At 56.3% G+C, this 51,224-nt stretch carries 44 protein-coding genes and 1 riboswitch; of the genes, 12 read left to right on the top strand and 32 right to left on the bottom strand.

Annotated elements, in window-relative coordinates:
* The 4 genes from I6E42_RS10735 to I6E42_RS10720 all read right to left on the bottom strand — a co-directional run.
* On the bottom strand, positions 1-471 hold a 471-nt coding region (locus I6E42_RS10735), incomplete at its 3' end, for a L7Ae/L30e/S12e/Gadd45 family ribosomal protein (RefSeq protein ID WP_235371939.1).
* Positions 464-739, bottom strand: a complete 276-nt coding sequence (gene rnpM / locus I6E42_RS10730; RefSeq protein ID WP_328284106.1) for an RNase P modulator RnpM — start codon at positions 737-739, stop codon at positions 464-466. The genes I6E42_RS10735 and rnpM, both read right to left, overlap by 8 nt.
* A 75-nt stretch (positions 740-814) precedes the next feature.
* Positions 815-1,975 (bottom strand): transcription termination factor NusA, encoded by a 1,161-nt coding sequence (nusA, locus tag I6E42_RS10725; RefSeq protein ID WP_235371937.1) that lies wholly within the window; start codon positions 1,973-1,975, stop codon positions 815-817.
* 17 nt (positions 1,976-1,992) lie between these two features.
* Positions 1,993-2,448, bottom strand: coding sequence for a ribosome maturation factor RimP (locus I6E42_RS10720; RefSeq protein ID WP_235371936.1), 456 nt, complete (start codon positions 2,446-2,448; stop codon positions 1,993-1,995).
* Between the two features lie 302 nt (positions 2,449-2,750).
* Between I6E42_RS10720 and I6E42_RS10715 the strand changes: the two genes are divergently transcribed.
* On the top strand, positions 2,751-3,278 hold the full coding sequence (locus I6E42_RS10715; protein ID WP_235371935.1) for a hypothetical protein: 528 nt from the start codon (positions 2,751-2,753) through the stop codon (positions 3,276-3,278).
* Between the two features lie 46 nt (positions 3,279-3,324).
* Here I6E42_RS10715 and I6E42_RS10710 read toward each other — a convergent pair whose 3' ends face one another.
* From I6E42_RS10710 to I6E42_RS10675, 8 genes are read right to left on the bottom strand one after another with little or no spacing between them, the layout of a single operon-like run.
* Positions 3,325-5,340: a YgiQ family radical SAM protein gene (locus I6E42_RS10710; protein ID WP_235371934.1), complete on the bottom strand. Its 2,016-nt coding sequence runs from the start codon at positions 5,338-5,340 to the stop codon at positions 3,325-3,327.
* A gap of 45 nt (positions 5,341-5,385) precedes the next feature.
* Positions 5,386-6,537 (bottom strand): bifunctional histidine phosphatase family protein/GNAT family N-acetyltransferase, encoded by a 1,152-nt coding sequence (locus I6E42_RS10705; protein WP_235371933.1) that lies wholly within the window; start codon positions 6,535-6,537, stop codon positions 5,386-5,388.
* A 33-nt stretch (positions 6,538-6,570) separates the two neighbouring features.
* Positions 6,571-6,888 (bottom strand): DUF1622 domain-containing protein, encoded by a 318-nt coding sequence (locus tag I6E42_RS10700; protein ID WP_235371932.1) that lies wholly within the window; start codon positions 6,886-6,888, stop codon positions 6,571-6,573.
* A 60-nt stretch (positions 6,889-6,948) separates the two neighbouring features.
* A complete protein-coding gene (locus I6E42_RS10695) occupies positions 6,949-7,869 on the bottom strand; it encodes a dihydroorotate dehydrogenase (protein ID WP_235371931.1) in 921 nt (306 codons plus the stop codon).
* On the bottom strand, positions 7,862-8,638 hold the full coding sequence (locus I6E42_RS10690) for a dihydroorotate dehydrogenase electron transfer subunit (protein ID WP_235371930.1): 777 nt from the start codon (positions 8,636-8,638) through the stop codon (positions 7,862-7,864). Before I6E42_RS10690 ends, I6E42_RS10695 begins: the two co-directional genes overlap by 8 nt.
* Before the next feature lie 51 nt (positions 8,639-8,689).
* The gene (locus tag I6E42_RS10685) at positions 8,690-9,181 is read right to left on the bottom strand and encodes a hypothetical protein (protein WP_235371929.1); all 492 of its coding nucleotides are present in this window, start codon (positions 9,179-9,181) and stop codon (positions 8,690-8,692) included.
* A 32-nt stretch (positions 9,182-9,213) separates the two neighbouring features.
* Positions 9,214-10,137, bottom strand: a complete 924-nt coding sequence (gene pyrF / locus I6E42_RS10680) for an orotidine-5'-phosphate decarboxylase (RefSeq protein WP_235371928.1) — start codon at positions 10,135-10,137, stop codon at positions 9,214-9,216.
* Positions 10,138-10,182: 45 nt separating this feature from the next.
* Positions 10,183-11,460: a dihydroorotase gene (locus I6E42_RS10675; RefSeq protein ID WP_235371927.1), complete on the bottom strand. Its 1,278-nt coding sequence runs from the start codon at positions 11,458-11,460 to the stop codon at positions 10,183-10,185.
* A 250-nt stretch (positions 11,461-11,710) separates the two neighbouring features.
* On the opposite strand from I6E42_RS10675, the gene I6E42_RS10670 reads away from it, so the two are divergent.
* Positions 11,711-11,896, top strand: a complete 186-nt coding sequence (locus tag I6E42_RS10670) for a hypothetical protein (protein WP_235371926.1) — start codon at positions 11,711-11,713, stop codon at positions 11,894-11,896.
* 59 nt (positions 11,897-11,955) lie between these two features.
* Here I6E42_RS10670 and thiC read toward each other — a convergent pair whose 3' ends face one another.
* The 7 genes from thiC to thiM form a co-directional block, all read right to left on the bottom strand.
* Complete coding sequence (thiC, locus tag I6E42_RS10665; RefSeq protein WP_235371925.1) at positions 11,956-13,263, bottom strand: phosphomethylpyrimidine synthase ThiC; 1,308 nt, start codon at positions 13,261-13,263, stop codon at positions 11,956-11,958.
* Between the two features lie 22 nt (positions 13,264-13,285).
* Positions 13,286-13,954, bottom strand: a complete 669-nt coding sequence (locus I6E42_RS10660; RefSeq protein WP_235371924.1) for a TenA family protein — start codon at positions 13,952-13,954, stop codon at positions 13,286-13,288.
* Complete coding sequence (locus I6E42_RS10655) at positions 13,951-14,559, bottom strand: energy-coupled thiamine transporter ThiT (protein ID WP_235371923.1); 609 nt, start codon at positions 14,557-14,559, stop codon at positions 13,951-13,953. The genes I6E42_RS10660 and I6E42_RS10655 overlap by 4 nt, the downstream gene beginning before the upstream one ends.
* Positions 14,556-15,353: a bifunctional hydroxymethylpyrimidine kinase/phosphomethylpyrimidine kinase gene (thiD, locus tag I6E42_RS10650; protein WP_235371922.1), complete on the bottom strand. Its 798-nt coding sequence runs from the start codon at positions 15,351-15,353 to the stop codon at positions 14,556-14,558. The genes I6E42_RS10655 and thiD overlap by 4 nt, the downstream gene beginning before the upstream one ends.
* Positions 15,354-15,463: 110 nt before the next feature.
* On the bottom strand, positions 15,464-16,120 hold the full coding sequence (locus I6E42_RS10645; protein WP_235371921.1) for an HAD family hydrolase: 657 nt from the start codon (positions 16,118-16,120) through the stop codon (positions 15,464-15,466).
* Entirely contained in the window at positions 16,117-16,758 is a 642-nt protein-coding gene (thiE, locus tag I6E42_RS10640) for a thiamine phosphate synthase (RefSeq protein WP_235371920.1), read from the bottom strand. The genes I6E42_RS10645 and thiE overlap by 4 nt, the downstream gene beginning before the upstream one ends.
* Positions 16,745-17,566, bottom strand: a complete 822-nt coding sequence (gene thiM, locus I6E42_RS10635) for a hydroxyethylthiazole kinase (protein WP_235371919.1) — start codon at positions 17,564-17,566, stop codon at positions 16,745-16,747. The genes thiE and thiM overlap by 14 nt, the downstream gene beginning before the upstream one ends.
* Positions 17,567-17,641: 75 nt before the next feature.
* A riboswitch (TPP riboswitch) is annotated at positions 17,642-17,747 on the bottom strand.
* Between the two features lie 128 nt (positions 17,748-17,875).
* On the opposite strand from thiM, the gene cdd reads away from it, so the two are divergent.
* Both cdd and I6E42_RS10625 read left to right on the top strand, forming a co-directional pair.
* Positions 17,876-18,274 (top strand): cytidine deaminase, encoded by a 399-nt coding sequence (gene cdd / locus I6E42_RS10630; protein WP_235371918.1) that lies wholly within the window; start codon positions 17,876-17,878, stop codon positions 18,272-18,274.
* A gap of 32 nt (positions 18,275-18,306) precedes the next feature.
* On the top strand, positions 18,307-19,245 hold the full coding sequence (locus tag I6E42_RS10625; protein ID WP_235371917.1) for a VanZ family protein: 939 nt from the start codon (positions 18,307-18,309) through the stop codon (positions 19,243-19,245).
* Positions 19,246-19,552: 307 nt separating this feature from the next.
* On the opposite strand, the gene pheT is transcribed toward I6E42_RS10625, so the two are convergent.
* From pheT to I6E42_RS10585, 8 genes are all read right to left on the bottom strand, one after another.
* The gene (gene pheT, locus I6E42_RS10620; protein WP_235371916.1) at positions 19,553-22,240 is read right to left on the bottom strand and encodes a phenylalanine--tRNA ligase subunit beta; all 2,688 of its coding nucleotides are present in this window, start codon (positions 22,238-22,240) and stop codon (positions 19,553-19,555) included.
* Between the two features lie 91 nt (positions 22,241-22,331).
* On the bottom strand, positions 22,332-23,357 hold the full coding sequence (locus tag I6E42_RS10615) for a phenylalanine--tRNA ligase subunit alpha (RefSeq protein ID WP_235371915.1): 1,026 nt from the start codon (positions 23,355-23,357) through the stop codon (positions 22,332-22,334).
* Positions 23,358-23,393: 36 nt separating this feature from the next.
* Positions 23,394-24,509 (bottom strand): polysaccharide deacetylase family protein, encoded by a 1,116-nt coding sequence (locus tag I6E42_RS10610; protein WP_235371914.1) that lies wholly within the window; start codon positions 24,507-24,509, stop codon positions 23,394-23,396.
* 398 nt (positions 24,510-24,907) lie between these two features.
* The gene (locus I6E42_RS10605) at positions 24,908-26,137 is read right to left on the bottom strand and encodes a M20 metallopeptidase family protein (RefSeq protein WP_235371913.1); all 1,230 of its coding nucleotides are present in this window, start codon (positions 26,135-26,137) and stop codon (positions 24,908-24,910) included.
* A 235-nt stretch (positions 26,138-26,372) separates the two neighbouring features.
* A complete protein-coding gene (locus I6E42_RS10600; RefSeq protein ID WP_235371912.1) occupies positions 26,373-27,641 on the bottom strand; it encodes a TRAP transporter large permease in 1,269 nt (422 codons plus the stop codon).
* Positions 27,638-28,144: a TRAP transporter small permease gene (locus I6E42_RS10595; RefSeq protein ID WP_235371911.1), complete on the bottom strand. Its 507-nt coding sequence runs from the start codon at positions 28,142-28,144 to the stop codon at positions 27,638-27,640. The genes I6E42_RS10600 and I6E42_RS10595 overlap by 4 nt, the downstream gene beginning before the upstream one ends.
* Before the next feature lie 83 nt (positions 28,145-28,227).
* Entirely contained in the window at positions 28,228-29,283 is a 1,056-nt protein-coding gene (locus I6E42_RS10590; RefSeq protein ID WP_235371910.1) for a TRAP transporter substrate-binding protein, read from the bottom strand.
* Between the two features lie 82 nt (positions 29,284-29,365).
* Positions 29,366-31,330: an oxidoreductase gene (locus I6E42_RS10585; RefSeq protein ID WP_235371909.1), complete on the bottom strand. Its 1,965-nt coding sequence runs from the start codon at positions 31,328-31,330 to the stop codon at positions 29,366-29,368.
* 188 nt (positions 31,331-31,518) lie between these two features.
* Here I6E42_RS10585 and I6E42_RS10580 point away from each other — a divergent pair, with 188 nt between their 5' ends.
* Positions 31,519-32,430 carry a LysR family transcriptional regulator gene (locus I6E42_RS10580; RefSeq protein ID WP_235371908.1) on the top strand — a complete coding sequence of 304 codons (912 nt, stop codon included), beginning with the start codon at positions 31,519-31,521 and terminating at the stop codon, positions 32,428-32,430.
* A gap of 512 nt (positions 32,431-32,942) precedes the next feature.
* Here the strand turns inward: I6E42_RS10580 and I6E42_RS10575 are convergent.
* Together I6E42_RS10575 and I6E42_RS10570 are read right to left on the bottom strand one after the other, a co-directional pair.
* Complete coding sequence (locus I6E42_RS10575; protein ID WP_235371907.1) at positions 32,943-34,664, bottom strand: ATP-dependent nuclease; 1,722 nt, start codon at positions 34,662-34,664, stop codon at positions 32,943-32,945.
* 386 nt (positions 34,665-35,050) lie between these two features.
* Entirely contained in the window at positions 35,051-36,988 is a 1,938-nt protein-coding gene (locus I6E42_RS10570) for a DUF5067 domain-containing protein (protein ID WP_235371906.1), read from the bottom strand.
* Between the two features lie 45 nt (positions 36,989-37,033).
* On the opposite strand from I6E42_RS10570, the gene I6E42_RS10565 reads away from it, so the two are divergent.
* A complete protein-coding gene (locus I6E42_RS10565; protein WP_235371905.1) occupies positions 37,034-37,360 on the top strand; it encodes a helix-turn-helix domain-containing protein in 327 nt (108 codons plus the stop codon).
* Positions 37,361-37,395: 35 nt separating this feature from the next.
* Here I6E42_RS10565 and I6E42_RS10560 read toward each other — a convergent pair whose 3' ends face one another.
* Complete coding sequence (locus I6E42_RS10560) at positions 37,396-37,551, bottom strand: hypothetical protein (protein ID WP_235371904.1); 156 nt, start codon at positions 37,549-37,551, stop codon at positions 37,396-37,398.
* 140 nt (positions 37,552-37,691) lie between these two features.
* Between I6E42_RS10560 and I6E42_RS10555 the strand changes: the two genes are divergently transcribed.
* The gene (locus tag I6E42_RS10555; RefSeq protein ID WP_235371903.1) at positions 37,692-37,850 is read left to right on the top strand and encodes a hypothetical protein; all 159 of its coding nucleotides are present in this window, start codon (positions 37,692-37,694) and stop codon (positions 37,848-37,850) included.
* Between the two features lie 142 nt (positions 37,851-37,992).
* On the opposite strand, the gene I6E42_RS10550 is transcribed toward I6E42_RS10555, so the two are convergent.
* A complete protein-coding gene (locus I6E42_RS10550; protein WP_235371902.1) occupies positions 37,993-40,701 on the bottom strand; it encodes a hypothetical protein in 2,709 nt (902 codons plus the stop codon).
* An 11-nt stretch (positions 40,702-40,712) separates the two neighbouring features.
* Positions 40,713-43,271 (bottom strand): hypothetical protein, encoded by a 2,559-nt coding sequence (locus I6E42_RS10545; protein ID WP_235371901.1) that lies wholly within the window; start codon positions 43,269-43,271, stop codon positions 40,713-40,715.
* Between the two features lie 1,196 nt (positions 43,272-44,467).
* On the opposite strand from I6E42_RS10545, the gene I6E42_RS10540 reads away from it, so the two are divergent.
* The 5 genes from I6E42_RS10540 to I6E42_RS10520 form a co-directional block, all read left to right on the top strand.
* Entirely contained in the window at positions 44,468-46,105 is a 1,638-nt protein-coding gene (locus I6E42_RS10540; protein ID WP_235371900.1) for a histidine kinase N-terminal 7TM domain-containing protein, read from the top strand.
* A complete protein-coding gene (locus I6E42_RS10535) occupies positions 46,102-47,391 on the top strand; it encodes a sensor histidine kinase (protein ID WP_235371899.1) in 1,290 nt (429 codons plus the stop codon). The genes I6E42_RS10540 and I6E42_RS10535 overlap by 4 nt, the downstream gene beginning before the upstream one ends.
* Positions 47,388-48,041: a response regulator transcription factor gene (locus I6E42_RS10530; RefSeq protein WP_235371898.1), complete on the top strand. Its 654-nt coding sequence runs from the start codon at positions 47,388-47,390 to the stop codon at positions 48,039-48,041. The genes I6E42_RS10535 and I6E42_RS10530 overlap by 4 nt, the downstream gene beginning before the upstream one ends.
* Positions 48,042-48,230: 189 nt before the next feature.
* On the top strand, positions 48,231-48,614 hold the full coding sequence (locus I6E42_RS10525) for a hypothetical protein (protein ID WP_235371897.1): 384 nt from the start codon (positions 48,231-48,233) through the stop codon (positions 48,612-48,614).
* A gap of 167 nt (positions 48,615-48,781) precedes the next feature.
* Positions 48,782-51,224 (top strand): InlB B-repeat-containing protein (locus tag I6E42_RS10520; protein ID WP_412761306.1); only part of this gene is annotated, 2,443 nt, incomplete at its 3' end.

The following is a 51,224-nucleotide window of genomic DNA, read 5'->3' as shown; positions in this document are numbered from 1 at the left end:
CCGCTCCTCGGGGGCCTTGGGCGGCGGGGGCGGAGGCGCCCAGGGCTTCCGCTTGCCCTCCCGCAGGTTTTTTTCGTGCTGGCGTTTTTCCCGCTGGCGCTGGAGCATCCGGTCGGCCTTTTCCCGCAGCTGCTGGGCGGCGGGACCGTAGCGGTCCGGATCACGGGCAGCCAGCTTTTCCAGAATGGAAGCGGCGAAGCCGGCGTCGGTCAGGGCCAGCATGGCGCAGGAACTGCGGCCCAGGAGGAACCCCAGCTCCGCTTTGGTGAAAGGCAGCTCCAAAAAGAGCACGTTGCCGGCCTCTCCGAAGTGGGCGGCCCGGCGCCGGGTGTTGGGGGCGGCGTCGGAGGCCAGGAGGACCAGCCGGGCATGGTGGGCCCGGCAGACGGCGCCCACCGGCTCCTCGCCGATCTCCAGCCGTCCGGCCTTTTTGGCCAGCCCCAGGAGATGGAGCACGGGATCGTTAGCCATCCTGGTCCCCTCCCTTCATCTGGTTCTCCAGGGCCTCCCAGACCTCGGGGGGGAGGGCGGTCTCAAAGGCCCGCTCCAGCCCCTTGGACTTCCGGGCCTTGGCCAGACAGGCCGGGTCGGGGCACACATAGGCTCCACGGCCGGGCAGTTTGCCCTTGAAATCCAGGCTCACCGCCCCCTCGGGGGAGCGTACCACCCGGATCAGCTCTTTTTTTGGTTTCATTTCCCGGCAGCCAACACATTGGCGCAGAGGGATTTTTTTGGGCACCTGGGTCACCCCCGAGTTGAAATTAGAAAGAAAATGTGTGAAATGAGCCGTAGGGACACGGCGGACCGTGGAGCATTACTCCTCCGCGGGAGTGGCCTCGTCCTCCACGAACAGGTCCTCGCCAGCGTCCTCAATGGGCTCCAGAGGGGCGGAGGCGGGCTTGATGTCGATCTTGTATCCGGTGAGCTTGGCGGCCAGACGGGCGTTCTGGCCCTCCTTGCCGATGGCCAGGGACAGCTGGTCATCGGGGACCACCACCCGGCAGCTCTTGCCGTCGGGCAGCTCCTCCACGCTGATGACGTCAGCGGGGGACAGGGCGGCGGCGATGTACTCGGCGGGGTCCTCGGAGTACTTGATGATGTCCATCTTCTCGCCCTTCAGCTCTTCCACGATGGTGTTGACCCGCTGGCCCCGGGGGCCGACGCAGGCGCCGATGGGGTCCACGTTGGGGTCGGCGGACCAGACGGCCAGCTTGGTGCGGGAACCGGCCTCCCGGGCCACGGACTTGATCTCCACGGTGCCTTCGTAGATCTCGGGCACTTCCAGCTCGAACAGCCGCTTGACCAGACCGGGATGGGTGCGGGAGATGAGGACCTGGGGGCCCTTGGTGGCCCGGCGGACCTCCACCACATAGACCTTCAGCCGCTGACCCTCCACATAGCTCTCGCCCTTCACCTGCTCGTTGGTGCCCAGATAGGCGTCGGTGAACTCGGAGCCGGAGTGGATGCGCAGGGCCACGGAACCGTTCCGGGGGTCGATACGGGTGACCACGCCGGTGAGCAACTCGTGCTCCTTGGAGGAGAACTCGTCGTAGACCATACCCTGCTCCGCCTCGCGGATGCCCTGGATAATGACCTGACGGGCGGTCTGGGCGGCGATACGGCCGAAGTTGCGGGGCTTCAGCTCGATGCGGACCACGTCGCCCAGCTGCGCCTGGGGCAGAACGGTGCGGGCCTCGTCCAGACTGATCTCGGTGGCGGGATTATCCACCACTTCCACGATGTCCTTCTTCAGGAACATCCGGACGGTGGCGGTCTCCTTGTTGGCCTCGATGACCAGGTTGTCGCCCACGCCCTCGTGGTCCCGGCGGTAGGCGGACAGCAGGGCCTGGGTGATCTTCTCCATCATGTAGCCGGGTTTGATGCCCTTTTCCTGCTCGATCTGGGCGATGGCGGCGAAAAACTCCTCGCCGTCCAGCTCGTTACTGTTGACTTTCTTTGTCGTTCTCTTAGCCACGGTCTTTTCCTCCTAAATCAGAAGCGGGGGTACAGCCGTACCAGCGCGATCTCTTTTTTTTCAAAACGGACGGGGGTTTCGTTGATCTCCAGGGTCACGTCTCCATCCTCCCAGGACTGGAGCAGGCCCACAAATTCCTTTCGGCCCTCCCGGGGGCGGTAGAGCTTGACCTCCACCTCCTGGCCCTGGAACCGGGCGAAATGTTCCGGTTTTTTCAGTACCCGGTCCGCCCCGGCGGAGGACACCTCAAAGGTGTAGCTGCCCTCAATGGGGTCGGCCTCGTCCAGCTTGTCGGACAGGGGACGGGAGACGGCCTCGCAGTCGTCAATGGACACGCCGCCCTCCTTGTCGATATAGACCCGGAGGAACCACGTCCCGGCCTCCTTCACATACTCCACGTCCCACAGGGAGCAGCCTGCTCCCTCCACGATGGGGGCGGCCAAAGCGGCCACGGTGTCTGTTACTTTTGCCATGGAATTCCTCCTGAAAAGCTGCCCGGAGGGCCGGGTCAGCCGGATTTGGTCAATCAAAAAGAGCGGAGCCTCGACCCCACTCTTACCAATACTACCTTAATTACAATGAAACTATACCATATTGCCGCCCGGATTGCAAGGGGCGGGGAGAAGTTTTTTCCAAAAAGGGAGGCAAAGAAATCGTAAAAATGGAAGGAGGTCCCAGACCGGGCAGCGATTTCCGGGTGTTCCTGCGGAAAAACGGCACATACTAGCCGGCGGATGGGACTTCCGTTGGAAAAAAGAGCGGGAGGATGCAGCGAATGAACAAAAAATGGATGGTTCCTGCCCTGGCCGTGGCGCTGACCATGTCGCTGACGGCCTGCGGCGGCAACAGGGACGGAAACAACGGCACCGTCAATGGGAACGGTACCACAGGCAGCGGCAGCGTGGGCAACGGCAGCCTGAGCGACCCCTATGCCGGCAGCGGCAGTCTGGAAAACGGCAGCATGGGCGGCGGCAACCCCGCTACCGCGCCGAGCGGTTCGGCGGCGGGCAGCGGCGCGGCCAGCGGGAGCCAGACCCGGAACAGCCGGACCTCCTATAACGGCTACACCGCCACCCGGCGTACCGCCTATGACTATCTCAACGACGGCCGGTACGCCGCCGACGGCAATGGCCAGGTCAACGGCCGGTGGAATACTGCCGGACAGGACCTGACCCAGGGAGCCCGGGACCTGGTCCGGGGCGCCGGGAACGCCATCGGCGACGTGGGCCGGGGCGTGGGCAATGCCGTGGGTGATGTTGGCCGCGGCGTGCAGAACGCGGCCCGGAGCGCCACGAACTATTAAAGCGCCCGGTGACGAAGCGGGGCAGGCTTTCGCCTGCCCCCGCTTTTTATCCTCGTTTTTTGACGCCCTTTTTGGCGGGAGCCTTGGCCTTGGCCCAACCCGCCTTCCGGACAGGCTTTCCGCCCTGGGCGGCAGAGTCCTTCTTCTCCACCCGGCGGCGGCCATCGAAGCGGCCGCTGTCCTGCTTGGAGCGGGAGGGAACTTTGCCCTTTTCCTGAGGACGGGTGTGGCTGCCCTGTTCTCCGAGAGCCTGTCCCTTGTCCGGGCGGACCAGGCACCGCTTGCCGTAGCCGATCAGGTCCTCACGGCCCGTCTTGTGGAGGGCCTCCAGCACCAGCTTCCGGTTCTGGGGTTTGCGCCACTGCATCAGGGCCCGCTGGAGGGCCTTATCGTGGGGCGTCTTGGGGACAAAGACCGACTTCATGGTCCGGGGGTCGATGCCGGTGTACCACATGCAGGTGGCCAGGGTGCCGGGGGTGGGGTAGAAGTCCTGGACCTGCTCGGGCATGTGGCCCTCCTTGTTCAGCCACTCGGCCAGGCGCACCGCGTCCTCCAGGGTGCAGCCAGGGTGGGAGGAGATGAGGTAGGGCACCAGATACTGGTCCTTGCCGTACCGGCGGTTGAGCTTGAAATACTTCTCCCGGAACTTTTCATAGACCTCGATGTGGGGCTTGCCCATATAGTCCAGGGTGTGGTTGACGCAGTGCTCCGGAGCCACCTTCAGCTGGCCGGAGATGTGGTGCTGGACCAGGTCGGTGAAAAACTCCCCGCTGGGGTCCTTCATCAGGTAGTCAAACCGGATGCCGGACCGGATGAACACCTTTTTCACCCCGGGGATAGCCCGGAGCTTGCGCAGCAGCATCATATAGTCGGTGTGGTCGGCGTCCAGGTTGGGGCAGGGCTCGGGGGCCAGACAGGCACGGTTTTTGCACATGCCGTATTTCAGCTGCTTCTGGCAGGAGGGGCGGCGGAAGGTGGCGGAGGGACCGCCCACGTCGTGGATATAGCCCTTGAAGCCGGGGTGCTTGGTGAGGGCGGTGACCTCCCGGATGACGCTCTCATGGCTGCGGCAGGAGATGGCCCGGCCCTGGTGGAAGGCCAGGGAGCAGAAGTTGCAGGCGCCGAAGCAGCCCCGGTTGTGGGTGACGGAGAAGCGGACCTCCTCAATGGCGGGGACGCCCCCCATCTCGTCGTACATGGGGTGGGGCTCCCGGACATAGGGCAGCTCGGCCACCCAGTCCATCTCCTCGGTGGTCAGAGGCGGGGCGGGGGGATTGACGATCAAAAACTGGTTTCCGTGTTTCTGGACGATGGCCTTGCCCACCACGGGGTCGTGCTCCTGGTACTCCACCATGTTGGCCCGGGCATAGGCCTCCTTGGAGGCGGCTACCTCCTCGAAGGAGGGCACCTCCACCTTGGGATAGGCGCACAGGCCGGGATATTTTGCCGCCACACAGGTGCCCCGTACGTCGGTGATCTCGCCCACCGGGGTGCCGGAGGCCAGCCGGGCGGCGATCTCCAGGGAGGCTTTCTCCCCCATGCCGTAGGTCAGAATATCGGCCTGGGCGTCAAAAAGGATGGAGCGGCGCACCTTGTCCTCCCAGTAGTCATAGTGGGCGAAGCGGCGCAGGCTGGCCTCCAGTCCGCCGATGATGATGGGGATGTCCCCAAAGACCTCCCGCACCCGGTTGGAGTAGACCACGGTGGCGTGGTCGGGCCGCAGACCCGCCCGCCGTCCGGGGGAGTAGGCGTCGTCGTGGCGTCGCTTCTTGGCCGCCGTGTAGTGGGCCACCATGGAGTCGATGTTGCCCGCCGAGATCAGGACCCCCAGACGGGGCCGGCCCAGGACGGTGAAAGCCGCCGGGTCCTTCCAGTCGGGCTGGGACAGGATGGCCACCCGGTAGCCCTTGGCCTCCAGGACCCGGCCGATGATGGTGGGACCGAAGGAGGGATGGTCCACATAGGCGTCGCCGGTGATGAGAAGAAAATCATAAAAGTCCCAGCCCCGGCGGGCCATGTCCTCCCGGGACACCGGGAGGAACAAATCGCGGTCAAAGCTCATGATGTGCCTCGTTTCATAGTAGTGTCAGGAAAAAGGGTACGGCGCTCAGCGCTCGTACCCGATGTACTTTTCCATGATGTCCAGGGGGACCCGGCTGCCCTGCTCCTCGCCCACCTTGACGAAGCCGTACTTTTTGTAGAAGTGCTGGGCCCGGTCGTTGTAGGGAGCGCACCGCAGCCGCAGCTTGTCCCGGCCCAGAGGCCGGAAAAAGGATACCGCCTGGCCGATGAGCTGGACGCCCAGCTCCTGGTCCCGGCGCTCCGGCATGATGTAGCAGAAGGCGATGTACCCGGCGCCCTCCTCCCGGTAGCGCTCCGTGTTCACCTGGAGGACGCCTGCCGCCGCGTCTCCGGCCATGGCCACCGTGACGCCCCAGGGGGAGCGGGACAGGTCCTGTTCCGCGGCCGCCAGGAAGCCGCCGCCGTCAAAGGAGATGTCAGGGCCGTGGGTGGACACCCAGGCCTCCCGGCGGGCCTCCAGGTAGAGGGCTTTCTCCTCCTCCCAGCGGATGGGGCGGTACCAGAGGTTGACGTCTTCCGCCTTCCGGTCCTTCCGCCACCAGGACTGCCGACTCAGGGTGGAGATGGAGGGATCCAGGTGGGAGGCGTCCGCCTCATAGTCGATTTGAAAGTCTGCGCCGTCCCAGGTCAGCTTGGAGACGGCGGTGTTGTCGCTGTGGCCCAGGGTGCACCAGTCCTGGGGAGCCACGCCCCTGAGCTGGGCCAGTGCCTGACGGATGGCGGTGCCGTGGCAGAAGATGGCCACAGTCTGGTCCGGATGGGCCTGGGCGATGCGGCGGATGACCTGGGCGACCCGGCTGCCCACGTCGGCCAGGTCCTCTCCGTTGGGAGCGCGCCAGGTGGGGTCGCTCCGGTTGAACCGGGTGATGCCCTCCAGGTCGAAGTGGCGGATCTCCCCCCAGGTCCTGTCCTCCCAGTCCCCCATGTGGATCTCCCGGAGCTGAGGGTCGGTGCGCAGCTCCAGTTTTTTGGGGAGATAGACCGCCCGTGCGGTGGTCTTGGTGCGGTACAGGTCGCTGGAGTATACCGCGTCCACGGGAATATCCCGGAAGCGCTCCTCCAGGGCGGCGATCTGCCGGAAGCCGTTGTCGGTGATCAGGGCGTCGTACCAGCCGTGGATGCGGCGGTACAGGTTGCCCTCGGCCTCGGCGTGGCGGATGAGGTAAATGGTAGTCATAGCTTCAGTCCTTTGCTGTGGAGTAACGCGCGGTCATTCCTGCCCCTTCATCTCAAAGTGGATCAGGAGGGAGAGCAGGGCGCGCAAAAGGATCACGGCCCCCAGGACCAGCAGCTCGTTCAGGTCCCGGACCATGACGGTCTTCAAGATCTCGGCGGCCATTTTGAACTCCAGGCTGGTGGCAAGGCCGTTGGCCAGATCAAATTTGATGTTGCAGGGGTGGTGGGTGACCAGCCCCCTGCAGTAGCGCCAGAAGGCGATCAGGGCGGATACCGTCACCACGAAAATGCCCATCAGCTCGCAGGCCGAGATGATGGTGGGCAGGATCAGCTCAATGAGACGTTCCAGCATGATGCCTCCTTATAAGCGCTGCAGAGCAGGGATACAGCGGGCTGTGTCCCTGCTCCTGCTTTACCAGGGCTTCACTCCGCCGGTCAGTTCCCGGAGGTTGGACAGGCCCTGCTTTTCCGCGATGGCGGCCAGACCCTCCCGGACCTTGATGGGGGTGAAGGGGTCGGCGAACAGGGCGGTGCCCACCGCCACGGCGGAGGCGCCCGCCAGCATCAGCTGGGCCGCGTCCTCCCCCTTGGCCACGCCGCCCATGCCCAGAATGGGGATGTTCACGGCCTGGGCCACCTCCCACACCATCCGTACCGCCACGGGCAGGACGGCGGGACCGGACAGGCCGCCGGTGTTCATTTTCAGCACAGGCCGGCGGGTGTTCACGTCGATGCGCATGCCCCGGATGGTGTTGATCAGGGACACCGCGTCGGCCCCGGCGCCCTCCACTGCCTTGGCGATCTGGGTGATGTCGGTGACGTTGGGGGACAGCTTCACCATCACGGGCACGCTGCCCGCATGGGCCTTGGCCACCTCCGTCACCTCGGCGGCCAGCTCAGGCCGGGTGCCGTAGGCCAGGCCCCCCGCCTTCACGTTGGGGCAGGAGATGTTGACCTCGATCATGTCAACCCCGGCCCCGGCCAGCTTTTCGCACATGATGCCGTACTCCTCGGGGGTGTTGCCCGAGATGTTGGCGATGACCCGGGTGTCAAACTGCCGCAGGAAGGGCAGCTCCTCCGCAATGAAGGCGTCCACACCGGGGTTTTGCAGGCCCACGGAGTTTAGGATGCCCATGGGAGTCTCAGCAATACGTGGGGCGGGATTGCCTTCCCGGCGGTGGAGGGTCAGGCCCTTGGCGCAGATGCCCCCCAGCTCGGACAGGTCGAAGAATTGGTTATACTCCCGGCCGAAGCCGAAGGTGCCGGAGGCCACCACCACGGGGTTCTTCATGGTCATCCCCGCCAGAGTGACGGACAGGTCGATGTTAGACATTCCAGTCCACCTCCTTGGAATCAAAGACAGGGCCGTCCTTGCACACGTGCTTCCGGCTGCCGTCCTTCATGTCGCAGGCGCACACCAGGCAGGCGCCGATGCCGCAGCCCATCCGTTCCTCCATGGACACCTGACAGGGTACGCCCAGCTCCTCGGCCACCTTGGCCACGTTCCGGAGCATGGGCTTGGGGCCGCAGGCCAGCACGGCGTCATAGTTCTTGTCCTGCTCCAGCTCCTGGCGCACCAGAGCGTCCACAAAGCCGTGGTAGCCCACGGAGCCGTCATCGGTGGCGATGAGCACCTTGGCGCACTCCTGGGTGAGCTGGTCCAGAAGGATGATCTTGTCGGCGGACCGTCCCCCCAGAATGGCGGTGGACCGGCCCTGGGTGTACTGGGCGCAGCCCCGCATGGGAGGGATGCCGATGCCGCCGCCCACCAGCAGGTAGCGGCCCTCGGGCTTGATCTGGAAGCCGTTGCCCAGCAGGCCCATCACGTCCACGCTGTGGCCCACCGGGCGGTTGGCCAGCCACGCGGTGCCCTCGCCCCGGACCTCAAAGACGATGGCCAGCAGGTCGCTGGGGTCATCCTCCTGGCAGGAGCACACAGAGATGGGGCGGCGCAGCAGCAGGCCGTCGCCGCACTTGATGTGGACAAACTGGCCGGGTCCCTTGCAGGAGGTGCGCACCATGTCGCCTACCTCCAGGACCATATAGACGGCGTCTCCCATCTGCTGCTTGGAGACGATCTTACACTTGCGTTCTACTTTCATGACAGCACTACTTTCATTGGCCCCCGCAAAAGGGACCTTGATGGGGAGAACTTAAAGAGACTCTTTCACACAGGCGGGGTCAAAAAACTTGATCTGTCCGCAGCGCTCACAGCGGAACAGGGCCAGCTCCAGGGAGCCGGAGAGCAGGTTGTCCAGGTCGCCCAAAAGGAAGGTGTGCTCGCCTAACTGGAAGGTGGACACCCCCATGGAAGTCATCTCCTGCCCGCAGCAGGTGAGAACGGCCCGCTGCCGCTCCCGGCGCTCCTGAGTCTGCCGCTCCTGCTCCAGCCGGGCTTCCTCCTCCGCGCGCTTTTGTTCCTGGGCCGCCTCATAGCCGCGGCGGACCACATCCCGGTTTTCCAGGCAGTGAGAGGACAGAATACGCTGGTCCAGGGCGTCCCGCTCCGGTCCCTCCGCCTTTTCGTAGCGGTCCCGGCATTTGGAGCAGACGACCTGGGTGGTGCGGTAAAAGCGGATGGAGTCGCGGTCAAACAGGCCGGTCTCCTGTCCGCACAGGACGCAGCGGGGCTTTTCCTTTGCCATGACGGCCTCCTTTCAGTGGTCGGGCTGAAATTTTACACGATGGTCACGAACTGCTTGATATCGTCCCGCATGGCGATGGCGGCGTTCCGTGCGGCCTCAGCAAAATCATGGCCGTCTCCGCCGGTCTTCTTCCAGGCGCACATGATACCCCGGGAGGAGTTGACGATGGCGCCGTGGCCGTACTTGTCAAAGGCGTACTGCACGTCGTCGGCGGTGCCGCCCTGGGCGCCGTAGCCGGGGACCAGGAAGAAGGTGTGCTCCAGGCGCTTGCGCAGGGCCCGGATGTCGGAGGGATAGGTGGCCCCGGTGACGGCGCCGGCCATGGTGTAGCCGTACTTGCCCTCAGTGCCCTTGGCAATACGCTCGTTCAGGTCGCCCATCACCTGGTAGACCAGCCGGTCCCCGGCGATGATGTCCTGGAGCTCCCCGGAGCCGGGGTTAGAGGTCTTGACCAGGACGAAGGCGCACTTGTCCTCCTCCTTGGCGGCCTCCAGGAAGGGCTTGATGGAGTCGGAGCCCATGTAGCCGTTGAGGGTCACACAGTCCACGTCGAAGGACTTGAAGGTCTGGCCCTCGATCTTGGCACCAGACAGCCAGCCCTCGGCGTAGGCGGTGGCGGTGGAGCCGATGTCACCGCGTTTGATGTCGGCGATGACGAACATCCCCTTGGACTTGGCGTACCGGATGGTGCGCTCCAGCATCTCCATGCCCTGCCAGCCCAGGTTCTCGTAGTAGGCGGACTGGGGCTTGACGGCGGGGACGATGTCGCACAGCGCGTCGATAAGGCCCACGTTGAACTGGTAGATGGCCTCGGCGGCCCCCTTCAGGCCCACGCCGTACTCCTCAAAGGCGGCCTGGCGGAGATACGCGGGGACATACTCGATGCGGGCGTCCAGTCCCGCCACGGTGGGGTTTTTCATGGCGCGGATCTTGTCCTGTAAAACGTCAAAAGACATATGATTCAAATCCTTTCTTCTCCGGTGAGCTATGTTGAGGGGAAATTACTGGTCCTGATAGATGACCTTCCCCTGCACGATGGTGTATTTGACCCGGCCCTTGACCCGGCGTCCGGCGAAGGGGGTGTTCCGGGCCTTGGAGGCGAACTGCTCGGGATCGATGGTCCACTCCTCGTCGGGGTCGAAGATGGTCAGGTCGGCGTCCACGCCCAGGGACATGCGGCCCTTGGGCAGGTGGAGGATATCGGCGGGATTGGTGGTCATCCGCCGGATGATGACGGGCAGTTCCATCTTCTTGGTGTGGTACAGCTCGGTGAGGGTGATGGCCAGGGAGGTCTCCAGGCCGATCATGCCGCTGGGGGCACGGGTGAGGGGACGGGCCTTCTCCTCGGCGGAGTGGGGGGCGTGGTCGGTGGCGATGACGTCGATGGTGCCGTCCTTCAGTCCGGCGATGATGCCCTTCACGTCCTGGGCGGTGCGCAGGGGCGGATTGACCCGGGCCATGGAGCCCTTGGTGAGCACCTCGTCCTCGGTGAGGGTGAAGTACTGGGGGCAGGTCTCGCAGGTGATGGGGACGCCCTTCTTTTTCATCTTGCGGATGATGTCCACGCTGCGGGCGGTGGAGACGTGGCAGATATGGACGTGGGCGCCGGTTTCCTCGGCCAGCATGGCGTCCCGCATGACCACGATCTCCTCGGCGATGGCGGGACGGCCCTCCAGCCACAGCTGGCGGGAGACGCTGCCCTCGTTCACCGCCCGGCCCGCCACCATAGAGGTGTCCTCACAGTGGCAAAGGACGGGGAGGTCCAGCCGCCGGGCGCGGATGAGCACGTCCCGCATCAGGTTGGCGTTGTCCACATTGTTGCCGTCATCGGACAGGGCGATGGCCCCGGCCTTTTTCAGCGCCTCCGCGTCGGTGGGCTCCTCCCCACGCAGGCCTTTGGACAGGGCGGCGATGGGGTAGATCTGGACCCCGGAGCCCAGCTTGGCCTTTTCCAGAATGTAGGATACCTGTTCCGGACAGTCCACAGTGGGATCGGTGTTGGCCATGCAGGCCATGGAGGTGACGCCGCCCCGGGCGGCGGCGGCGGAGCCGGTGAGGATGTCCTCCTTGTAGGTCAGGCCGGGGTCACGCAGGTGGACGTGCATGTCCACCAGACCGGGGCAGACCACCAGCCCGGAAGCGTTGATGACTTGGTCGGCTTCCACGTCCAGGCCGCGTTCCAACAGAGATACCTTGCCGTCTTCCACCAGCAGGTTCTGAAGGAGGACCGCGCTGGTGACCGGGTGGACCACCCGTCCGTTTTTGATGAGAAGTTTCATGGGATCAAATTCCTCCGGATATTTCGGGCCAAAGCCGTATTCAATGAAAAATCAGCCAAAACAGTCTGGGAATGGGAGAAAATTCCACATTTCTCTGAAACGGGAAAGGGGAAAACTGCCCGTACCAGTGGCATGATAAATTATAGCGGAACAGACAGGATTTAGCAACGGATTTTTCCGGATTTCCGGAAAGAATAATGGCGGGCGTGAGAGCGGACGGTCCGCCCTTTCGCCGGAAGGAGTGACGAGCGTGAGCGGGAATACCTGTTCGGGCAGCGGGAAGTTCTTCATGGGAATGGCCGCGGGGATGGCGGCCGGGACGGTGCTGGGCATGAGCATGGCGCCCTCCCAGCGGCAGATCCGCCGGGCGGCCCACATGGCCGCCAAGCGGGTCAACGAGGCCGTGGACAGCCTGGCCGACGCCCTGGACCTGTAAGCGGAGGAACGCCGGACGGCAAGGCCGTCCGGCGTTCCGAAGCATTGGGAAAACAGCGTTTAAAGGATGTCCACCAGTTCCCCGTTCAGGGCCTTGTTCATGCTGCGCACCGCGCAGAACTTGCCGCACATGGAGCAGGTGTCGTCGTGCTCCGGAGAGCGGTCGGCCCGGATGGCCTTGGCAGTCTCGGGGTCCAGGGCGCAGGCCCACTGGGCCTCCCAGTCCAGGGCCCGGCGGGCGTCGCCCATCTTGTCGTCGATGTCCCGGGCACCCCGGACGCCCTTGGCGATGTCGGCGGCGTGGGCGGCGATCTTGCTGGCGATGATGCCCTGCTTCACATCCTCCAGATTGGGGAGGGCCAGGTGCTCGGCGGGGGTGACGTAGCACAGGAAGGCGGCGCCGCTCATGGCGGCGATGGCCCCGCCGATGGCGGCGGTGATGTGGTCATAGCCGGGGGCGATGTCGGTGACCAGGGGACCCAGTACATAGAAGGGAGCGCCCATACAGATGGTCTGCTGGACCTTCATGTTGGCGGCGATCTGGTCCATGGGCACGTGGCCGGGGCCCTCCACCATGACCTGAACGTCCTTCTCCCAGGCCCGCTTGGTCAGCTCGCCCAGGCGCACCAGCTCCTCGATCTGGCACACGTCGGTGGCGTCGGCCAGACAGCCGGGGCGGCAGGCGTCGCCTAGGGAGATGGTCACGTCGTACTCCCGGCAGATGTCCAGGATCTGGTCGTAATATTCATAAAAAGGATTCTCCTCTCCGGTCATGCACATCCAGGCGAAGACCAGGGAGCCGCCCCGGGAGACGATGTTCATCTTCCGCTTGTGAGTGCGGATCTGGTCGATGGTCTTGCGGGTGATGCCGCAGTGGAGGGTGACGAAGTCCACGCCGTCCTGGGCGTGGAGGCGGATCACGTCGATGAAGTCCTGGGCGGTGAGGGTGTTCAGGTCCCGCTGGTAGTGGATGACGCTGTCATAGACGGGGACAGTGCCGATCATGGCGGGGCACTCGGCGGTGAGCTTGCGGCGGAAGGGCTGGGTGTTGCCGTGGCTGGACAGGTCCATGATGGCCTCGGCCCCCATGTTGACGGCGGACAGCACCTTCTGCATCTCAATGTCGTAGTCCTTACAGTCCCGGGAGACCCCCAGGTTCACGTTGATCTTGGTGCGGAGCATGGAGCCGATGCCCTCGGCGTCCAGGCAGGTGTGGAGGCGGTTGGCGGGGATGGCCACCTTGCCGGAGGCCACCAGGGGCATCAGCTCCTCCACGGTCATCTTTTCTTTCTTGGCTACGGTTTGAAGCTCGGGGGTAACGATGCCCCGGCGGGCGGCGTCCATCTGGGTAGCGTAATTGCGTTCCATCTATCATGCACTCCTTGTCATCTCAAATATCGGTTCGGGGCCGGGCGCTCATCTCCCAGAAGTGGTACTCATGCTGGGAGCAGGCCCGGAAGATCTCCATACACCGCTGCCGGCGCTCCGGGGACAGGTCCCGGCAGACCTTGTCGGTGAACTGGGACCAGGCCTTGCAGATGGCGTCATAGCGGTTGCCGGCGTAGTCGCTGACCAGGGGCCAGTAGGGCGTGCGCTCCACCTGGGGGGCGCGGCGGATCATCTCACCGAAGATCCAGCCATAGCTGAGCATACAGGGCAGGCAGGCCATCATACACTCGGCAGCGCCCTGCCCCTCCCGGGCGGCGGTGAGCATGGTGTCCACATAGGCCTGATTCTCCGGGCGGAGGGGGAGGGGCTGGATCTCCTCGTCGGTGATGTGGTAGCGCTTGAGGTAGTAGCGGCGGGTGGCGTCCTCGCTCTCGTTGACGAAGGAGAGCAGAGAGTAGTAGTTGCGGATCTCCTCCATGTCGTGGGAGTTGATCATGCCCCAGGCGAAGACCTTGGAGTACTCCCGGAGATAGAGGCTGTCATCCACGATATAGCCCTTGAAGCAGTCCTCGGGCAGGGAGCCGTCGGCGATCCCCTTTAGAAATTCCGTGTCCAGGCAGGACTCCCAGATGGGCATGCTGTCCTGAATACATTCTTCCAGAAAGGTCATTTGCGGTCCCCTCCGATCGCTTTCTTGATGGTCTGGAGAGGCAGGGCCAGCATAATGAGGGCGGTGACGGTGCCCTCGGGGATCTTGGAGGACAGGTGGTAGGTGATGCTGTAAGCCCAAGCGCCCCAGCCGTCCCAGGCGTTGTCAGAGAAGAAAATGACGCCGGACAGCACCTGGCCGATGAAGCGCAGGAGGATGGCCAGCAGGACCCCGGCCAGCACTTTCCATTTCTTGTCGCTGCCGAACAGGCCGGCGTAGCCCAGGCAGGAGAAGGCCACCAGGTGTTCCACGAAGATCTGGGCCCAGTGGACGGGCGCCCAGAGGGGGAGAAGGAACAGGGCCAGGACGCCGGTGACCCAGCCGGTGACGAAGGCCAGGCGGCGGTCATAGGTCAGGGCCAGCAGCATCAGGGGGATCCAGGAGCCGGCGGTGATGGCGGAGCCGGTGGGCAGGGGGATGTAGATGGAGGAGAGCGCCAGGGTGATGGCGCAGGTGACGCCCCCCAGGGCCAGGGCCTTGGCGTCCAGCTTCAGTCCCCGGCACAGCCAGAGGGTGACAAGGAGGTAGCCGACGGTAAAGACGGCGGTGATGATGGGAGAGATCATTGGACAAACTCCCCCTTCAGGTCAAAGAGGTGGTTCATGGGCCCGCTGCCCGCGCCCAGGTCCAGCATGGCCCCCAGAGCGCCGGAGATGTAGGCCTTGGCCCGCTCCACGGCCTCGTCCAGACCATAGCCCTTGGCCAGGTTGGAGGCGATGGCGGAGGACAGGGTGCAGCCGGTGCCGTGGGTGTTGGAGTTGTTGATCCGCTTGCCCCGGAACCACTTGCCCGCGCCGTCCCGCCACAGAAGGTCGTCGGCGTCGTTGATCTGGTGTCCGCCCTTGCACAGCACGGCGCAGCCGTAGGCCTCGCTGATGGCCCGGGCGGCGGCCTCCATGTCGGCGGCGTTCCGGATGGTCAGCCCGGACAGGACCTCGGCCTCGGGGATGTTGGGCGTGAGGACGGTGGCCAGGGGGAGTAGCCGCTCCTTCAGAGCGTCCACGGCCTCCTCAGAGATGAGCCGGGACCCGCTGGTGGCCACCATCACCGGGTCCACCACGATGCTTTTCGCCTGATACTGGGTCAGCTTGTCCGCGATGACCTGGATCAGGGCAGTGGAGGAGACCATGCCCGTCTTCACCGCGTCGGGATAGATGTCGGTGAAGATGCAGTCCAGCTGGTTGGCCAGAAAATCTGGGGTGGCCTCCAGAATTCCGTAGACGCCGGTGGTGTTCTGGGCCGTCAGGGCCGTGATGGCGCTCATGGCGTATACGCCGTTGGCGCTCATGGTCTTGATGTCGGCCTGGATCCCGGCGCCTCCGCTGGAGTCGCTTCCAGCGATCGTCAATGCTGTTTTCATAAACATTCTCCTTTCATTCTTGAAACGCATTGAAGTTTTATAACGCGGCGGAAGGTGGTGCCCCCGATCCACCGCGGCGGGGATATGAAGTTGTGATCGTAAACTTTGGTTTATCTGCCCAATTCATCCATAAAATATGGCATGTCCAGCCGGGGCAGGTACCAGTCGCAGAGCTGTTTCAATGCCTCCTGGTCTGCTTCCGCCGAGGCGTCGTACACCCCGGCCACCAGGAACCCCGCCTGTTTGGCGCACTGGGCGGCGTGAAGGGCGTCCTCAAAGACCAAGGTGCGTTCCGGAGCGCTGCCCAGCCGCCGGGCCGCCTCCCAATAGATGTCCGGGGACGTCTTGGACCCGTACTGGCTGGAACTGACGGCGAAGCGGAACTGGTCCCACAGCCCCAGCCGTTCCATGGCGGCCTGGGCCTGGAAGTCCTCGCTGGCGGTGGCGATGCCGCAGGGGATTCCCAGGGCGGCCAGCCGCTCCAGCAGCCGGTCCGCGCCCGGCTTCATGGGGACCGTGTCCCGGTACTGGGCGGTGACCAGACTGTTGACCCCCTCCATCACCTGCTCCGGGGTGCAGTCCAGGCGGAAGGTCCGGATCAGATACTCCGAGGCGTCCCGGAGGCTCATCGTCTCGATGTCCCGTGCCAGGTCCTCCGGGGGCGTGCCGCCGAACCGGCGGACCAGGGCCTTGGGGACCTCGTTCCAGATGTCCATGGAGTCCACGAGGGTGCCGTCCAGGTCGAAAATGGCGCCATCCAGCTTCACTTGGCCACCATCTCCTCCGCCAAAGCTTTCAGGCGCCGGGCGGCGGCCCGCACGTCGGGCTGGGCATAGATGGCGGAAACCACCGCCACCCCGGCGACGCCGCTGCCGGCGAGCTGGAGGATATTGTGTTCACCGATGCCCCCGATGGCCACCACCGGGATGTCCACGGCGGCGCAGATGTCCTTCAGCCGTTCATAGGGGAGGACGGACACATCGTCCTTGGTGCCCGTGGGAAATACCGCGCCCGCGCCCAGATAGTCGGCCCCGGCTGCCTGCGCCCGGAGGGCCTCCTCCACAGAGTGGGCGGAGACGCCCAGAAGCTTGTCCGGCCCCAGCAGGGCCCGGGCACGGCCCGCCTCCAGGTCCTCCTGGCCCACATGGACGCCGTCGGCCCCGATCTCCAGGGCCAGCTCCACGTCATCGTTGATGATGAGAGGGACGGCGTAGGTCCGGCACAACTCCTTCAGCTCCAGGGCCTCCGCCTTGAAGGCGGCCCGGTCCAGGTGCCTTTCCCGGAGCTGGATCATGGTAGCCCCGCCTTGTAAGGACTCCTCCACCTGCTGAACCAGAGTCTTGTCCCCCAGCCAGGCCCGGTCGGTGACGGCGTAGAGCCGCAGATCGTTCTTATCGCAGTTCATAGTTGGCTCCCTTCTCCAAGACCTCTCCGTCCATGCGGAAGATGGCGTCGATGATGCGGTTGCGGTAGGTGGCGTTGCCCTCGTAGGGGGCCAGATGGCTCCAGCCGATCTCCCCGGCCAGCCCCATGGAGGCCACGGCGGCGGCCGCCGCCTCCAGCTCGTTGCCCCGGTTGGCGGCCAGGTAGGCGGCGGTGAGGGCGGACAGCTGGCAGCCGGTGCCGGTGATCCGGCCCATCTCGGCCCTGCCGTTGCGGATCACGTAGCAGCGCGCCCCGTCAGAGACCAGATCGATGGCGCCGGTGATGGATACGATGGTCCCAAACCGGAGGGCGGCATCCTTGGCGAAGGCCACGCCCGATTCCAGAGTCTCCTCTGTCACCCCGTCCCCTGTGCCGGCGTCCACACCGCGGGAGGAGATGGACAGCTGGGAGAGGGCCTTGATCTCGGACATGTTGCCACGGATGAGGGTGAAGGGGATGGCCTCTATCAGAGAACGGGCGGACTGGGTGCGCAGGGGGCTGGCGCCGGCCCCCACAGGGTCCAGTACCACCGGGTGGCCCAGTGCGGCGGCCCGCTTGCCCGCCGCCAGCATGGAGGGGAGGGTGCGCTGGTTCAGGGTTCCGATATTCAGAGTCAGGCCGGCGCACAGGGCAGTGATGTCCTCCACCTCCTGGATGTCGTCGGACATAATGGGACTGCCTCCGCAGGCCAGCAGGATGTTGGCCACGTCGTTGACAGTGACGTAATTGGTGATGCAGTGGATCAGGGGAGCGGCCTTGCGGACGTTCTCCAGACAAGTTCCCAGCACGGTGGGATTCCTCCTTTTCGCTGTAAATAAGAACGCCGCGGGGCGTCCTGACGTTCAGAAGACGTTCCCGCGGCGGTTTGGCCGAAAACTATCTCCCTACGTTGGCATTACCCAAATCAGGTCACAGGTCGAAGCGCACAGCTTCCTCTCAGCCCGTTTGCGAGCTCCCTTGTTGTGCCGCGCCGCCCTGAGGCGCCGCAGCTTGAGGCTTGTTCAGCAGGCATTATTATAATCCGGATAAAAGAAGATTGCAAGTTTTTTTCTCATGCGCTATGCTAAAGAAAACGGTCCAAGTAAGGAGGATTTCTCATGAGTGACGAAGAACTGGTGAAGCGCGCCTTTGACATGCACCGCTTTTCTTATGTGCCCTACTCCAAATTCCCGGTGGGGGCGGCTCTGTTGTGCGCCGATGGGACGGTGTTTACCGGCTGCAACGTGGAGAACGCCGCCTTCGGCTCCACCATCTGCGCCGAGCGCACCGCCCTGCTCAAGGCTATCAGCGAGGGACATAGGGAGGACTGGACGGCCATCGCCATCGCGGGACAGGGAGAGGACTACTGCTGGCCCTGCGGCGCCTGCCGCCAGATGCTCTATGAGTTCGCGCCCGGCCTGCGGGTGATCGCCGCCCGGGGGGATGGGGACTTTCAGACGGTCCCCCTGGCTGACCTGCTGCCCCACGGCTTTGGACCCAAGTCCCTGGTCCGGTGAGAGGGCGGAAGGGAAGCGTGCAGGGAAACGGCATGAAAAGGCTCGGAACTATTTTTTCCTGGCTGCCCGCCCTCCTCTGGTACCGGGTCATCTGGGGCTTCTCCGCCCAGACGGCCGCCGTGTCCGGAGACCTGTCGGACCGTCTTCTGTGGCGGCTGATGGATGCCCTGTCCCCGGCCTTCGGGGCGGTGGACACGGCGACGCAGAACGCCGCGGTGGAATTGCTGTCCTATTTTGAGCGGAAAGCCGCCCATATGTTTTTGTATTTTGTCCTGGCGCTGCTGGTTTATTTCGCGGCCGCCCGGCTGGCCAGGGAGAAGAACCTAAAAATGGTCCTGACGCTGCTGGCATGTGCCGCTCTGGCGGGACTGGACGAGCTCCACCAGCGGTATGTGCCCGGGCGCAGCGGACAGCTGAAGGACGTGGCCATTGACCTGGCAGGAGTTGGGGCGGCGCTGCTGCTGTTGGGCGTGATATTTTGGATCGACCGCTGCCGGACCGGGGGCCGAAAGAGGTCATGGGCCTGGATCCCTGCGGCGCTGTGCGTCGTTTTGGCGGCGCTGGCTGCGTTTTATCCGGGGGATTTGACCGGCCTGCCTCCCTTCGCCTGGGCGGCGGAGCGGTTTATTCCCGGGTTTACAGAGCTTGACCCCGGCGGACAGGCGGAGCTGCTGGCCGGTCTGGCCCCTATTTTGCGGGAGGTCCTCTATCTGGCCTGCTGCGCGCTGGTGGGCTGCGGAGCTGTGATGACGGCGTCGCTGGCGGGACTATCCCTGCCACGTTCCCTCTGGGCCTGCCCGGCGGCCGGCGGCCTGTTGGGCGGCGGTCTGGCTGTGCTGAGCGGGATCCCGGCGGCGGGCTGGGGCCTGGGCTTTGCCGCGCTGGGGGCCCTCGGGGCCCTGGCGCTGTGGCTGGCATGTCTGATATGGACGGTTTGGGCGGGACAAAACAATAAAACAGGTCCTGCTTGATGTGGAAAAAGGCCTCGGGGACATCCCCGAGGCCTTTTGTCATTGCATTTTTGGGTTGCTTCCGGCACTCAGCGCAGGACGGCGCCGCACTCTTTCTCCAGCGTCTCCAGAATGCTCTTTACATCAGCATCCGCCGCCTCCCATTTGGATGCCGGCATCCAAATGGGACCCCAAGGGCTTTTCAAATGCTCGGCGGAACTCAATTCCGCCTGCGCCAATGTTTTGCGTCAATATTTTGCTCACAAAACATTGTACGCGCTGACGCGCGCCCCGCTGCGCAGGGCCCCCGAGGAGGCGGAACGGAGGTTCAGCGCAGGACGGCGCCGCACTCTTTTTCCAGCGTCTCCAGAATGCTCTTTACATCAGCATCCGCCTCCTCGCTGGTGAGGGAGCGGTCGTCGGCGCGGAGGACCAGGTTGAAGGCCACGGACTTCTTGCCTTCCTCTACGCCCTTGCCGCGGTAGATGTCGAAGAGCTTGACCTCCTTGAGCAGGCCCTTGGCCCCCTTGCGGATGGCGTTCTCCAGCGCGCCCACGGTGATAGCTTCCTGGCAGACCACGGCGATATCCCGGGTGACAGAGGGGAACTTGGGCAGGGGCTTGTAAATGGGGGCGGCCCCCATGGCGGCGAACAGGGCGTCGAAGGACAGCTCGGCGCAGTACAGCTCCACATCCACTCCGTAATTCTGGGCCACCAGGGGGTGGATCTGGCCGAACACGCCCACATGCTTGCCGCCCACCAGCACCTGGGCGCAGCGGCCGGGGTGGTAGGAGGGGTTGTCCGTCACAGCCTCGAAGGTCACGTCCTCCGCCCGGATGGAACTGAGGATGGCCTCCACCGCGCCCTTCAGGGCGAAGAAGTCCATGCCGCCGCCGTAGGCGCCCAGGGACAGCACCTTGGGCTCGTCGGCCAGGCCGTCCTCCCGCTCGAAGTAGGTCCGGCCCAGCTCGTACAGGCGGGCGGACTTGTTGCGGAAGTTGCAGTTCCGGGTCAGGATCTCCAGCATGGAGGGCAGAACGGTGGTGCGCATGATGGAGGTGTCCTCCCCCAGAGGGTTCATGATCTTCATGGACTTCCGGCGGGGATCGTCGGCGTCCCAGCGGATCTTGTCATAGTAGGTGGGGGAGATGAAGGAGTAGGTGATGATCTCGTCATAGCCCATGGACCGGCAGACGGAGCCCAGAGACCGCTCCAGCTTCTGGACGTCGGAGTAGCCGCCCTGGGTGGTCTCGCCCCGCTGGAGGGTGCAGGGGATGTTGTTGTAGCCGTGGAACCGGGCCACTTCCTCGGCCAGGTCGGCCATGCCCACCACGTCGGAGCGCCAGGAGGGGATGGTGACGTCGTCTCCGCTGACGCCGAAGCCCAGCTTCTCCAGGATGCGGACCATCTCGGGGGCCTCCACGTCGGTGCCCAGCAGGGCGTTGATCCGCTGGGGGTTCAGCTTCAGGGTGGTGGGCTGGGGAACATAGTTGAGAATATCGATGACGCCGTCCAGCACCTCACCGGCCCCCAGCAGCTCCACCAGCTCGCAGGCACGGTTGACGGCGGGCAGGGTGTTGAGAATGTCCAGGCCCTTCTCAAACTTGGCGGAGGCCTCGGTGCGCATGCCCAGGGCCAGGGCGGTCTTGCGGATGGTGGTGCCGTCGAAGTTGGCGGACTCGAAGACCACGTCCACGGTATCAGCCACGATCTCGCTGTTTAAACCGCCCATGATGCCCGCCAGGCCCACGGCCCGGGTGTCGTCGGCGATGACCAGCATGTTGGAGTTCAGCTTCCGGACGTTGCCGTCCAGGGTGGTCAGCTCCTCGCCGTCTTCCGCCCGGCGGACCACGATCTTGCCGCCCTTTACGTAGCGGTAGTCAAAGGCGTGCATAGGCTGGCCGTACTCCAGCATGACGTAGTTGGTGATGTCCACGATGTTGTTGATGGGGCGCACGCCCATGGCGCGCAGCCGCTCCCGCATCCACTTGGGGGAGGGGCCGATCTTCACGTTCCGGACCATCCGGGCGGTGTACCGGGGGCACAGGTCGGCGGCGGGGGTCTCCACGTCCAGCAGCTCCATCAGGTCGCCCTGGCCGCCGCCCTTGACCACGGGCTCGTGGAGCCGCAGGTCGGCGTGGAAGGTGGCCGCCGCCTCCCGGGCCAGACCGATGACGGACAGGCAGTCGGGGCGGTTGGGGGTGATCTCAAACTCCACCACGTGGTCATCAGCGCCGATGACGGGCTTGATGTCGTCGCCGGGCTTGACGCCGTCCTCGTGGAGGATGAAGATGCCGTCGGGGATGCAGTGGGGGAACTCCTTCTGATCGGCGTGGAGGTCGGCCAGAGTGCAGATGGCGCCGGTCTTGGTGTTCAGAGCCACCATATCGCCCTCATGGATATTCTGGCAAGGGGTGACCGCCTGGGCGGTATTCTTGCCATCGTTGAGGGTGCACTTCCACAGGTTCACGCCGGCGTTTTCCACAGCGGTCACCTGGGCGGCCACTACGGGGCCGTAGATCTTGTGGCCGGGCTGAACGTCCGCGGGGATGGAGGGCTTGTCCTTGTCCAGGGGCTTGTAGTCGTTCAGCAGGGCGGCGGCGGTGATAACGGCGTAGGGGAAGTCCCGCTCATCCAGCTTCAGCTCGCTGAGGGAGCACAGCATGCCGTTGGACAGCACGCCCCGCAGCTTGCCCTTCTCGATCTTCTTGCCGCCGGGGAGGGTGGACTTGTGGAGGGCGGCGGGGACCAGGTCGCCGGCGTGGATGTTCCAGGCGCCGGTGACGATCTGGACAGGCTCCTCCTTGCCCACGTCCATCTGGCAGACCCACATGTGGTCGGAATCGGGGTGACGCTCCATGGACAGGATCTGGCCCACCACCACGTTGGAGATCTCAGCCCCCAGGTCCTCGGTGACCTCCACCTTGGAGCCGGACAGGGTCATAGCCTCGGCAAATTCTTTGTCATTGGCCTCAACGGTGACGAACTCGTTGAGCCACTTACGGGATAGATTCATATCTCAAAACTCCTTAATATGTCGGATGTAGGGGCACATATAATGCGCCTGCGGGCGGTTGACACCGCCCCTACAAATGCGGGGCGCGGCCTCAGAACTGCTCCAGGAAGCGGATGTCGTTTTCAAAGATCAGACGCAGGTCTGTGATCTTGAACTGGCGCATGGCCAGACGCTCCAGACCCATGCCGAAGGCCCAGCCGGAGTAGACCTCGGGGTCGATGCCGGACATCTCCAGCACCTTGGGGTGGATCATGCCGGCGCCCAGCACCTCGATCCAGCCCTCGCCCTTACAGGTGGGGCAGCCCTTGCCGCCGCACTTGTGGCACTGGACGTCCATTTCGCAGGAGGGCTCGGTGAAGGGGAAGTGGTGGGGGCGGAAGCGGGTGACGGTACCCTTGCCGAACAGCTGTTCCACCACGGCGTTCAGGGTGCCCTTCAGGTCGGCCATGGTGACGTTCTTGTCGATGACCATGCCCTCCACCTGGTGGAACATGGGGGAGTGGGTGGCGTCCACCTCGTCCTTCCGGTACACCCGGCCGGGGGCGATGATGCGGATAGGCAGGGGCATGGTCTCCATGGCGTGGACCTGCATGGGGGAGGTCTGGGAACGGAGCATCACCCGGCTGTCGGCGTCAAAGTAGAAGGTGTCGGACCAGTCCCGGGAGGGATGGCCCTCCTCGGCGTTGAGGCGGTCGAAATTGTAGTAGGCCAGCTCCACCTCGGGGCCGTCCAGAACGGTGAAGCCCATGCCCACGAAAATGTCCTTGATCTCGTCCAGGGCGCTGTACATGGGGTGCTTGTGGCCGATGGACACCGGAGCGCCGGGAATGGTCACGTCCACAGCCTCAGCCTCCAGCTTGGCCTCCAGGGCGGCGGCCTCCAGCTTCTTGGAGGCAGACTCAATGGCCTCCTCCAGGGCGGCGCGGACCTCGTTGGCCAGCTGGCCCATGGCGGGGCGCTCCTCGGCGGACAACCTGCCCATCTGCTTCAAAACAGCGGTGAGCTCGCCCTTCTTGCCCAGATACTGGACCCGCAGGGCGTCCAGCGCGGCGGAGTCCTGGGCCCCTTCAAAGGCGGCCAGGGCCTCCGTGCGGATCTTTGCTAACTGTTCTTTCATAATTGATTCTCCTTTTTCATTTGGAAGAAAATAACACTACTTTAAGAATTCGCTGACCGGGTGCTCCACCGTAATGTTGTGGCGGGGCAGGTCATACAGGCCGCGGGAGAGGTCCGCGGGGCCGTGGCGGGTGGTGACGGTGATGGCGAAGTGCTCCCGCAGAAAACCGCTGGCCCAGCGCTCCGTCTGGCCGTGGGGATAGGCGAAAAACAGGACCTCAGTGCCCAAGTTTTCCCGGATCTGGTCGATGCTGGCCTGGATGTCAGGGAAGATCCGGGTTTCGTAGTCCCCACGGCTCTCTCTGAAAGCGCGCTTGATGCCCCGCGGGGCCTCCCCGTGGGAGTCATAGGTGTGGGAACCAAACTCCACCAGACCGGAAGCGGCCATCTCCCGGCACATATCCCAGGAAAGAAAATCGGGGTCCTGGTCTTCCACATGTCTGGTGATCAGGGAGATGACGGCCTTGGCCTGAAACTCCTGGAGAATGGGGAAGGCCAGCTGGTAGTTGCTGGCGTAGCCGTCGTCGAAGGTGATGAGCACCGCCTTGGCCGGCAGGGGTTCTCCGGCGGCAAGCTGGCTGGGCAGCAGCCAGGTGTAGCCGTGGTCCCGGAGCCACTGGAGGTCCTCCCGGAACCGGCTAGTGGTGATGGTCCAGGTGTTGTAATTCTGTCCATCCTCCACCATGTGGTGGTACATCAGAATATAGAGCGTGTGGTTTTCCACTTCGGGAAGCTCGGGCTGGACCGGGACCTCCGGTTCAGGCTCTGCTGCCGGAACAGGCTCCAGCTCAGGCTCCTGGACAGGTTCCGGGGGTGAAACAGGGTCCGGTGCGGGATCAGGAGGTGCGGCGGGCTCCGTTTCCGGCGGGGCGGCGGGTTCGGGCTCAGGGTCCGGAACCGGTTCCGGGTCCGCCTGGGATTGGGAAGGTACGTTCTCGGGAGGGGGGACAGGGGCTTCCGGCTCCGGCGCAGGCGCCTGGGCTGGGGCGGTTTCCTCCTGACTTTGGCCTGGGACGGCCTCCTCCCGGCTCTGGGCGGCGGGGGGCTGTACGGACGGGGAAAGACTGCCGGGGGTGGACTGACAGGCTGTCAGCCCCGCCAGCAGTGCCGCCAACAGGACGGCTGCGGCTGCGGAACGGATCAGACGCATCATGTTTACCTCCAAAAGAGTCGAAAAAAACCTCCCGTCCCTTCTGATATGTTGGGACGAAAGGCTAACCTTCCGCGGTACCACCCGCATTCGCGCCCCGGAGGGCACGCACTTGAACTCCAATAACGGCGGAGAAAACCGTCCCGTTCTCACGGGCCGCTCCCGGGCGAACCAAGCGGTGAGGTTTCAGGGCGGCTTTCAGCCGGTGACCGCCCCTCTCTGCGAAACTGATACGCGCTATTTTCCCGTTCTTCGCATTTAGACTAAGGGTATTTATATCATAAAAAAACGGGCTTTGCAAGAGCGAAAACGGATTTTTGGAAAAGAACGGGGAACGGGACGCCCCGGACGCCGCCGGGTGGCGGGCGGCGTCCGGGATATGTCGTATGTCCGGGGAAAAATCAGTCTGGATGCTCTTCCAGCCAGCGCAGGGCTGCCCAGGCGTATACCGCGCTGCCGCCGGGGAGGACGCTCTCGTCAAATTTCACCATGGGATGGTGCTGGGGATAGCGGTAGCCCTTCTCCGGCTGTCCGGCGGCCAGGGCCAGCATGATGGAGGGGACGGCCTGGCTGACGTAGGCGAAGTCCTCGGAGCCGGCACTCTTGGAGCCCTGTCCGCCGCCGCCCATGGCGTTGAGTTCCGCCACGGAGAAGGCTTTGCCCGGTCCCAGCAGCTCCTTCATATAGCGCCCGCAGCACTGGGACAGGTCCCGGTCGTTGACCAGGGTGGGGCAGCCGCTGCCGAAGGTCACGGACGCTTCCGCCCGGAAGGCCTTGGCGGTGCCTTCGGCGATCTCTGTCATACGTTCCTTGATGAAAGCCCGGGTCTCCTCGTCAAAGGTCCGGATGCTGCCGCCCATGGAGACGGTGTCGGGGATCACGTTGGCGGCGGTTCCGGCGTTCATGGTGCCGATGGTCAGCACCACCCGGTCATCCATGGCTAGCTCCCGGGCGTGGATCTCCTGGAGGGCGATGAGGATATGGGCGGCGGCGGTCAGGGGGTCCACCCCCGTGTTGGGCATGGAGCCGTGGCAGCCCTTGCCCTGGACCGTGATGGTGAAGTAGTCCGCCGCCGGGGCGCTGACGCCGGGGGCGGAGACGACGACGGTCCCCGCCGGAAAGGGCATCCCGGCCATGACGTGGATCATCAGGGCGGCGTCTACCTTCGGGTCAGCCAGGACCCCCGCTTCGATCATGTCGTGGGAGCCCTCGAAGATCTCCTCGGCGGGCTGGAACATCAGCTTGACGGTGCCCAGGATCTCATCCTCATGGGCCTTGAGAAGGCGGGCGGCGCCCAGCAGCATGGCGGTGTGCAGGTCGTGGCCGCAGGCGTGCATCCGGCCGTTTTGGGCGGCGAACTCCACGCCGGACTCCTCCCGGATGGGCAGGGCGTCCATGTCCGCCCGCAGGAGAAATACCTTGCCGGGCCGTTTTCCGCCTGCCAGGGCCACCACGCCGGCCCGCCCGCAGTCCTGGGTCTGGTAGCCCATGGCCGTCAGCTGGGCCTTGACGTAGGCCAGGGTGTCCGCGATGTCAAAGCCGGTCCCCGGTATCTGGTGCAGGGCCCGCCGGTCAGTCAGAACTTGGGAAGCCAGCTGTTCCGCTTCCCGGAGCAAAATTTCCGATGTCATATCCGCAGCCTCCAACCGTATCAGAAAGTGTAGCCGCCATGTAAACGGCACAATAAGAATTATGGTTAGTATAGCACGTTTTGGCTGTTACTTCCATGGAAAGGAAAGAAATTCTCGTTGAATGGAGGAGAAATGGGAAACACGGAGGACCCTCCGCCTGTTTTACGGACGGAGGGCCCTTGATGATTCTGAAATTGTCATCCGGCGTCTGGTGCCGGGGAGCCCATGAACGCCGTCACAGCAAGAACAGCGTAAACCAGGGCACATATGTGATCAGCATCAAAACGATCAGCAGGGCGGCGATGAAGGGCAGCACCCGCTTGCACATGTTTTCGATGGGGACGCCGGAGACGGCGCTGGCCACAAAGAGGTCGATGCCGTAAGGAGGAGTCACAAAGCCGATGGCCAGGTTCATCGTCAGCATGACGCCGAAGGTGATGGGGGACATCCCCAGCTGCTCCACCACGGGCAGCAGAATGGGCGCCAGAATGATGGTGGCGGGGATGTTGTCCACCACGCAGCCCACAATCAGCAGCAGTACATTGATCAGCAGCAGAATGATAATGGGGTTGTCGCTGATCCGGAGGAACACCTCGGCGATGGCGTTGGGGATCCGTTCCATGGTAAGGTAATAGCTGAATGCGTTGGCAAAGCCCATCATGAACATGGTCACGCCGCTCAGCCCCACCATATCCCGTACGGTTTTGTACAGGCCGTTCCAGTCCATCTCCTTGTAGACGAACATGCTGATGAAGACACAGTATACCACGGACACGACGCTGGCCTCTGTGGCGGTAAAAATGCCTCCGTAAATGCCGCCCAGGATGATGACAGGCATCAGCAGAGCCCAAAAGCCTTCTTTAAACGTTTTCCATACGTTAGCCAGGGAGGGACGGCCCGTATTGCCGTGCCAGCCCTCCTTCCGCGCGGTGATGATGCAGATGATGATCATGGCTACGCCCATCATGATACCGGGTACCACGCCGGCAATGAACAGGTCCTTGACGGAGGCGTTCACCGCCACGGCATAGATGACGAAGGGCACCGAAGGAGGAATAATAACGCCTACGGAACCTGCGGACGCGGTCAGAGTGGCGGCAAAATCCCGGTCATATCCATGTTTTTCCATTTCCGGGATCATAAAAGAGCCGATGGCGGAGGTGGTAGCCACGGCGGAGCCGGAAATGGCCCCGAAGAACATGCAGGCCACCGTGGTCACGATAGCCAGACCGCCGGTCACATAACCGAAAAAGCTGTTGACAAAGTTGACGATACGTTTGGCCACGCCGCCTGTGGCCATCAGGTTGCCGGCCAGCATGAAGAAGGGGACCGCCAACAGGGTGAAGGAGTTGCTGCCCGCCAGCGAACTGGTGATAAAGACGACGGGGTTGATCCCGGCGGCCAAGATCGCGATCAGCGAGGAAATGCCGATGGAATATCCGATGGGGACGCCCAGAATGATGAGAATAAAGAATAGAACAAACAGGATCAATGCGCCGTTCACAGAGAATCCCCTCCTTTCCCGGACGGACCGCGGAACAGTGCGGCCGTTTTTTGGAGAAACAGCGCCACATAGCGGATGGCGATTACCAGGGAGCCAATGGGAAGGGAGGCGTACACATAGGCCAGCGGGATCTGGAGGGCGGTGGAGGTCATATTCTTGGCGATGACGCTCTGGAGATACCGGAAGCCATACAGGATCAAAAAGCCATAGAACCAAAGAAGCAGCAAGATGATGAGCAGGTCCAGAACTTTCTGGGCTGCTTCAGGCAGCTTTTTCACAAACATGTCCACCCGGATGTGCTCGTTGATCCGCATGCCGAGACTGGCGCCCAGCCATACCTGCCAGACGAAGATGTACCGGACCAGCTCCTCGCTCCAACTCAGGGAGCTGTTCAGAATGTAGCGGCAGATCACCTGGATGAACACCACGATGACCATCAGGATCATGCTGTAGACCAAAAAGTATTCTTCCAGCTTGTTATAAATGGAAATCAGTTTTTTCATGTCAGGGTCCCCTCCTCCTGTGATATTCAGCCGTGCCTGCGGCGGGGAATGCCGCAGGCACGCCAGGGACTGAAAGAATGTGCTCAGTTATAGGCCTGGGCGGCGTCAAAGATCTCCTGGCCCATGGTCTCGATGTAAGAATCGTACATGCTGATGATAGCGTTCTTGAACTGCTTGCGCTCGTCGTCGGTGAGCCGGGTGACCTCCACGCCTTCGTCCTCCAGCAGCTTCAGGTTCTCCTCGTAGGACTCCAGGCCCTTTTCGGTGCTGTACTCGGCGAACTGGCGGCAAGCTTCGTCGATGATGGCTTTATAGTCGTCGCTGAGGCTGTTATACCAGCTCTCGCTCATGAACATGTTGCTCACGGTCAGGATGTGCTCCAGGTCGGTATAGTAGCCCTGTACCTCGTAGAACTTGCAGGTGTAGGTCAGAGAGGGGTCGTTGTCCTGACCGTCCACCGTCTTGTTCTGAAGGGCGGTAAACAGCTCGCCGAAGGCCATGGGAGTGGGGTTGGCGCCCAGCAGGGTGAAGCTGTCGATGAAAATGGGGCTCTCCATCACGCGGATCTTCAGTCCCTTCATGTCATCAGGGGTACGGATGGTGTGGGCGCTGTTGCTCAGTCCGCGGTAGCCGCCGAAGCACCAGTTGCCCTCCGAAAAGCGGATGCCGGTCCCATCCATGGCGTCCGCCAGAATGGTGCCAAGCTCGCCCTCATTCAGCGCCTTCAGAGCGGAATCGCTGTTGGTGAACAGGAAGGGCATATCCAGAATACCCATCTTATCGGTGTAGGAGGTCAGGACGGAGGTGCCCAGCGTAGCCAGTTGGATGGAGCCGTTGGACAGGCCCTCCGCCAGGTCCAGGTCGCTGCCCAGGGCGCCGTTGGGGAAGTACTCCACCTGGATGGCGCCGTTGCTGGCCGTCTCAATATAGTCCATCAAAACGTGTTCCGCCTCGGCCATGACAGTGCCGGTCTCGGGACCGATGGTGGCAAGCTTGATGGTCATGGTCTCGCCGGAGGAACTGCCGGACTGGGAGGCGGAGGAACCGCCGCCGGCGTTGCCGCTGCTGTTGCTGCCCGCACAGCCGGACAGAGTCAGGGCCAAGGCCAAGGTCAGGACCAGAGAAAGCATCTTTTTCATTCAAAATTCCTCCTTTTGATGTATGGAACAATCTTATTCTTCCGCGGGATGCGGTCAAACGTCTTCTTTATCATGCCGGCATTCAAACTGTATAGCCGGCGCAGTAGCCGGTGCGCATGGCCTCCATGATCCGGGCGGCGTGGGCGCAATCACCGATGACGCGCAGTTCGGGCACCAGGGCCTCCCATTCTGCCAGCATGGCGTCGTTGCCCTTCATACCGGCGGCGATGAGGACGGTATCCGCAGGCAGCACCTGCCCGGTGCCGTCGGGACTGGTTACTGTCACGCCCTCCGGACCAATTTCCTTCACCTGGGTGCTGCACAGGACCGCGATCCCGGGGTGCTCCGCGATCTTGCGCAGCATGTGTTTCCAGTGGATAAAGTAGGCCTCGTGGGCCAGCTCGGGCTGCATCTCCACAATGGTGACGGTGTGTCCCTCGTCGGCCAGCGCCAGCGCTTCTTCACAGCCTGCCTGCCCGCCGCCGATCATCACGATACGCCGGCCAGGCCGCAGCCCCTTCTGGAATAGGTCGGTCACATGGTGGACATTGGGACCCTCCACGCCGGGAATGGGTGGGATGACCGGAACCGCGCCGCAGGCGGCGATCAGTGCGTCGGGCTTCTCCTGTGCGATCACATCGCGGGTCACCGGCGTGTTCAGCCGGACCCGGAGCCCCTGCTGGTGTTCCACGTTGGCGATCAGGCTCCGGCGGAAGGCCACCAGGTCATCTTTAAAGGAAATGGCGTCCGCGTAGTACAGGTTTGCACCCAAATGGTCTGACTTTTCGCACAGGACCACTTGGTGTCCCCGGCGCGCAGCGGTCAGGGCGGCCTCCATGCCGGCGGGACCGCCGCCGGCCACCAGCACCTTTTTGGGAGAGGGAGCGGCTCCCTCCCTGTGGCTGGTCTCAAACTCGCGGCCTAAAGTGGGATTGACCGAGCAGCGGAGTACGCCGGAGGCAAAGGGTACATGGGGGATAAAACCTGCGCTCATGCAGCTGGTGCAGCGGATGCAGTGGATGATCTGGTCAGCCTGGCCGCTTTTGGCCTTTTGAGGGAAATCGGGGTCGGCCAGAAACGCGCGTCCTGCTACCACTAGGTCCGCCTTCCCCTGGGCTAAAGTCTGTTCCATGATGTCCGGGTCGTTCAGACCGCCCACCACAGAGACGAGGGAGTGTTTGACCACCGCTTTGATCCGGGCGGCGATGTCCGTGTTGCAGCCTCTGGGAGTGAACACGGTGGGGAGCATCCGGCAGACGGTGTCGGTGGTGTGGAAGGTGGCGGCGGACACGTGGATAATGTCCACCTTCCCGTCCAGCAGTTTGGCCAGCTCCACGGTCTCCTCCGGGGTGATGCCGCCCTCCAGCGTCTCGTCGCCGCTGAGCCGGAATTCGATAATCAGGTCCTTTCCGCATTTTTGGCGGATGCGGTCGATGACCATCAGGGGAAATCTGGCTTTATTTTCCAGACAGCCGCCATATTCATCCGTCCGGTGGTTGTCCAAGTCTGAGAGGAACTGCCCAAGCAGCCACCCGTGACCGCCGTGGATGTTTACAATATCCATGCCGGCGAATTGGGCCAGGTAGGCTGCGTAAGCGAATTTGTCTGCGATACGGTCCATCATGGCCTCGTCCATTTCCACGACCGGAGCGCCATATAGGTTGGTCATGGCGCTGGGGCCCATGATGTGGTATCCCGGGGCCACAAATTTTGGATTGGAACGGTTGCCTGAGTGGTTCAGTTCCACCGATGCCAGGGCGCCCCACATGTGGACGGCGTCCACTGTCTGGGTCAGGGAAGGAAGAATGTCCGGGTTGTCCAGATGAGGCATGGAGGGGTGACAGTCATCCGTATAGGAATCGACGCCGGCCTCGCCTAATGTGACGATTCCGGCGCCTCCTTTGGCAAAACCACGATACAATTCCTGTGCCTCCCGGGTATACAGCGGGATGGAACCGCTGTGGCCCATGGGGGATGATTCGATCCGGTTGCGGATCCTTTTTCCACGGATCGTGACCGGAGAGAACAAATTTGGATAAGGAGTCATGCTGCAACTTCCTTTCTCTTTGATAAAGACCGGCCGGACCGGCCGCCTCCGTCCCAGAAAAACTGTGCACATTTTTTGGTTGTTGTCATTGTAACGTCCTTTTGCTATAATGTAAAATATCAAAAACTTTTGAGTGGCAATTCAATTTTTGTATTGCAGAATTTGCGGCGTTAAAATGGGGAAAAATTATGAATTTGCGACAATTGGAATTCTTCGTGGCAATTGCGGAAACCAAGAACATTACCCAGGCGGCCAAACGCCTTTTTGTGTCCCAGCCGCCTATGAGCCGGCAACTCTCCCTGCTGGAGGAGGAGATGGGGGCCAAGCTCTTTGTCCGCACAAACCGGGGAGTGGAATTGACCAACGCGGGGGAGATCCTCTACTCCCGGAGCAAGACCCTGCTGAGCGACATGCGGGACACCATGGAGGCGGTGCAGGAGGCGGAGGCCGGCGTGCGGGGAAAGATCAGCGTGGGCACGATCTATACAGCCATTCCCTGTTTTGCCAAAGGCGTGGAGGGCTTTCGGAAGCGGTATCCCAATGTGAATTTTTATATCGAGCCCAGCCTCCCGAGCGAACTGCTCATCAGCCTGCAAAAAGGCACGATCGACGTGGCCTTTCTTCGCTCTCCGATGTCGGAAACGGGGAATTTTCCCTATATGGTGATGAAAGAGGAGTCTCTGGTCCTGGCCGTCCATGAGAATATGGACCCCTGCCCTGAGCGGGATGTGATCCAGATAGAAGAATTGAAGGGGCTTCCCTTTTGCGCCCAGATCGGCGCGCTGAATTGGGAATACCGGAACTGGGACTATAACGCTATGCTGCAAAACGAGTGTATGCGGAAGGGATTCAGCCTCAACGCCATTTACGAATGTAACGGCGCGCTTTCCTCGCTGATGATGACCTGTGCAGGACTGGCGGCCTGTTACATTCCGGAGGATATTTTTCACCTGCTGCGATGCCGGCAGGTGCATCTGAAACGGGTGGCGGGTATCAATGCCGCCACCACGCCTATCCTTCTGTGGAACAGCGCCGGGTATACCTCCCGGTGTCTGCGGTTGTTTCTGGATTACTTCAAGGATCATTTTTCCGCACAGTAAAACGGGGCGGATCTATTTGTAAACGATCAAATAAGAGGCCTTCTCCGGCTAAGGTGGAGAAGGCCTCTTGTGTGCGGATTCTATTTTGACGGCCAATATCATAGCCAAGCCGAAGCCCAACGCAGCGGGTTTGGTTTGGAGAGGAGCCGCAGCGGAATGAGCGCACGATGATTTTTAAAAAAAGTCGTCGCAAGCGATATATAGCTTGCGACGACGTGGCGGAGACGGTGGGATTCGAACCCACGTGCCCTTGCGGACAACCTGATTTCGAGGGAAATAACAGAAAGAAGGTGCTTATATAGAGCCTCAAATTGTGACGTTAAATATCAGGAATAGAGCCAAAATTCACACTTTTTATACTGCGTCACTTTTTCACAAAGATTGATATTATACGAGTCACATGAGCATCTGGCACCATTCCAGCACCACGGGCACCACAAATCTATTGCCCGTCTGATTACTATTCAGGCTGCCATCTCAAAGGTTAAACAGGGTTACAGGATAGACCATATTCATGTGTTGTTTCTAATCATTTCTCTTACACAGGCGATAATCCGTTTGTAAGATTTGGGAAGATTCTTTGTTGGCACCATATTAAAAGTAGCAGTGATCACATCATAATCCTTAATGCGATTGCTTCTTTTTTTCAGTAAAAACGCTGTGGTTTTGTTTTCTTCAGGTAATTCAAGGACATCACAAATCGCGTTGCAATATGAGGTGCATACCGCTAAATCAACTTCAATTGCATACCGCATACATACGATATGATACGGATGCAGTAGTTCTAGTACTTCATCATATTTATTATTTATGAAAGAATTAACGACCTGATCTAAATCATGTTGCTTCAATAAATCATAGATTGGTGAAGATTCCTTTTTGACGGGACGGTATTGCGGTATTCCATCTTCCCCTAAACTTTCTTTTCGACTATTCTCTGAATATGGCAGGAATACATCCCTATCAACAATGCAGATAAAAGGAATCCCAAGTTCCTTTGCCAGAGCATATGGATACTTAATGCTTTTTTCTCCATCAGCAGGTATTAAAGATATTGCTCTAGTTTCTATATCAATATTACATTTCGAAAGCAACGCAGCAATAATATTACAGTCAGTAGGACTCTCTGTTATGATGATGTAATTGCTAAAAAAGAAATCGCTGTTTTTGTATTGGTAAAAATTGTAATATCGCTCTTGGCTGAAACTATATTTCTCCCAAAAATTCGGCAAAATTTGTGTTGCTGTTGTGACAACGTCTCTGCCAGGAACTTTGCTCTTGCGACATAATACTATTGACGTGTGGCCAAGTTTATCGATTATAACAGTCGAATGAGTTGTTAAAATAAATTGAGTTTTAGGATACTTCGTTGGATTTTTTAATGTTTCAATAAGTTGCCGCTGTGCTTGTGGATGCATATTGAGTTCTGGCTCTTCTATGCCAACTAAATAGTTTATATTATCCTCAATTGCTACTGCCATAGAAATCGCAAAATATACTGCACTTTGAATTCCACTTCCGCAGTTGTTAATTTCATTGCTTTGAGTATTTTCAGACAAAAACAAGGAAACTGAGCGGAGGATCAAATCCACAACTTCGTTATTCACAGCTTGTATAGCGAAGTCTGCATTTCCTAATGGATAATACTGCTTTATGCTATTAAGAGCTGACTTGAAAACTGTATTTTTTATCTTGTCGGTTAAGCGATCAACCAAAGGCTGAATAGTATTTCTATTGGCAACTTGATGCTGGAATATAGATTTTAAAAGACCATATGCTATGCCCCCGTCTCCAGAAATTGCACTTTCGTAATTTCTAACAATCGGAACGTATATATAACGAAAATGGCTAATTAGGGATTCAAATTGGTCAACACTAATTGTTTGTGCATGATGTGCTTTAATAATATCATAAGAAGGAGTTTTTCTATCCCATCTGTACGTAAAACGTATTGTAAGGGAATCGTCGTAAATATAATCAGGGTTTATCTGATCCTCGGGCTGGATGTCAGTGAAAGTTACTGTAATCTTTGGACGAGAACGAAGACTATATACATGGTCTTGGCTTAGAAATGATTCTTTTTCATCATTGTAATTAAAAAAAGCATTTAGTGCACGTAGAAAATGAGACTTGCCCGCATTGTTAGCACCTACAACAGCTAATATTTGTTCAATTGTAATCGTCGCGTTGTCTATTGACCTAAACTTTTGTATTTGTAAGTTTGCAATTTTCATTTGCGACTTGCCTCCTCAATTCGGCACTTATAATGTCTTTTTTTACAATTATATCATTGCCTGACAATTATCGCAATGAATCTCGCTTTTGTGACAGTAAATTTGCATTTTTGTGTGCCATAGGTGCTAGCGCTTAACCAAAAACAACGCCCTCGATTCCAAAGTGAATCGAGGACGTTATATTTTGATAGACAAGATACGTTTCTTCCGCTTAGGAGTACATTGTGCCGCTTTTCAGGTAGTTCTCCGACATTTGCTGCATCCCCCGGAATCCCTGTTATTTCAATGGATTCCGGAGGATTATCTTTTGACTGTGTTATCTAGCCACCTGTATTCTATCTCACATTTCGGCATTTCTAAGCAAAAATATAGGTGAGAAAAACTTTCTAATTGCTAATGAGAGGAACATAGTCATAGATTTCTTGGCCAGCGCTATCTACGAGTATAAGGGTAAGCCATGAATCTATAGGGGGCTCACTGCCATATTCATAAGAAACGGAAAATTCTGTTACCCCATTCGAACCGGCTAGCCCGCAAAAGGTTCCCTCTACATTGTAGAGTTTCTCAGAAAACCAACCTCCAAGAATCCCAAGTCCTTCATTTTCTGACAAATCTATTGAGTACTCACCATCCGTATACTGAATTGTGAATATGATGCCGCCATCTGTTCGCCATGTTCCAATGAAGTCATCCGGTGTCAAATATGCTTCGTATGGATTACTTATGTCGTAAAGGCGAGAGGTTGAGGTATTGGATTCTCCGTAGATAGCTTCCATTGCATACTCAAAGAATTCGTCCAGAGGACCGCTCCTTATTTCATTGTACCACATGTATCCATAGTCAGCTGGATCAACGCCGTAGTAACGAACATAATCGTCATATTCCCATGATGGCCGATCATTGTCACTTTCGCTTGCTTGTTCTGTGCTTCTGGTAAATGTTTCGCTGATGTAAACTTCACCATCCAGTGCAATCCACGGTGTTGCTTCTACCAGAATATCAGCATCCGGATCGTCCAAATAGAACGCTTCTTTCAAATCAACTGTGACACCCGGTTTTATATTTCTCGACAAGAGTTCATCATCAGCATCTGTAAAATAGGCTTTCTCCAGTTCGATATCGTTCTGGTACGCATGAATTGCTACATTATAGATGGCGCTGGTTTTGGAATTGGTTGTATTTGTCCAGGAGTAGGAAACAACGATTGCTTCCTTTCCGTTGTATTCGTCCAACCTTGCGCCGCTAATTGTAACGCAGGTATCTTCGGCCTGTGATGATACGGCCTGCGATGTTTCTGTGTTAATCGGATAAGAAGATATGCCCTTGTCATCGGAAAATAGAGAAAGAATGGCTCCGATTGCGAGCAAAATAAGAATAATGGCAAATTTGAAGGTCCAAATTCCATAAATTACAGCGGCAATGGAATATAGAAGCATTAGCGCAAGCTGGAGGGACTCCCAGAAATTGATTTCCGCGCCAATACAAATGACAAAACAAACGATTGCAATCACAGTCGCAACAACCATCAGGATCCTGACAGTCCGATCCGCACCCGGATGGCGCCCTTTCACACAGCGGATGAAATAATCCATTCCCGCATCGATCTCTTTTTCTTCCGCAGTTTCCTCATCCTTGGTCTTGTTGGCAAACAGGCTTGATAATGAAATACCTACTTTAATCCCTGTTAGCTTTTGAATTCTTGAAGAACATAAAAACATGGGAATTGTAAATGCGAAGCCGAGCACGGTGATCTTCAATAGTTTGCTTCCAATTCCGCCCTCGCTAAACAGAATTGGCACAAGGCAACAGGCCATAATCGCGGCAATAAATCCAATCAGTTTGTTCCAGAAGTAAGCTTTCTTCTCTTTTTTCAGCAACTCATAATATTCTACGGTATTATCCTTTCCCGCCTGCTCATAGCTCTTGAGCTGCTTATAAATGTCTAACTGCTGTGTTGATTCGGACTGGGAATCAATGGTATCCTTGCTGTGGTCAGTCTGTTCTTCCACTGCTGGCTCAAAATCAGGCAAAAGTGCTCCTTCAGGTTGTTCAGCCGTGTGCTCCGAGGACTGCTCCGAAAGAGGCTGGCTGTCACCGCAGATTTTAGTTCCGCAAAATGCACAGAATTTCGCATATTCTGAGAGTTCTCGCCCGCAGTTAGGGCATTTCGGTGCCGTAATCGTGACCTTCTCCCCGCATCTGCTGCAAAATAAAGCATCATCCGTCAGTTCGTTTCCACATTTTTTACATATATAACTCATATTATCTGCCCCACCTACTTTTATAAGTATTATTTTTAGATATCTTATAACATATTCTACCACGTCTATTCTCATATTACAATAACGAAAAAGAGGTGGTAAGGCGTAATGGAAAAGCAACAGCTGATTGAAATAGGCCAGCGTTTGCGGCAACGGCGGCAGGAATTGGGACTGACCCGCGAAAAGATGGCTGAGCTGGCGGACATTGGAACAGGGTATTACGGTCAGCTTGAAGTTGGCACCTCGCAAATGTCCATCGACACACTCATTAAGCTGTCTCAATCCATGCACCTTCCAATGGAATATATTATTCACGGTTCCGGTTATGAACCGGGGGACACATCCGGTGTACAAGAGCTGCTTTCCCGTTGCACAGACAGAGAATTGAAACTGGCCGAGGAAGTGTTGAAACTGTTCTTGATGAAAGTGGATTAAGATCACTGCGGCGAAGGAAACCCCGCTGCAGTGATTTAGATTCCGATTGTAGCAAAGAGAAGCGCCCACAGCACAACGTATGCCGCCAGCTTCTTTTTCCCACTGAAGAACATCACATCCGCACCAATCAGCTTGGCGTAGAGCTTATAAGCAATATTGACAATTACAACAGAAAGCACAGCAGAGATCATTTGATTTCCTCTTTCCTTTTCATATTTTATTGGGGGCTTCTTTCCATATCATAGCAGGGACAAAATCAGAAAAGGTTAGCTGGCAGCTAACCTTTTTGTGCTATAATGAGCGTAGTATCGTGGTTGGAGGTGAAAGCCACATGAAAACAACAGACGAGCTGACCCATGAGATCAGCCAATCAGACAACATTCTGGACTACTTTGCTGAAAATCGCAGTGAAATGCATTTGGACAGCCTGCCGGAATATCTGGACAAATGGTTGAAACAAAAGAAATGCTCCAACGGGAGTTGCGGTTAGGGATTAGTACAACAAACTAATTTCATCTGATTCTTTTCGGGCGGTACAACGAGTAAAGACCACACCAAAGGGTAAAACCTTTAGTGTGGTCTTTTGCTGTTTACGTGGATCGTAATGGTGCAATTGGAATGGTTCTTGAGGTTTAGCTTAGAGAGCTATACCAGCTTATAAAGTAATTGCGCTGATTCCCCTCAAACCATTCCTTGGAAATCAACACTTGAACTCCACCAAAAGAAAATGGTTCACTCCAGTAACGAACATAGCCATCTTGTCCCTTGTTATCAGACAATCCTGGTGTATAGCGTTTCATAAATGTGTGTTTCGTATGGAATGTTTTGACGGACCATTCCGAGGAGCACATTTCATCGATTTCTTCGGGGTTGAACTCGTAACCACTTGCACTCAAATTTAGCAGAGCCAAACGTACAAACTCACCAATTTTCAGATCTCCCTGGGGTAAGGGCGGAATTTGGACAATAGGAGTCGTTTTGATTTGTGCTTTTGGCTTTGGGTTTGCACTCAATGTCACTTTCAATGCCTTGAGCCGAGCCTCGATTTCGCGCCTAAGTTTGCGATTTAAAAGAGGATTATCAGCAAGATCGTGCTTACTACGGTTTGGAACTAAATCACCAATAGTTGTGATTCCTGCTTCCTGAAGTCTAGTAGCAGTATTCTTATCCAGCTTGAGAATTGCAATATTCATCAGCATTGGATTGTTTTCAGTTTTCCCCTTCTTCTTTTTTGAAGCCTGCTTTTGTGGGGGCGAAGAGCCAGTTTCAACAGGAATTTCAATAGAAGGGTTAGGAACTTCCGGTAAATCGGATACCACCGAATCATGTACAGAAGGTGCATGTAACTCAGCTGGAGGTTCTGCTGGCGCAGTAGGTGTATTGCCGATAGATACGGCGGGCGTATGAGATTCCTCCTCTAGCTGCGGCCTACGAGAAGTTTCCGGTATAGAACCCAGTTGTGGCAACAGCATAGTTCTGCGAGGAGGATAGCTTACATACAACCCTATCGAATTGTGTAACAGCACCTCATGCAGCGCACGATTATCAATAGAATTCTCGGTCAACGTTACGATTTCGGCCTTAGGGGAGATTGTATTAGCCAGTTCGAAATCATAAATATTGTGCATTTTATCATCATCAACATTCGACTGACCATTAAACACACACAGTCCTACAACGGAATCTGATGCAGAAATAGGCGAAATTGAGAATAAATATTTATATGCCAATTTTGCCACTTGATGTGTTTTTACAGTTTTAACCGTGCTAAACTTTGCGTCTGCAATAAGATATCGAGCGCCTTCAGTATCTTCAGACTCATATTTCAACAAGAAATCAGGTGTATACATCGGATTGTAATCTTGAGTTCTCCTCTGAATTATGCTTCCGGCATCAGCATCAGGAAAAGAAATTGCAGTATTTCGGTATAAGCCAACACCGCTGAAAGAACTCATATCGGTGCTGTATATAACCGGCTGATAGTAAAGCGTTACCGTACTGCTTCCTTTTCTCAACACATATACATTATTGCAATGTGCATTGCGGAATCGAGATGATGCAGATACGGGATACAATAGCCGATTTGTATCTGCAACTTCAAATCCCGCTGATTTAAAAAAGGCGATCATCTTAGCTAGTACATATACTTCATACAAAGCGCTCATTTTTATGAACGAAAGCATAAAGTTTTCCTCACTCAAAGAAAACGCACCCATCGAGAACCAAGAAATTGCACACTGATAAATCTGATGGTACTGCTGTACAGATTTAAAAAGATGTGTAAATCGGGGTATTCCGGTAATGGGAATGGTTTTTATTGGAAGGATAGCAGAATACGAAATACACAGATGTTCGTATTTTTGCCTCAACTTTTCGACATCCGTCAATATAATTTTCAGGGCGGCGATTGTATTGGCGTATATGAAATAAGAAGAAGTAATGTAGTCATCCGTTTCAAAAACTTGTTGCGGAACACTAGCAGTGATGGAAATTAGTTCTTGCTCAATTCTTTTTATTTCAGTGTTAAGATGCATCAAAAATCCGACAACAACTTGGTTTTCGTATATGTCAAAAGATTTGACACTATCTGTTATCAATGTTTTGTTAGGTTGGTAGAAGTTACGGCCAACCTTTATGCCGGTAGAATAGTGAACAGGCTGAAGTTCTTCTGGATGCTGAGCAATATATTGCAGTGTATTATTAGAAACATACTGCAGTTTTTCAAAATGATCCACTCGTTCGTGAGGGATTGTTTTAAATCTGCAGTTTATTTTGAAATAACGATAATTTTCTTCATAAACAACTGCAATGCGTTCAAGCAGAAGAATTCGAGACTCGAGGGTCTTTTTTGCGTTTTCTCTTAATCCAGCAGTTTCCCGAGGCAAAGACTTTCCGTAAAGCAATTCAGCATTTTGGGTGTATACATATTCAGTGATGCGACGGACCGAGTCATTTTGGCGACCTTTCCGTACCATGACTTGAATATATTCCGTATCTCGGAAGTGTTGGTTGCCACTAGCATCGTTGTAGATAACAGTAATCTGCACAAAGCCATAGCATTCCTGGAAAATTCGTGCACCAAATGATTCATCAAAAAAGGTAATATCCCCACTATCTGATGAATAATTAATGCGGACAGGTTCTCCGTTAACGAAGAATCTTAAATTTTCGATAGGCTCATTCAGGTTTACCAGTTGTGCATGATATTTATGGTCACAGAATACAAACGATGTGGATAGCTTTGCTGTATCGAGTATCGAATTTTCTGTTTGATGATCTAAAAGAACCAGATCCTGCGGATCACCATGATCCGGCAAAAGCCGCAAGATTAATTCATTCATAATTCATACTCCTATGCGAAGAAATGATAATACTGCATGGAGTTGATACCTGTATGAATAATCTCTTGTAAAATCTCTGCAGAAAGACGCAAATTTTTGTCACTGCAAAATTGTTGGATTTCCTTTAACCGTTCACCAAAGTTCACACCACTGCCGTCAATATGCGGGAGAATTCTCTGTGCAACAGCATAATCCAACGCAGAAATAGAAGCATCTGTATCAGCAGAAGACTCAAAAAGCCGTTGAGCAGCAGACCAATACATACGAATGGCATTGTCCACACGTGTGCTGACATTAATCTTGGCTGTTCTGCACTTACCGAGTAGTTCTTCATAAATACTCTTGGCAACACCACTCATTTCTGTATAATTCTGTTCGGATGTGCCAAAGGTATGAACCAAAGCACTCCAAGGAATCATATCGCCAGATGTCCGGATCTTGACGGGTTTTGCCGTTCCCGAACGGGCCTTGGGCAATCTAATGATCCACGCTCTGTCAATCAAACGAGGAGACAGCGATTCAGTAGTATCATCATTGTTAATTGTAGCAACAAATCTTAGATTCGTCGGAACTCTGAAGCAGAAATTATCTCCCAAATTGATGACACTATTGGAGTCCAGTTCATCACACAGGTTCATATAGTCAGCCCAGTAATACTCCATCGGGCTAAGATTTGCCTCATCCAAAAGAATAGCAAAAGGCAAATCTGCCCCAGTCCCTCTTGCCTCGATATCAAGGATATTTAACGCATCAAATATTCTTCTATTGCTGCGATCAAAGGACTTTGTGAGGGGGTTATAATAGCCAATAAAATCACGCTTGGTCGTCCAACCCTTCTCGACAGAAACAGGAATAAAGCGAGTGGGAACATATCCATCCGCAAAGGCAGGAAGTGTTTTTTCGGGTACTGACAGTCCCAACACAGATGCCAGAATTTTACAGATTGAAGTTTTACCTGTGCCTGGTTCTCCCGAGAAAACAGTAAGGAAGCCCTGCGTATAACAGATCAAGATATTCAGAATTGTGTTGCGGTCATAGTTAGGGCGCACAGCTTGGATTTCTGCAACCAAATGATCAATCAAGTCTGCTCCGGTTGCGCTAGAAAGAGGAATCTGCATGAATGCAGTTTCTTTAGTGCTATAGTCTGCAGCATTTTGGGCATTTTCCCATTCTGCTGCTTTGCGGAGCATCTTATTGAAGAGCATTCCGTCAAAGGCAAAGTTAGCAGCCTTTTCTGCGGCATCGTCGAAGATTCGCCCTAATTTTCTATCGAGGGCATCTGTATCCCTTTCGATATCTCGCAGCTCTAACTTTCTATGGGAAACCTGTTGCTCAAGCTCAGCAAGAGTACTGAATTCTTTATGCGAAGCTAATAGGGAGGTGATTTCTGCTTCCAGTGCAGATTTCTCCTTGCGTAGTTCTTGGATTTTATCTTCGTATTCCGCAAGCAAGCCTTCTGCATATTCCCTTTGGGGCTGTTGTGCCAATTGCTGCTGAAGGGCATCTACCTGGTCACTGAGTTCACGCAGTTTGGATTCCTCGGCTTTTATTTTCTCCGAAATAATATGGAACCGTTGAATCCTGGACATAAAATCAGAATCGTTGGCCAATCTTTCAACCAAGTGATTGTACTGCGGATCTCCCTGATATTTTTCTAAAAGAGAAGTAATCGTCGAAGATATGAATCCAAAGGTTTCGTTCAAATTCTCCTCATCTGTAAGTAGATTACTGAGAGTTTCAAAACGTGCTGTTCGCACAGATTCGGGAATTTGCTCCCCTACAAACAACGAGCTTTCCTGGGCCTTCAATAAAGCATCAATCTGTGACAAGTCAATTTTTCCGTCGACAAAATACTCTTGGCCAATTGCATCTCGAAATGCGGTCAACAATTGAGCTTTTGTAATAACATCAATTGGAATTCGAGTGCATACAGTATCGTTAACTTTTATATATGTGCGTTGATCTCCGTAGCGACCGAGACTAATGCCATACTGATCCAAATGCGTAGGGTACTTGTATCCCCAAAGGATATATTTTTGCGTTTGAAGTCCCGTGCGAATAAATGGTGCATCGTCGCCATCAGATTGTTCAACGGTAAACGGACCTATAACAGTGTTGGAGTTATCCTCATCAAGAATAACTACCTTGAGTCCAGCATAAACACAGGAATCCTTGATAATCAGTTTGGGATTTGCTTTGTACGAACCGTCATATCTTGACTTGGTTAACAGAAGATAGCGGTTCACTTCACTGAGAGAACGGATTTCGCCGTTATCCATTTTGGGTGAAATGTTAATCTTGTAGCCGGTTGGGTTTCTGACTCCGTAGGAAAAATTGTCCTCTAAATCTTCGTCTTCTAGGGTCAGTAAACAGTATTCTCCATCTACGAAAAAATCCTCGTCGTGGCCGTCTTCGCAGTAAAAGTTTATATCCTCAAATTGTGATTCAGGCAGAAGTGCTTGCCGATCATATGAGGTCATACGACGAAATTCGTCATCAACGTATTCGAATAGTGGTTTGAAATTTACATACCGATTTCTAATTGTAATAAAGCCTAAATAATCGCCCATACTAATTACCCTTCTTTCTCTGTTTATTTATGTGTATTGTCAAAAAACGAATTTTGCCTCGAAATCACACCTTTCATAGTATGTAAGACTATACCGGTAAAGGATTCTCTATCCTAGCTTAGATATAATCTACTAAAATATATTCTACCACACAGTTTGACTAATTGCTAGATATTCACATAAATATCGCACGGGAAATTAGAGAGATTTTGTAAAAAATGCAAAAAGCACCTGCCAAGGAAGTAATCTTAGCAAGGTGCTTTTTTGTGAAAATATTACTTTTTGTCCAACTGCATTATTAGCTGTACGCCGTAATGGAATCCGTCGATGAAAGCCTTGTACTCATATGCCGTACAGAGACTGCAGCATAGATTGAAGACCGCATTGTTGTCATCCAGCGGCAGATGCCTCAGTAGGGCATCCAGTTCCCGGAAGCTGTTCCGGATCTCTGGCGGATCGGATTCGTGGGAGTCTCTGTAGACCCAAAATAGCTGATCCAGCACAGTCTGGCAATCCGAATCGCCAGTGTCAAAGGGGCAGGTTTCCATGTATCGCATGAGTAGATTTATGATTGATCGCAAGTATATCACCTCCAAAAGTTTTTCTTTGTCCATAATACCAGTCCAGAAAGTTGTCAAACATTTCTTCCCCTCTTGCCCGCGCCTTTACTGCGTCCTCAATCTTTTCGAATCCGCCAAGGTAGTAACACTTCCGTTTAAACATGATCTGAGCAATCCATTTGTTACGTTTCTTATTATAGTAGACGCCTCGAAATAGTACGCTGATGATTATAGAAGTGGATGTAGTTGAGGAAGCGGAGACACGCTCCATCCGTGAACGTCTGTTTCAGAAGCAACATCAGCAGAAACAGAACAAGAAGAAAAGCCGAGACAGTTGGGAACGATGAAATTACAGCGGGAGTGCATTTTATACGATGCGCTCCCGCTATTTCTGTTTAAATCAACCTGAATAAATGATTTGTAAGAGCGCAGGACAATGCCCGCCGCTGTTTACATGGTTGCATGACATCTGCTTCGCAGCACCGCCGTACTGCATAACCCCGGCCTAAAAAAGCCTTTGCGTAATGAAGTCGGCACTCCAGAGCTCAAGAACAATTCACGCCAGATTCTTGAAAAATTGCGGATATTCGTATAATATATTTTGTATGATTCTGTCGATCAGAAAGGAGGTCCCGCATGACGAAACAGAATCACAAAACAGGCTTTCTTGTAGCTGTAATGGTTTTCTTTGCGATTGCCTTACGGGTTTTGGGAAAGTTTGATATCTTGAAAGTTCCGGGTGGGATCCTCCGCTCGCTGATCTATATCGCCCTTTATATCGGATGGGGAATTTCCGTCAGCAAACGGATCATTCAGGTACAGGTGCGCCATTGTCTGATTGCCGTTTCCGGCTTAATGGTTTTTTGGTTTGTGATCCGTTCAATGAGATACTTTTTTATAACCGATATCGGAATAGCACGGCAGCTGTGGTATTGGTACTACCTGCCAATGCTGTTTATCCCGCTGTTTTCTTTGTTTGTGGCCATCTCACTGGGCAAGCCCGAGAACGCAAGGCTGTCGAAAACGGCGCTGCTGTTATTATCTATTCCCACGGTTCTTTGTCTGCTGCTGGTGCTTACAAATGATCTCCATCAGCTTGTCTTTTCCTTCCCCGAAGGAGAGGTATGGACGGACGATAACATGAGTTATTCATTCGGATATTTTTTCGTGATCGGGTGGGAGATCCTTTGCGCTTTAGCGGCATTTGTTATTATGATAATCAAGTGTCGGCTCTCATATAGGAAAAAATATCTGCCGTTTTTGCTGCTGGCATGTTCTATCGTATATGCCTTTATATATGTCAGCGGCGTGGAATGGATGCAGTTGATCGGCGGAGACATCACGGCAGCGCAGTGCCTGATGTTCACCGGAATCTTGGAATGCTGTATTCAGTGCGGGCTTATACAGACCAACACCGGTTACCAGGCGCTGTTTGAAGCAGGCTCCATCGGTGCGCAGATCGTTGATACGGACTATGATACCCGTTATGCTTCTTCAAACACACCTAAGCTTTCGGCGGAAATAATGCGCTCGGCGGAGAGCGAGGCGGCAAAGCTGGATCACAACACGCTGCTCAGAAGCAGTAAGATCAATGGCGGCCATGTTATGTGGCAGGAGGATATTACAGACATTACCGCTCTGCTGGAAAAGCTGGAGGAAAACCGGAAAACGATCTCGGAAAGCAATGATGTGGAGCAGGAAAACTACAAAACCAAGGTAAAGATCAATGCAGTCCGGGAAAAGAACCGGCTCTATGACCGGCTGCAGGCACAAACCGCCCATCAGATTGAGCTGCTGGATCAGCTGCTGACGCAAAATGAGGCGGAAACCGACCCGGAGATTCGCCGCAGTCTGCTGGCCAAAGCGGCGGTGATCGGCGCCTACATAAAACGCCGGGGTAATCTGATGTTTATCGGTGAAAAATCCAATGTAACAGATACCGCCGAACTGTCAGCCTGTCTGAAGGAATCCTTTGCCAATCTGGAGCTGATGGGTGTGGAGTGTGCCATTGATATTCCGGGCAAAAACAGCATTGATACCCGTGACGCGATCCGTGTCTATGACTTTTTCGAAGCCATGGCGGAAGCGGCCATGGATGACCTTCGTTTTGTCTGGCTGAAAGCCCGCAGTCTGGAAGATGCTGTCATCTTTTACTTGCAGGCGGAAAGCAAAGCCGATTTGTCGACGCTGTCCGCTCTTGCCGACACCTGCGCCTGTGAGGAAGGCGTATGGCGCTTTTCTCTGCGGATCGGAAAGGCGGGTGAACCGGCATGAGGAATTTTTATCTTTCTTCTGCTCCGGCACAGACGACGCTGCTGGTCGCCCTGTTCCTCACCCTGATTTTCTCCCTTTTCCTGATGCTTGAGGCTTACGGCAGACAGCGTGACAAACGGAAAAGTATTCTGCGTCTGTCCGTATTTCTGTTCTTTCTGATCTTATTGTCCGTGTTGGCGGATGCTTTTTCCCGGATGACCGAAGGACTGGCGTACAGGACATGGCTGCCTCTGCCTATGTGGCTTTTATGGGGCATGACATTTGCGGCAGATCTTCTGCTGCTATGGGATATGGCAGGGCTGCGGAGACAAGGAAAGCAGGCGCTCAGCCGCGATTCCATCAAACAGGCTCTGGATATGCTGCCAAGCGGTATCTGCTATTTCACGCCCTCCGGGAGCGTGAAGCTGTGCAACCGGCAAATGGATTCTCTGTTCCGCTCGATCTCACAGTGTGATCTCCAGACGCTTGCGGAACTGCGGGACGCACTGTCCGGCTGCGACGCGTGCAGCGGCGTGATCCGGCTCTCTCAGGAGATGCAGACCTATCTTTTCCCTGACGGCAAAGCCTGGAGTTATCGGCAGACCGAGGTGAAAGCGTCAGACGGCGTCGTGTATACGGAAGCCATCTTTTCGGATGTCACGGAGCTGTATCATAAGAGTCTGGAGCTGAAAGCGCAGATCAAGCGGCTGAATGCCATTTCCCGGGAACTCAAATGGCTTTCTGACAATGCTCTGATCCTGACAAGAGAAAAGGAAGTGCTGTCCGCCAAGACGAAACTGCATGACGATATGGGAGCGGGGCTGATCGCCATACGGCACATTCTTCACAACAACCAAACGGAGGAAGCGGCCAATGCCATGGATCTGTTCCGCCGTGCTGTCAGCGCCATCAAATACGATAATGCCGATCCGAGGGGGCACAGCGAGCTGGACAGATTCCTGCAGGATGCCGGGGCCATCGGCATAACCGTAAATTTGTCCGGAGAGTTGCCTGAGCAGGAGGAGCTTCGGCGGGTGATGATCCTTGCCATGCGGGAATGTCTGACAAACAGCGTGCGTCATGCCGGAGCAACAACCATACAGATCACGGTGGAGCAAAAGGGAGACAGCGTATCCATGCAGATCACAAACGACGGAAAACCTCCCGAAACTGAGGTCGTTCCCAAGGGCGGACTTCTCAACCTATACCGCCATATCATGGGTTGCGGCGGCACGATGGAAATACAGTCGAAGCCGGGCTTTGCGCTCACCGTGGTTCTCCCGGCGATACAGGAGGGTAGAGAATGAAACGGGTTCTTATTGTGGAGGATCAGCGGATGCCCCGTGAAAACATGGAGCGGACGCTTTCCGACAGCGGCAGATATGAGCTGGCCGGCAGTCTCAACGGGGCGGATGTTGCTATTTTGAAATGCGGACAGCAGCACATTGACCTGATTTTGATGGATGTCTGCACTTCGGGGAGTAAAGACGGCATTGAAGCTGCCGCAGAGATCAAGGCGAAGTTTCCGAATATCAAGATCATCATTGTCACCTCCATGGTTGAGGTGAGCTACCTGGAACGGGCCAAAGCCGCCGGGGTGGACAGCTTCTGGTATAAGGATATCAGCCCGGAAGCGCTGATCGACGTGATCGACCGGACCATGGCGGGGGAGCGTCTTTTCCCCAACGAAACGCCGAAGGTTCAATTGGGCCTGGTGGAAAGCACGGAGCTGACGGCAAAGGAGATCGAGGTACTGCGGCTGATCTGCGACGGCTTGGAATACGATGAGATCGCCGGCAAGCTGGCTGTTTCGGAAAGAACCGTCAAATACCATGTTTCCAACATTTTATCAAAAACCGGATATGCCAACAGGACCCGGCTGGCCATTGCGGTAACAAACAAGAAATTCATCGTTCCGAACCTCCCGGAAGAACAGGCGTTTTCCAAAACCGAATAACCGGAACCTGTTCCGTCTATCCCGGCTCCCTTTGGAGCCGGGTGTTTTTTCAGTATTTTTCGAAAATTTTTTTGAAAAAAGTGACCGAACCTGTACTTAGGGACAGTGTGCAAACGAAAAAAACCTGCTACGATGATCACGGTATAAATCTGCGTTGTCGATTTTCAATTCTGAATCGGAGGTGATTTCATGCGGAGAGTTGTTGTTGATATGCAAAATGCTTTGTTTGCCGACGCCATTGCAACGGCTCTGCGGAACTTTGATCCGGGCTTTGAGGTACAGCAAAGTGAAAGCCCTGACAAAACCACGGATCTATGCGTTTTTACGGAAGCGAATATTCTGATCATGGAGGTCACAGCCTACACGCCGTGGAAGCTGGAGGAGCGGATGAAGATCCGTGCCGAGCTGAAGAAAACCAACCCGGACTGCAAAATTGTACTGGTTGTGGACGAGAACACCGAAAAGAAGCTGGCGGACAAGGTGCGTCAGGCGAAGAAGGACGGGCTTGTTGACAATTTCATCTACGGCTCTGTTTCTTCCACCTATCTTTCGGCGGTCATCGATGCTTTGTAAGGAGGACGGGAGTGATGGAATGATATGAATGTATTTGACGCTTCTTCGTTCTCCGAACGGATGAAGAACGGCGGACGCTCTCTTTGCCGTGTGGGAGAGCCGATAAATCAATTCACACGGTCAGATCACCCGGCAAAATGCCGGAAAGAAACAAGGAGGAATTGCTTATGAAAGCAAAAATGAAACCGCATAAGCTGCTGAGTATGCTCCTCGCCCTTGTGATGGTAGTGGGACTGCTGCCCATGGGTCAGGTGGCGTATGCCTACAGCGCAGGCGGTATTGAAGGCACAACGGGAAGCGGAGCAACGGAAGCCGACCCCGTCGTCTGCGATACCTTTGCCGAATTCAAGGCGGCAATGGAAAACACAGAAATCACTTATGTGAAGCTGACGGGAACAATTGAAATTATTCCTGCTCAGTCAACGCTTGCGGCTGCGATAGAACAAACTTCCCCGAAAACATTGATTGTGGAGGGAACAAACACATTTGTAGCCCCAATGAACGGTAATAATAACTGCCTTTTATACGTGCGTTCAGAGCTGAATGTAAAGGGAAGCGGAACCTTGGAATATAGACATGGCAATAGCGGTGGCCTTGGTGCCGTAATCTACATTGCCGCTTCACACTCACTGACCATACAGGATGTAACTCTTGTAGGCAACGCTAACGGAGCGACTTTTGGCAGAGCGTTGTATTTGGCGGGTGGAAGCAAGACGAAAATCCTGAGCGGAACATTTTCCGGATATTCCGCGTCGGTGGTTTATGATAGTATAGATGCAGTAATCGTTGATCAGTTAGCTGAACTGACCATTGAAGATGGTTCTTTCTATGCAACGGCTAATGCAGACAGCATTAAAACCTATGGTCTTGTAAATAAATGTTCAACTACAAAGGTTACTCTGAACGGCGGCACCTATGACGGAATTGATGCAAGTGATGCTAACCTCAATCTGTCAGATATGCTGGGCACAGACCGTTATTATACAGACAGCAATGGAACTTCTGTATTTGACGGAACATCCGTAACGAGTACGACAGAGAAGTTGACTGTCAGAACGAAGCGTATTGACGCTGTGGATGTAAATATCACTGTGCCTGTTGTAGGCGCTCAGCCGCAGCCTGCAAGTTCAACACCAGAGAATACCAAAGTGTTATCAACCGTGTGGTCATCCGACGGTGCGGTGATTCCTGAAACAGGTACGTTTGAGGCGGGCAAAACTTATAAAGTACAAGTCTCGGTTTATACCAAAAATGATTATTTCTTTGGAGATCCGCTAACAGTCACTATTAACGGTTCCACAGCAGTCACGGATTTTGAACGCCCAGGTGTAGGTAATCGCACCATTACTTTCGAGAAAGAGTATACTCCTGGAAATAGTATCCTTAACTCTGTGGACGTGTCAATCACAGAGCCTGTGGCAGGGGCTAAGCCGCAGGAGACTGCAACCTCAAATACTGCTAACGTCAGTGTAAGCAAAACAGAATGGTATCATAGTGGCACTGAGATGTCTGCATCGGATACGTTTGTAGTGGGTGAAACTTATAAAGTACATGTCATAGTGAATCCGGACAGCGGTTATGAATTTGCAGATAATCCAACAGCCACTTTTAACGGTTCCAAAACGGGCACGCTTTACACGAATGGTAAAGGCTACATCAACTACTATGCAGAGTTTACTGCTGCAAATGCTCCTATTGACTCTGTAGACGTAAAGATCACGGAACCTGTCGCAGGGGCTCAGCCGCAGGACGCAGTCTCTAACACCGCTAACGTCAGTGTTGGCACAACGGAATGGTATCATAATGGAACTAAGCTTTCTGCATCGGATACGTTTGCAGCGGGAGAAACTTATAAAGTACATGTCATAGTGAATCCGGACAGTGGGTATGAATTTGCAGATAATCCAACAGCCACTTTTAACGGTTCCAAAACGGGCACGCTTTACACGAATGGTAAAGACTACATCAACTACTATGCAGAGTTTACAACTACTGCGGAATCGACAGAGTACACAATCGCCGTAACGAATGGTAAGGCGACAGTAGGCGCAGGCACTGAAATCAGTAAAGCGGCAGAAGGTACAGAGGTTACCCTGACCGCAAATAAGGCTTCTGACGGTATGATATTTGATAAATGGGTTGTAGAGGATGGAAGTGCAAGCATCACCCTTGCGGACGCAAACAGCGCAACCACCACCTTCACAATGCCTGCCGGCGAAGTCAGCGTGAAAGCGACCTATCGCTCTTATATCACGATCAACTTGGCGGCAGGCGAAGGAAGCGGCACGATGGAGCCACTCATTCTAAAAGCCACCTATGGTTATTATGAATTAATCGCTCCGGATTGCACATTTACACCGCCGGCAAATAAGGTGTTTGATAAGTGGCAGTTCAGTAAGGATGACAGTTATCTCAAACCGGGAGACACAAAAACTATATGGTCTTCTGCCAACGGGGCGACGCTGACTGCAATTTGGAAGGACACACCTGAAACCCACACCCACGTTTGGGGCGAGCCTACCTACAAGTGGGCAGATGACGGCAAGTCCTGCACCGCTGAGCGCGTCTGCACTAAGGATGACACTCACAAGGAGACTGCTACCGCAACCA

Origin of the sequence: Pseudoflavonifractor phocaeensis, from assembly GCF_021531815.1 — a bacterium.
Lineage (GTDB): Bacteria > Bacillota > Clostridia > Oscillospirales > Oscillospiraceae > Lawsonibacter > Lawsonibacter phocaeensis_A.
The sequence above is the reverse complement of the archived record's forward strand: the minus strand, read 5'-3'. Positions and strand labels throughout refer to the sequence as shown.

Excerpts from the sequence above, each read along its gene's own strand:
- I6E42_RS10625 (WP_235371917.1), top strand. The coding sequence starts at position 18,307 with ATGAAAAGGCTCGGAACTATTTTTTCCTGGCTGCCCGCCCTCCTCTGG.
- I6E42_RS10565 (WP_235371905.1), top strand. The coding sequence starts at position 37,034 with ATGGAAAAGCAACAGCTGATTGAAATAGGCCAGCGTTTGCGGCAACGG.
- I6E42_RS10540 (WP_235371900.1), top strand. The coding sequence starts at position 44,468 with ATGACGAAACAGAATCACAAAACAGGCTTTCTTGTAGCTGTAATGGTT.
- I6E42_RS10555 (WP_235371903.1), top strand. The coding sequence starts at position 37,692 with ATGAAAACAACAGACGAGCTGACCCATGAGATCAGCCAATCAGACAAC.
- I6E42_RS10695 (WP_235371931.1), bottom strand. The coding sequence starts at position 7,869 with ATGTCTAACATCGACCTGTCCGTCACTCTGGCGGGGATGACCATGAAG.
- I6E42_RS10655 (WP_235371923.1), bottom strand. The coding sequence starts at position 14,559 with ATGATCTCTCCCATCATCACCGCCGTCTTTACCGTCGGCTACCTCCTT.
- I6E42_RS10705 (WP_235371933.1), bottom strand. The coding sequence starts at position 6,537 with ATGACTACCATTTACCTCATCCGCCACGCCGAGGCCGAGGGCAACCTG.
- I6E42_RS10560 (WP_235371904.1), bottom strand. The coding sequence starts at position 37,551 with ATGATCTCTGCTGTGCTTTCTGTTGTAATTGTCAATATTGCTTATAAG.
- pyrF (WP_235371928.1), bottom strand. The coding sequence starts at position 10,137 with ATGTCTTTTGACGTTTTACAGGACAAGATCCGCGCCATGAAAAACCCC.
- I6E42_RS10610 (WP_235371914.1), bottom strand. The coding sequence starts at position 24,509 with ATGATGCGTCTGATCCGTTCCGCAGCCGCAGCCGTCCTGTTGGCGGCA.
- I6E42_RS10580 (WP_235371908.1), top strand. The coding sequence starts at position 31,519 with ATGAATTTGCGACAATTGGAATTCTTCGTGGCAATTGCGGAAACCAAG.
- thiC (WP_235371925.1), bottom strand. The coding sequence starts at position 13,263 with ATGGAACGCAATTACGCTACCCAGATGGACGCCGCCCGCCGGGGCATC.
- I6E42_RS10720 (WP_235371936.1), bottom strand. The coding sequence starts at position 2,448 with ATGGCAAAAGTAACAGACACCGTGGCCGCTTTGGCCGCCCCCATCGTG.
- I6E42_RS10690 (WP_235371930.1), bottom strand. The coding sequence starts at position 8,638 with ATGAAAGTAGAACGCAAGTGTAAGATCGTCTCCAAGCAGCAGATGGGA.
- I6E42_RS10615 (WP_235371915.1), bottom strand. The coding sequence starts at position 23,357 with ATGAAAGAACAGTTAGCAAAGATCCGCACGGAGGCCCTGGCCGCCTTT.
- I6E42_RS10605 (WP_235371913.1), bottom strand. The coding sequence starts at position 26,137 with ATGACATCGGAAATTTTGCTCCGGGAAGCGGAACAGCTGGCTTCCCAA.
- I6E42_RS10700 (WP_235371932.1), bottom strand. The coding sequence starts at position 6,888 with ATGCTGGAACGTCTCATTGAGCTGATCCTGCCCACCATCATCTCGGCC.
- I6E42_RS10585 (WP_235371909.1), bottom strand. The coding sequence starts at position 31,330 with ATGACTCCTTATCCAAATTTGTTCTCTCCGGTCACGATCCGTGGAAAA.
- I6E42_RS10590 (WP_235371910.1), bottom strand. The coding sequence starts at position 29,283 with ATGAAAAAGATGCTTTCTCTGGTCCTGACCTTGGCCTTGGCCCTGACT.
- I6E42_RS10715 (WP_235371935.1), top strand. The coding sequence starts at position 2,751 with ATGAACAAAAAATGGATGGTTCCTGCCCTGGCCGTGGCGCTGACCATG.
- I6E42_RS10595 (WP_235371911.1), bottom strand. The coding sequence starts at position 28,144 with ATGAAAAAACTGATTTCCATTTATAACAAGCTGGAAGAATACTTTTTG.
- thiD (WP_235371922.1), bottom strand. The coding sequence starts at position 15,353 with ATGAAAACAGCATTGACGATCGCTGGAAGCGACTCCAGCGGAGGCGCC.
- cdd (WP_235371918.1), top strand. The coding sequence starts at position 17,876 with ATGAGTGACGAAGAACTGGTGAAGCGCGCCTTTGACATGCACCGCTTT.
- I6E42_RS10710 (WP_235371934.1), bottom strand. The coding sequence starts at position 5,340 with ATGAGCTTTGACCGCGATTTGTTCCTCCCGGTGTCCCGGGAGGACATG.
- I6E42_RS10545 (WP_235371901.1), bottom strand. The coding sequence starts at position 43,271 with ATGGGCGATTATTTAGGCTTTATTACAATTAGAAATCGGTATGTAAAT.
- I6E42_RS10535 (WP_235371899.1), top strand. The coding sequence starts at position 46,102 with ATGAGGAATTTTTATCTTTCTTCTGCTCCGGCACAGACGACGCTGCTG.
- I6E42_RS10575 (WP_235371907.1), bottom strand. The coding sequence starts at position 34,664 with ATGAAAATTGCAAACTTACAAATACAAAAGTTTAGGTCAATAGACAAC.
- I6E42_RS10530 (WP_235371898.1), top strand. The coding sequence starts at position 47,388 with ATGAAACGGGTTCTTATTGTGGAGGATCAGCGGATGCCCCGTGAAAAC.
- I6E42_RS10525 (WP_235371897.1), top strand. The coding sequence starts at position 48,231 with ATGCGGAGAGTTGTTGTTGATATGCAAAATGCTTTGTTTGCCGACGCC.
- I6E42_RS10675 (WP_235371927.1), bottom strand. The coding sequence starts at position 11,460 with ATGAAACTTCTCATCAAAAACGGACGGGTGGTCCACCCGGTCACCAGC.
- pheT (WP_235371916.1), bottom strand. The coding sequence starts at position 22,240 with ATGAATCTATCCCGTAAGTGGCTCAACGAGTTCGTCACCGTTGAGGCC.
- I6E42_RS10550 (WP_235371902.1), bottom strand. The coding sequence starts at position 40,701 with ATGAATGAATTAATCTTGCGGCTTTTGCCGGATCATGGTGATCCGCAG.
- thiE (WP_235371920.1), bottom strand. The coding sequence starts at position 16,758 with ATGAACTGCGATAAGAACGATCTGCGGCTCTACGCCGTCACCGACCGG.
- I6E42_RS10685 (WP_235371929.1), bottom strand. The coding sequence starts at position 9,181 with ATGGCAAAGGAAAAGCCCCGCTGCGTCCTGTGCGGACAGGAGACCGGC.
- I6E42_RS10660 (WP_235371924.1), bottom strand. The coding sequence starts at position 13,954 with ATGACCTTTCTGGAAGAATGTATTCAGGACAGCATGCCCATCTGGGAG.